This window comes from Rhodococcus sp. Z13 (genome assembly GCF_025837095.1).
In the GTDB taxonomy this organism is placed as follows: Bacteria; Actinomycetota; Actinomycetes; order Mycobacteriales; family Mycobacteriaceae; genus Rhodococcus; species Rhodococcus sacchari.
In genome coordinates, this window is the sequence record NZ_CP107551.1 from 1,434,956 (window position 1) to 1,492,626 (window position 57,671).

The 57,671-nt window shown below is 66.4% G+C and carries 43 protein-coding genes and 6 pseudogenes (2 of these 49 running past the window's edge); 21 read left to right on the plus strand and 28 right to left on the minus strand.

The features are described 5' to 3' along the window. A pseudogene (locus OED52_RS06575) lies at positions 1 to 776 on the minus strand (IS1380 family transposase); it reaches 617 nt to the left of the window's first position. A gap of 169 nt (positions 777 to 945) precedes the next feature. Here OED52_RS06575 and OED52_RS20830 point away from each other — a divergent pair. Then, a pseudogene (locus OED52_RS20830) lies at positions 946 to 1,822 on the plus strand (IS701 family transposase); the annotation flags it as partial. Between the two features lie 93 nt (positions 1,823 to 1,915). Here OED52_RS20830 and OED52_RS06585 read toward each other — a convergent pair. Further along, positions 1,916 to 2,929: pseudogene (locus OED52_RS06585) on the minus strand (IS1634 family transposase); the annotation flags it as partial. Between the two features lie 136 nt (positions 2,930 to 3,065). Here OED52_RS06585 and OED52_RS06590 point away from each other — a divergent pair. The 3 genes from OED52_RS06590 (at position 3,066) to OED52_RS06600 (ending at position 7,085) form a co-directional block, all read left to right on the plus strand. Further along, positions 3,066 to 4,421 (plus strand): Mu transposase domain-containing protein, encoded by a 1,356-nt coding sequence (locus tag OED52_RS06590; RefSeq protein WP_264153863.1) that lies wholly within the window; start codon positions 3,066 to 3,068, stop codon positions 4,419 to 4,421. Beyond that, the gene (istB, locus tag OED52_RS06595) at positions 4,418 to 5,236 is read left to right on the plus strand and encodes an IS21-like element helper ATPase IstB (protein ID WP_264153864.1); all 819 of its coding nucleotides are present in this window, start codon (positions 4,418 to 4,420) and stop codon (positions 5,234 to 5,236) included. The genes OED52_RS06590 and istB overlap by 4 nt, the downstream gene beginning before the upstream one ends. A 220-nt stretch (positions 5,237 to 5,456) precedes the next feature. After that, positions 5,457 to 7,085, plus strand: coding sequence for an IS1634 family transposase (locus OED52_RS06600; protein WP_264153440.1), 1,629 nt, complete (start codon positions 5,457 to 5,459; stop codon positions 7,083 to 7,085). Positions 7,086 to 7,220: 135 nt separating this feature from the next. On the opposite strand, the pseudogene OED52_RS06605 reads toward OED52_RS06600, so the two are convergent. After that, positions 7,221 to 8,590: pseudogene (locus OED52_RS06605) on the minus strand (ISL3 family transposase). Positions 8,591 to 8,650: 60 nt separating this feature from the next. Continuing rightward, positions 8,651 to 9,226, minus strand: a pseudogene (locus OED52_RS06610) (IS1634 family transposase); the annotation flags it as partial. 145 nt (positions 9,227 to 9,371) lie between these two features. Here OED52_RS06610 and OED52_RS06615 point away from each other — a divergent pair. Then, the gene (locus tag OED52_RS06615) at positions 9,372 to 10,373 is read left to right on the plus strand and encodes an IS481 family transposase (protein ID WP_264153865.1); all 1,002 of its coding nucleotides are present in this window, start codon (positions 9,372 to 9,374) and stop codon (positions 10,371 to 10,373) included. Positions 10,374 to 10,769: 396 nt separating this feature from the next. Here OED52_RS06615 and OED52_RS06620 read toward each other — a convergent pair whose 3' ends face one another. The 10 genes from OED52_RS06620 to OED52_RS06665 form a co-directional block, all read right to left on the minus strand. Next, entirely contained in the window at positions 10,770 to 11,237 is a 468-nt protein-coding gene (locus OED52_RS06620) for a DNA phosphorothioation-associated protein 4 (RefSeq protein ID WP_318841916.1), read from the minus strand. Next, a complete protein-coding gene (locus OED52_RS06625; RefSeq protein ID WP_264153866.1) occupies positions 11,234 to 13,291 on the minus strand; it encodes an AAA family ATPase in 2,058 nt (685 codons plus the stop codon). Before OED52_RS06625 ends, OED52_RS06620 begins: the two co-directional genes overlap by 4 nt. Continuing rightward, entirely contained in the window at positions 13,288 to 13,452 is a 165-nt protein-coding gene (locus OED52_RS06630) for a hypothetical protein (RefSeq protein ID WP_264153867.1), read from the minus strand. The genes OED52_RS06625 and OED52_RS06630 overlap by 4 nt, the downstream gene beginning before the upstream one ends. Positions 13,453 to 13,474: 22 nt before the next feature. Beyond that, complete coding sequence (locus OED52_RS06635; RefSeq protein ID WP_264153868.1) at positions 13,475 to 15,523, minus strand: DEAD/DEAH box helicase family protein; 2,049 nt, start codon at positions 15,521 to 15,523, stop codon at positions 13,475 to 13,477. 86 nt (positions 15,524 to 15,609) lie between these two features. Next, positions 15,610 to 17,832 (minus strand): sigma factor-like helix-turn-helix DNA-binding protein, encoded by a 2,223-nt coding sequence (locus OED52_RS06640; protein ID WP_264153869.1) that lies wholly within the window; start codon positions 17,830 to 17,832, stop codon positions 15,610 to 15,612. Positions 17,833 to 18,218: 386 nt separating this feature from the next. Beyond that, complete coding sequence (locus OED52_RS06645; RefSeq protein ID WP_264153870.1) at positions 18,219 to 19,613, minus strand: IS1380 family transposase; 1,395 nt, start codon at positions 19,611 to 19,613, stop codon at positions 18,219 to 18,221. Between the two features lie 640 nt (positions 19,614 to 20,253). Next, positions 20,254 to 20,829, minus strand: coding sequence for an IS630 family transposase (locus OED52_RS06650; protein WP_229567206.1), 576 nt, complete (start codon positions 20,827 to 20,829; stop codon positions 20,254 to 20,256). Next, on the minus strand, positions 20,808 to 21,335 hold the full coding sequence (locus OED52_RS06655; protein WP_228524482.1) for a winged helix-turn-helix domain-containing protein: 528 nt from the start codon (positions 21,333 to 21,335) through the stop codon (positions 20,808 to 20,810). The genes OED52_RS06650 and OED52_RS06655 overlap by 22 nt, the downstream gene beginning before the upstream one ends. Positions 21,336 to 21,400: 65 nt before the next feature. Further along, on the minus strand, positions 21,401 to 23,272 hold the full coding sequence (locus OED52_RS06660; RefSeq protein ID WP_264153871.1) for a DUF2075 domain-containing protein: 1,872 nt from the start codon (positions 23,270 to 23,272) through the stop codon (positions 21,401 to 21,403). Between the two features lie 98 nt (positions 23,273 to 23,370). Further along, positions 23,371 to 23,952: an HNH endonuclease domain-containing protein gene (locus OED52_RS06665; protein WP_264153872.1), complete on the minus strand. Its 582-nt coding sequence runs from the start codon at positions 23,950 to 23,952 to the stop codon at positions 23,371 to 23,373. 156 nt (positions 23,953 to 24,108) lie between these two features. Here OED52_RS06665 and OED52_RS06670 point away from each other — a divergent pair. Next, a pseudogene (locus OED52_RS06670) lies at positions 24,109 to 24,333 on the plus strand (PNPOx family protein); the annotation flags it as partial. Positions 24,334 to 24,413: 80 nt separating this feature from the next. After that, the gene (locus OED52_RS06675) at positions 24,414 to 25,217 is read left to right on the plus strand and encodes an NAD(P)H-binding protein (protein ID WP_264153873.1); all 804 of its coding nucleotides are present in this window, start codon (positions 24,414 to 24,416) and stop codon (positions 25,215 to 25,217) included. A gap of 9 nt (positions 25,218 to 25,226) precedes the next feature. Here the strand turns inward: OED52_RS06675 and OED52_RS06680 are convergent, their stop codons facing one another. Next, a complete protein-coding gene (locus OED52_RS06680; protein WP_413247724.1) occupies positions 25,227 to 25,553 on the minus strand; it encodes a hypothetical protein in 327 nt (108 codons plus the stop codon). 328 nt (positions 25,554 to 25,881) lie between these two features. On the opposite strand from OED52_RS06680, the gene OED52_RS06685 reads away from it, so the two are divergent. After that, positions 25,882 to 27,117, plus strand: coding sequence for a hypothetical protein (locus OED52_RS06685; protein WP_264153874.1), 1,236 nt, complete (start codon positions 25,882 to 25,884; stop codon positions 27,115 to 27,117). A gap of 76 nt (positions 27,118 to 27,193) precedes the next feature. Beyond that, on the plus strand, positions 27,194 to 29,944 hold the full coding sequence (locus tag OED52_RS06690) for an FtsW/RodA/SpoVE family cell cycle protein (protein ID WP_264154608.1): 2,751 nt from the start codon (positions 27,194 to 27,196) through the stop codon (positions 29,942 to 29,944). Positions 29,945 to 29,971: 27 nt separating this feature from the next. On the opposite strand, the gene OED52_RS06695 is transcribed toward OED52_RS06690, so the two are convergent. The 12 genes from OED52_RS06695 to OED52_RS06750 form a co-directional block, all read right to left on the minus strand. Next, a complete protein-coding gene (locus OED52_RS06695) occupies positions 29,972 to 30,964 on the minus strand; it encodes a rod shape-determining protein (RefSeq protein ID WP_264154609.1) in 993 nt (330 codons plus the stop codon). Positions 30,965 to 31,125: 161 nt separating this feature from the next. Next, entirely contained in the window at positions 31,126 to 32,562 is a 1,437-nt protein-coding gene (locus tag OED52_RS06700; RefSeq protein ID WP_264153875.1) for an NAD-dependent succinate-semialdehyde dehydrogenase, read from the minus strand. Further along, entirely contained in the window at positions 32,559 to 33,938 is a 1,380-nt protein-coding gene (gene gabT / locus OED52_RS06705; RefSeq protein ID WP_264153876.1) for a 4-aminobutyrate--2-oxoglutarate transaminase, read from the minus strand. Before gabT ends, OED52_RS06700 begins: the two co-directional genes overlap by 4 nt. A 31-nt stretch (positions 33,939 to 33,969) precedes the next feature. After that, entirely contained in the window at positions 33,970 to 34,911 is a 942-nt protein-coding gene (gene speB / locus OED52_RS06710) for an agmatinase (RefSeq protein WP_264153877.1), read from the minus strand. A gap of 32 nt (positions 34,912 to 34,943) precedes the next feature. Continuing rightward, positions 34,944 to 35,708, minus strand: a complete 765-nt coding sequence (locus OED52_RS06715; protein ID WP_264153878.1) for a class II aldolase/adducin family protein — start codon at positions 35,706 to 35,708, stop codon at positions 34,944 to 34,946. After that, the gene (locus OED52_RS06720; RefSeq protein ID WP_264153879.1) at positions 35,705 to 36,688 is read right to left on the minus strand and encodes a PDR/VanB family oxidoreductase; all 984 of its coding nucleotides are present in this window, start codon (positions 36,686 to 36,688) and stop codon (positions 35,705 to 35,707) included. The genes OED52_RS06715 and OED52_RS06720 overlap by 4 nt, the downstream gene beginning before the upstream one ends. Continuing rightward, the gene (locus OED52_RS06725) at positions 36,688 to 37,890 is read right to left on the minus strand and encodes an aromatic ring-hydroxylating oxygenase subunit alpha (RefSeq protein WP_264153880.1); all 1,203 of its coding nucleotides are present in this window, start codon (positions 37,888 to 37,890) and stop codon (positions 36,688 to 36,690) included. The genes OED52_RS06720 and OED52_RS06725 overlap by 1 nt, the downstream gene beginning before the upstream one ends. After that, positions 37,887 to 38,777: a sugar phosphate isomerase/epimerase family protein gene (locus tag OED52_RS06730; protein ID WP_264153881.1), complete on the minus strand. Its 891-nt coding sequence runs from the start codon at positions 38,775 to 38,777 to the stop codon at positions 37,887 to 37,889. The genes OED52_RS06725 and OED52_RS06730 overlap by 4 nt, the downstream gene beginning before the upstream one ends. Further along, positions 38,774 to 39,739: a C-terminal binding protein gene (locus OED52_RS06735; RefSeq protein ID WP_264153882.1), complete on the minus strand. Its 966-nt coding sequence runs from the start codon at positions 39,737 to 39,739 to the stop codon at positions 38,774 to 38,776. Before OED52_RS06735 ends, OED52_RS06730 begins: the two co-directional genes overlap by 4 nt. Before the next feature lie 22 nt (positions 39,740 to 39,761). Next, complete coding sequence (locus OED52_RS06740) at positions 39,762 to 40,532, minus strand: amino acid ABC transporter ATP-binding protein (RefSeq protein WP_264153883.1); 771 nt, start codon at positions 40,530 to 40,532, stop codon at positions 39,762 to 39,764. Then, on the minus strand, positions 40,529 to 41,260 hold the full coding sequence (locus tag OED52_RS06745; RefSeq protein ID WP_264153884.1) for an amino acid ABC transporter permease: 732 nt from the start codon (positions 41,258 to 41,260) through the stop codon (positions 40,529 to 40,531). Before OED52_RS06745 ends, OED52_RS06740 begins: the two co-directional genes overlap by 4 nt. 4 nt (positions 41,261 to 41,264) lie before the next feature. After that, entirely contained in the window at positions 41,265 to 42,098 is an 834-nt protein-coding gene (locus OED52_RS06750; RefSeq protein WP_264153885.1) for an ABC transporter substrate-binding protein, read from the minus strand. A 248-nt stretch (positions 42,099 to 42,346) separates the two neighbouring features. Between OED52_RS06750 and OED52_RS06755 the strand changes: the two genes are divergently transcribed. The 7 genes from OED52_RS06755 (at position 42,347) to rutA (ending at position 51,610) form a co-directional block, all read left to right on the plus strand. Beyond that, complete coding sequence (locus OED52_RS06755; protein WP_264153886.1) at positions 42,347 to 43,279, plus strand: Lrp/AsnC family transcriptional regulator; 933 nt, start codon at positions 42,347 to 42,349, stop codon at positions 43,277 to 43,279. Further along, entirely contained in the window at positions 43,276 to 43,932 is a 657-nt protein-coding gene (locus tag OED52_RS06760) for a 3-phosphoshikimate 1-carboxyvinyltransferase (protein ID WP_264153887.1), read from the plus strand. The genes OED52_RS06755 and OED52_RS06760 overlap by 4 nt, the downstream gene beginning before the upstream one ends. Positions 43,933 to 44,076: 144 nt before the next feature. Continuing rightward, complete coding sequence (locus OED52_RS06765) at positions 44,077 to 45,441, plus strand: MFS transporter (RefSeq protein WP_264153888.1); 1,365 nt, start codon at positions 44,077 to 44,079, stop codon at positions 45,439 to 45,441. A gap of 102 nt (positions 45,442 to 45,543) precedes the next feature. Continuing rightward, positions 45,544 to 46,422, plus strand: a complete 879-nt coding sequence (locus tag OED52_RS06770) for a sulfurtransferase (RefSeq protein ID WP_264153889.1) — start codon at positions 45,544 to 45,546, stop codon at positions 46,420 to 46,422. Positions 46,423 to 46,731: 309 nt separating this feature from the next. Then, positions 46,732 to 49,230: a phosphoenolpyruvate synthase gene (locus OED52_RS06775; protein ID WP_264153890.1), complete on the plus strand. Its 2,499-nt coding sequence runs from the start codon at positions 46,732 to 46,734 to the stop codon at positions 49,228 to 49,230. A gap of 118 nt (positions 49,231 to 49,348) precedes the next feature. Next, positions 49,349 to 50,398: a LacI family DNA-binding transcriptional regulator gene (locus OED52_RS06780; protein ID WP_264153891.1), complete on the plus strand. Its 1,050-nt coding sequence runs from the start codon at positions 49,349 to 49,351 to the stop codon at positions 50,396 to 50,398. A gap of 129 nt (positions 50,399 to 50,527) precedes the next feature. Then, positions 50,528 to 51,610 (plus strand): pyrimidine utilization protein A, encoded by a 1,083-nt coding sequence (gene rutA / locus OED52_RS06785; RefSeq protein WP_264153892.1) that lies wholly within the window; start codon positions 50,528 to 50,530, stop codon positions 51,608 to 51,610. Positions 51,611 to 51,817: 207 nt separating this feature from the next. Here the strand turns inward: rutA and OED52_RS06790 are convergent, their stop codons facing one another. Beyond that, entirely contained in the window at positions 51,818 to 52,585 is a 768-nt protein-coding gene (locus OED52_RS06790; protein WP_264153893.1) for an SDR family oxidoreductase, read from the minus strand. A gap of 257 nt (positions 52,586 to 52,842) precedes the next feature. Between OED52_RS06790 and OED52_RS06795 the strand changes: the two genes are divergently transcribed. The 5 genes in view from OED52_RS06795 to OED52_RS06815 are tightly spaced (at most 53 nt apart) and all read left to right on the plus strand, a layout consistent with a single transcriptional unit that may run on beyond the window. Further along, positions 52,843 to 53,637, plus strand: a complete 795-nt coding sequence (locus tag OED52_RS06795; protein ID WP_264153894.1) for a cupin domain-containing protein — start codon at positions 52,843 to 52,845, stop codon at positions 53,635 to 53,637. 53 nt (positions 53,638 to 53,690) lie between these two features. Then, on the plus strand, positions 53,691 to 55,268 hold the full coding sequence (locus tag OED52_RS06800; RefSeq protein WP_264153895.1) for an ABC transporter substrate-binding protein: 1,578 nt from the start codon (positions 53,691 to 53,693) through the stop codon (positions 55,266 to 55,268). Between the two features lie 39 nt (positions 55,269 to 55,307). Then, on the plus strand, positions 55,308 to 56,045 hold the full coding sequence (locus OED52_RS06805; RefSeq protein ID WP_264153896.1) for a cupin domain-containing protein: 738 nt from the start codon (positions 55,308 to 55,310) through the stop codon (positions 56,043 to 56,045). After that, the gene (locus OED52_RS06810) at positions 56,038 to 57,069 is read left to right on the plus strand and encodes a zinc-dependent alcohol dehydrogenase (RefSeq protein WP_264153897.1); all 1,032 of its coding nucleotides are present in this window, start codon (positions 56,038 to 56,040) and stop codon (positions 57,067 to 57,069) included. The genes OED52_RS06805 and OED52_RS06810 overlap by 8 nt, the downstream gene beginning before the upstream one ends. Then, positions 57,053 to 57,671, plus strand: the 5' portion of a protein-coding gene (locus tag OED52_RS06815) for an ABC transporter permease (RefSeq protein ID WP_264153898.1). The gene runs 515 nt beyond the window's last position; the window shows 619 of its 1,134 coding nt (coding positions 1-619); it begins with the start codon at positions 57,053 to 57,055; the stop codon falls past the right edge of the window. The genes OED52_RS06810 and OED52_RS06815 overlap by 17 nt, the downstream gene beginning before the upstream one ends.

The window sequence follows — 57,671 nt, forward strand, 5'->3', positions numbered from 1 at the left end:
TCCGATCGAGTACGATAGGCGACGCTTGGTGAGGTACTCGATCAGGTGGTGGGTACCGCCGGCGCCGTCGATACGGACCAGTACCTTCTTCCCGACCCGGTATGCCGGGTCGAGCGGCAACTGTGCGAGTGCGTCCTGCACCACGGTGATGTGATCGGAGGCGGTGTTCGATCCCGAGTTACCCGGCCGCAGCAGCATCGCGACGGGTTCACCGGTACCGCCGGTGCCGTGGTCGACGAACGCGCACAACGGATGGAAACCGAACCCTCGCTTGAACGTCGGGGCGGCCTGTTCCTTCTCGGAATGCGCGGTGACCAGGGTGGCATCGATGTCGAGGACCAGCGGATGCGCTTCGTCGATGGCATGGTCGGGAGCCGATGTGCCGGCAGCGGCCCAGGCGTGGGAGCGGGCGGTGGCGCGGTCCGGTCGATCGCGGCCAGTGCGGTGTCGGTGTCGGCGGCCAACCTGCTGATCAGGCGGGAGACGGTCGGGTCGGAGGCCACCGCACCGAACAGTTCGGGGTGAGCGCGCAGTTGTGCGATGTCGGCGAGGCAGTCCCCACCGAGTGCGAGGGATACCGCGAGGTCGAGGACGATCTTGCCGGGATCGTGTCGGGTCAACGGCTTTCGATACGGTGCGAGTTCGGTCGTCAATGCCGTGGCAAGTCCGGTTTTCTCCGCGGTGCGCAGCAGCAGGACGGCTCCGGCATGCGACACGAGGCCGGTTCCGGTGGCTGATGCGGACAGGTGGGGATAGGGGGACGTAGACTTGCTCACCGGAATGGTGCTCCTCGAACTGGGACTGATTCAACCTTCGCAAGTCGAATTATCCCAGCTCAGAGCATCATTCTTCGTGATTGACACGGGTTTCCGCTCAATCGGCATGAATGCCCGAGGCTAGTAGGACTTTGTAAGGTTCGCTACTTCTCGTTGCGGGACCTCGCGGGTCAGCGTGCACGCCGCCCCCCCCGATTCCGCGTCCGCACCGCTGGATTGGCGGCTGTATCTGCCCGAGAGCTGGGACGATCAGCGTTGCGACGATCCGGAGACGGCCGCGGTGATCACCGCTCGCCGGCGACGCAACGCGACTCCGACCGAGGAGCGGTATCGCTCCAAGGTGGTTATGGCTCTCGAGATGCTCGACGAGCTGATCTCGTGGGCCGGACCCCAGCGGTGATCGTCGCCGACGCCGGTTACAGCGACTCGGCCACCTTCCGCCAAGGTCTGACCGATCGTGACTTGTCCTACGTCGTGGCCGTCAAAGGCGCGACCCTCGCGCATCCGGGTGATGCGGTTCCGGCCACTGCGGAATATTCGGGCCGTGGCCGGCCGCCGACCTGACGCTACCCGGCGGTGCCGACCTGCACAGACCTCGTCCTGGCGGCCGGCGTCGAAGCGCTGTCTGAGGTCACCTGGCGCCACGGCACCAAGACTGGGCTGGCCAATCCGGCCGCGGCGATGCGCTCACACTTCGTGGCGCTGCGGATCCGCCCGGCCAACCGCACGATGCCCCGCGATGAGGACGGTGGTGTCCTGCCGCAGGCGTGGCTGCTCACCGAATGGCTGGTCGGAGCGGCCGCCCCCACCGACTTCTGGCTGTCCACCTGCCCGAGGACACACCCCTGCCGGAGTTGGTACGGCTGGCCAAGATCCGCTGGCGCATCGAGCATGACTACCGGGAACCGAAAACCGGTCTCGAACTCGACCACTTCGAAGGCCGTTCCTGGCTCGGCTGGTACCACCACGTCACCCTCGTCATCGCCGCACACCTGCTCCTGACATCCCTGAGTCTGACCGACCCAAGAGCGATCGGGCAGGATTGACCCTCTATGGCATTGTGCGCGAACTCCAACGCGCACTGGCCTATTGGATCGGTACCTGCCGACCTGCCATCACACCCGAGTTGGCTCATTTCGTTAGTGCGTGATTTCGGTACCTGAAATCCGATCGAGCAGCACCTGCATATCGGCCTCGACCTGCGGCGGGAACGTGTGTCGGGTGCCGTTGATCGCGATGGTCGCCGACCGCAGCGGCCGCAACAGCTTGACGACCTTGCCGATCGCGAGATCGCTGCGTTCCTGCACCACCCGGGAGACCGCCAATGCCGCGAACACCACCGTCAGGTGCGCCTCGATCGCATCGCGGGTGCGGTGGAAGATCGGCCGGGCCCGCAGATCGGTCTTCGACATCCGGAACGACTGCTCGACATGCCACAACTCGTGATATTTACCGATGATTTCGCTCGGATCCATCAGGGAGACAGGAAGGTTGGTGACATAGCCTTTCAGGCCGACGAGCATCCTGGCGCGTTCGAGCGAGGCAGTGTCCAGCCGCCGGCCTTTCGCAGTCGTCTTCACGAATCGCGTCGACTTCGGTGCGGTGTCCCCGTCGACCACGGCCCGGGCGCGGGCTTCTTGTGCGTTGAGTGTTTTCTCGTCCCGGGCGGCGCGGCTGCGGGAGTACTGCCAGATCGCCCGCCACGCATTCGGATGGTCCGTCTCGTTCCAGACGGGCTCGGCTCGTCGCCGGCGGTTGTTGACCACGGAGCGGCCGTGCCGTGGCGTGATCGTGTCGATGATCTGCCCATCGGTGAAAACATTGCCGTTCCAATGAAAGTGGGAGGCGAGATCACCAGGCGCTTTCGTGGCGCGGGAGCCGACGATGAACTTCAGCCCCGCCTCGTCCAGCGCTGCGAGATTGGACGCGGACAGCATTCCGGCGTCCGCGGCGACGACCATCTCGACCCCGTCGAGGTCATGGCGGGCCTGGAACTGCCGCACGATCGGGACGATGGTGCGGGTTTCGGCGGAGTTGCCTTCGTAGCAGCCGATCTCGAGCGGGAAACCGGTGCGGTCCACCAGCAGCCCGACGACGATCTGCGGGTCGACCCGGCGTTCCTTCGAGTACCCGACTTTGCGCAGGTCATCTTGATGGCGCTCATTGATCCTGCTCAGTCCCGCTCACCGAAAGTGCTCACCCGTGTGGCTCCGCCGATGAGGGCGGGTCTCCTTCGATGCTGGTGGTCTCTGACCACGCACCAGCACCCCGAAGGAGACCCGCTTTCTCATGTTGACATGGGAGGAAGACGTGGAGATCCACGCACTGCACAAACGAGGCTGGACGATCTCGGCGATCGCCCGGCACACCGGCCGAAACCGGCGCACGATCCGCAACTATCTGAACGGCACTACCACCCCCGGAGTCCGCAAACCCACTGGTGAAGACCCATTCGAGCCGTTCATCGACTACGTCGCGGCCCGTCTGACCGAGGATCCGCACCTGTGGGCGAGGACCTTGTGCGACGAACTCGAGGACCTCGGCTACACCGCCTCGTATCAGACGCTGACCCGCCAGATCCGGCAACGAAAACTCCGGCCCGTCTGCCAGGCCTGCGCGTGCGCAACCGACCGTCCCAACGCGGTCATCGAACATCCACCCGGTGAGGAAACCCAATGGGACTGGGTCGAACTACCGAACCCACCCGAATCGTGGGGGTGGGGCAAGACCGCCTACCTGCTGGTCGGTTCGCTCGCGCATTCCGGCCGGTGGCGTGGGGTGCTCGCCCCGGCGATGACCCAGCCGCATCTGATCGACGGCCTCGACCGGATCTGCCGCGAACTCGGCGGCCTGACCCGCACCTGGCGGTTCGATCGGATGGCCACGGTCTGTCACCCGGACAGCGGGAAAGTCACCGCCTCCTTCGCCGGTGTCGCCAAGTACTACGGTGTCGTGCCGGCGATCTGCCCACCGCGAGCCGGGAACCGCAAAGGCGTTGTCGAGAAGGCCAATCACACTGCAGCACAGAGATGGTGGCGGTCCGTGGCCGATGAGTTGACCGTCGAGCAGGCGCAGGCGAGCGTGGACAAGTTCTGCACCCTGCGCGCCGATGCCCGGATGCGCGCCACCGCCGACGGCAAGGCTTCGGTGCTGACCGTCGCCGCCCGCGAACCCCTGACGCCGATGCCAGCCGATCCGTATCCGGTGGTCATCAGCGAACCGCGGACCGTCTCCCGGCAAGCATTGGTGGCCTACCGCGGCAACCGCTACTCGGTGCCCCCGGAACTGGCCGCGGCACAGGTGCAGGTCACCCGGCGGCTCGGCGACGAGGTGATCGACATCGTCACCGCCTCGCAGATCACCGTCGCCCGGCACCGGCTCGCTCCGGACGGGGCCGGGGTCATCGTGCGCGATCACGGCCACGTCCACGCCCTCGAGCAGGCCGCGATGGCCGGGGCCGCGGCCGGAGGCCGGCCGCACCGCCGCAAGGAACGCATCCCACCCGGTGCGGACGCACGTGCTGCAGCAGAAGCACTGCGCACCAACACCACGGACCATCACTCACCGTCGACGACACCGCGGTCGACGGTGGTCGACCTGGCCGCCTACGAGCGCGCTGCCCGCGGAAGGAACACCCTCGCATGACCATCACCCCCGACACCACCACCTCGACGAGTCTCTATCAGCGTCTGCGTGGGCACCTGGCCACCCTCAAGTTGCACGACGCCGCCGAAGCGCTGCCGTCGGTGCTCGACCGGGCCCAGAAAGACGGACTGTCGATGACCGCAGCCCTCGAACAGCTACTGTCGATCGAGGTCGACGCCACCGAAGCGCGGAGATTGGCCGGACGGTTGCGGTTCGCGTGCCTGCCCACCCCGGCCTCACTCGACGACTTCGACTACGACGCCGCCCCCGGACTCGATCGGGCACTGATCACCGAACTGGGCACCTGCCGATTCCTCGAAACCGCGACGAACGTCCTGCTCATCGGGCCCCCGGGGGTCGGAAAGACCCACCTGTCGGTGGGTTTGGCGCGGGCGGCCGCGCATGCCGGCTATCGCACCTATTTCACCACCGCCGCCGATCTGGCGGCCCGCTGTCACCGCGCCGCGATCGAAGGCCGATGGGCGACAACGATGCGGTTCTACGCTGGGCCGACGCTGTTGGTGATCGACGAGCTCGGTTATCTTCCGTTACCGGGCGAGGCCGCATCCGCCTTGTTCCAGGTTGTTGCGCAACGCTATCTGAAGACTTCGATCATCATCACCACCAACCGCGGTGTCGGGGAGTGGGGTGAGGTCCTCGGCGATACGACCGTCGCCGCTGCGATGCTCGATCGACTTCTGCACCGATCGGTCGTGCTCAACCTCGACGGTGATTCCTACCGCCTGCGCGATCACCACGCCCGAGCCGAGAAGCTCCGTCGGGCCACCACCGGAACACGGCAACCGCTACAGTGAAACCGCCCGCGAGTGGGCACTTTCGTTGAGCACAAGCGAGCACATTCGCTGAGCCTCATCAATCTTCCTTTTCGGCCTCGAAGTACAAGGTCGTCACGTCGTACAACCCGAGTTGGCTCATGTTTTCGGGATGATCGACAGCTCACGTCTGTGACCTGCTGGTTTTCGTCGGGATCGGCCTGATTTCACGCACTAACGGCGCTGGTTCTAGGCTCGGCAAGTGGTGTTTGTCAGGAAGGTGCGCACCAAGTCCGGGGCCACGGCCGTGCAGATCGCCCGCTATGTGGGCGGTCGGCAGGAGATCGTCAAGCACATCGGTTCCGCGCATACCGACGTCGAACTCGGCATGCTGCTCGAGCGCGCCCGGGCCTGGCTCGAACCCGACCAGCAAGTCCTCGACCTCGGCGTCACCCGGCAGGTCCCGGTCGAAAAGCCCCTGGCCGGCGGGCAGAGCACCCTGTTCGAGCCCACACCCGGACCCGTGCAGGTGGATACGCCGGGACGGACGGAATCGACCGGGTCGGTGCTGCTGCGCCAGGTCTTGGTCGACGTCTACGACCAGCTTGGGTTCGGCATCCTCGGCGACACGGTGTTCCGGGACCTGGTGATCGCCCGGATCGTCGAACCCGGCTCGAAACTCGACGCCGGCCGGGTCCTACAGGACCTCGGGACGGATCCACCGAGCTACGCGACGATCAAACGCCACCTGAAGCAGATCGTCGACCGTGAGTATCGAGGCAAGATCGCCGAGCAATGCTTCGCCCATGCCGCCGAATCCGGCGGTCTGAGCCTGTTGTTGTACGACGTGACGACCTTGTACTTCGAGGCCGAAAAGGAAGATGACCTGCGCAAAGTCGGGTACTCGAAGGAACGCCGGGTCGACCCGCAGATCGTCGTCGGGCTGCTGGTGGACCGCACCGGTTTCCCGCTCGAGATCGGCTGCTACGAAGGCAACTCCGCCGAAACCCGCACCATCGTCCCGATCGTGCGGCAGTTCCAGGCCCGCCATGACCTCGACGGGGTCGAGATGGTCGTCGCCGCGGACGCCGGAATGCTGTCCGCGTCCAATCTCGCAGCGCTGGACGAGGCGGGGCTGAAGTTCATCGTCGGCTCCCGCGCCACGAAAGCGCCTGGTGATCTCGCCTCCCACTTTCATTGGAACGGCAATGTTTTCACCGATGGGCAGATCATCGACACGATCACGCCACGGCACGGCCGCTCCGTGGTCAACAACCGCCGGCGACGAGCCGAGCCCGTCTGGAACGAGACGGACCATCCGAATGCGTGGCGGGCGATCTGGCAGTACTCCCGCAGCCGCGCCGCCCGGGACGAGAAAACACTCAACGCACAAGAAGCCCGCGCCCGGGCCGTGGTCGACGGGGACACCGCACCGAAGTCGACGCGATTCGTGAAGACGACTGCGAAAGGCCGGCGGCTGGACACTGCCTCGCTCGAACGCGCCAGGATGCTCGTCGGCCTGAAAGGCTATGTCACCAACCTTCCTGTCTCCCTGATGGATCCGAGCGAAATCATCGGTAAATATCACGAGTTGTGGCATGTCGAGCAGTCGTTCCGGATGTCGAAGACCGATCTGCGGGCCCGGCCGATCTTCCACCGCACCCGCGATGCGATCGAGGCGCACCTGACGGTGGTGTTCGCGGCATTGGCGGTCTCCCGGGTGGTGCAGGAACGCAGCGATCTCGCGATCGGCAAGGTCGTCAAGCTGTTGCGGCCGCTGCGGTCGGCGACCATCGCGATCAACGGCACCCGACACACGTTCCCGCCGCAGGTCGAGGCCGATATGCAGGTGCTGCTCGATCGGATTTCAGGTACCGAAATCACGCACTAACGAAATGAGCCAACTCGGGAGCACAAGCGAGCACATTCGCTGAGCCTCATCAATCTTCCTTTTCGGCCTCGAAGTACAAGGTCGTCACGTCGTACAACAACAGGCTCAGACCGCCGGATTCGGGGCTCTTCGCAGTTAGCAGTGGTACTGGTGCCGGCTGGGTGCGACCCGACGTGACCGTCGAGTGCAGGCCCAGCGTACCCGGCGGCGTTGGTTCTCCGGGGTACGGAATCCGAACGCGATGCGGCCGACGTGCTTGACGATCCGGTTGTAGCCTTCACTGCGCGCATTCGACAGGCCGGTGGTGATCGCCAGGATCATCGGTTCCTGCCACGCCGAGATGGTCGTCGCCAGCTTGCCGATCTCCGGGACCCGGCATGCCGCGCAGAACGTGTAGAACCGGTACAGTCTGTCCCGGATTTCATGGCGAAGGCCACCACGGTCGGTGCAGCGCAACACATCGCGCAGTAGTTCTTTGACGATCCATGCGGCGGCGATGTCCCCGTGCGGGTCGGCGGAGGTCAGCTTCTCGAACAGGGCCGATCGTTGTTCGTTGGTCAGGCGTTCGGAGGCCCTCAACAACCGTCGTCGATTGATCCATTCGACATCGCTCTTGCGGCCGCGCCGACCCCGCTCGGCCTGGGTGACCCTGCGCCGGACGGTATCGACCATCTCGTTGGCCTTCTTGACCAGGTGGAACCGGTCCACCACCAGTTGTGCGTGCGGCAGTGCCTCGCGCACCGCCTTTGCGTACACCGTCGACATGTCGATCGCGACATGGGTGATCTGTGCCTTCCACGTCTCGTCGCGGGCGTCGAACCAGTCGATCACCACGGCGGAGGTGCGTCCGTTGACCTGCGCCAGCAACCCTTGATCGCCGGTCAGGTCGACCAGTCCGGTGTCCCACCGGTCCACCCATCTCCGTTCCCCGGTCTCGGGGCAAGTTTCCCATTTCGCCTTCCCGCGTCGGGTCTCATCGATCCCGAGGACGACCACCGGTTCGGGTTCGTCGCCAAGGGCGGCGTCGGCGACCACGACGAGGTGGCCGTGGACGGTGTGCCAGGCGCACCCGTAGTCGCCCGCGACCGCGGCGACCGACCGGTCCCCGTCGAGGACCGCCTCGACCAGCAGCGCCTTCGCTCGTGGCGTGACCCGTGCCCGGGACGGCACCCCCGGCGTCGACTCGGTGAACACCTTACGGTCACAGGAGGTATTGGTGCACAACCATTTCCGTTTCCGCCACACCAGCAGTGGACGGTCGGGTCCGACCTGCACGTCCCGCGGTCTGGTGGTGACCCAGCCCTTCGAACGCGTGGACTTCTGCCCGCACTGCGGGCACACCCCGACCCACTGTGGGGCCGTCGCGATCTGCACGATCCGGCTGCCCTCGACCGTGCGCTGCACCGATTCGACGATGACGCCGTCGAGATCGAGCAGCAATGAACTACCGTGGTGCATGCCCGCGTTCCTTGCTGTCCTGGATGCCTGAAGAACACCCAGCTCACAAGGGCGCGGGCCCTTTTTCAATCACCGACACGGCAACGGCGTCGATCGACACCCGCCCCTACCAAGTGCGAAGAGCCGGATTCGGCGGCATGGGCGAAGCATTGCTCGGCGATCTTGCCTCGATACTCACGGTCGACGATCTGCTTCAGGTGGCGTTTGATCGTCGCGTAGCTCGGTGGATCCGTCCCGAGGTCCTGTAGGACCCGGCCGGCGTCGAGTTTCGAGCCGGGTTCGACGATCCGGGCGATCACCAGGTCCCGGAACACCGTGTCGCCGAGGATGCCGAACCCAAGCTGGTCGTAGACGTCGACCAAGACCTGGCGCAGCAGCACCGACCCGGTCGATTCCGTCCGTCCCGGCGTATCCACCTGCACGGGTCCGGGTGTGGGCTCGAACAGGGTGCTCTGCCCGCCGGCCAGGGGCTTTTCGACCGGGACCTGCCGGGTGACGCCGAGGTCGAGGACTTGCTGGTCGGGTTCGAGCCAGGCCCGGGCGCGCTCGAGCAGCATGCCGAGTTCGACGTCGGTATGCGCGGAACCGATGTGCTTGACGATCTCCTGCCGACCGCCCACATAGCGGGCGATCTGCACGGCCGTGGCCCCGGACTTGGTGCGCACCTTCCTGACAAACACCACTTGCCGAGCCTAGAACCAACGCCGTTAGTTGTTGCGGGTCATGACGTTGTAGACACCACCAGGGGCTGACGAAGGCGGACGGGCCTTCCGACGGCAGGATGGGAAGTACCACCAACTCACCCAGCTCAACCGAAAGAACCCGTCCATGCTCCACCGTAACGCCCCGCTGTCCGTCGAAGGTCGCCGCCGTCTCGTGGAGCGGTGCCAGACCCGTCCGCTGTCCCATGTCGCCGCCGAGATGGGGATCTCCCGGTCCTGCGCCAGCAAATGGATGGCCCGCTACCGCGAACACGGCGAACTCGGTCTGCTCGACCGCCCCAGCGTGCCGCACCATCAGCCCACCGTGACCCCGGCTGAGACCGTGGCGCGGATCGAGACCCTGCGGCGGACCCGCAAGTGGTCCGCGGCCCGCATCGCCCACGAACTGGGCGCCGACGGCATCACCATCTCGGTGCGCACCGTCAGCCGACACCTCGTTCACCTCGGCCTGAACCGGCGCAAGTTCCTCGACCCGAACGGCGAGAACAATCGCCAGCCACGCCGGATCATCGCCCGCTGGCCCGGCCATATGGTGCACGTCGACATCAAGAAAGTCGGCCGGATCCCCGACGGCGGTGGCTGGCGTGTCCACGGTCGGGGCAGCGAGCAGGCCAAGAAGGTCGAGCGCGCCAAGGTCGCCGGTGCCCGCGCCGGCTACGTCTACCTGCATTCGGCGGTCGACGGGTTCTCCCGCCTTGCCTATACCGAGGCGCTGTCCGACGAGAAGGCCGCCACGGCAATCGGGTTCATGCACCGCGCACGGGTGTTCTTCGCCGCCCACGGCATCGTGCACATCCACCGCGTGGTCACCGACAACGGGTCCTGCTACCGGGCGAAGGACTTCGCGAAAGTGCTCCACGGTGGCCGGCATCAGCGGATCACCCCGTACACGCCTCGTCACAACGGGAAGGTGGAGCGCTACAACCGGATTCTGGCCGAGGAGTTCCTCTACGCCCGCGTCTGGACCAGTGAACGGCAACGCGCCGAGGCCCTGCAGGTGTGGAATGTGCACTATAACTATCATCGTCCGCATACTGCCGTCGGTAACCGGCCGCCCGCGAGCAAACTCCGGACCGGTGTCACCAACGTCATGACCTCATACAGTTAGTGCGTGAAATCAGGCCGATCCCGACGAAAACCAGCAGGTCACAGACGTGAGCTGTCGATCATCCCGAAAACATGAGCCAACTCGGGTCGTCATCGCCGCACACCTGCTCCTGACATCCCTGAGTCTGACCGACCCAAGAGCGATCGGGCAGGATTGACCCTCTATGGCATTGTGCGCGAACTCCAACGCGCACTGGCCTATTGGATCGGTACCTGCCGACCTGCCATCACACCTTCCCGACCTAAAGCCCTACCAGCCGGCTGCTTCGGTATTCGGTTCATCTACTGGGTGCACATGGCATCGGCTCACCTCTGTTCATCAACAATGATTTCATGGTCAGTTCGGCATGATTTCCGGGGTGTTCAATCTGGGGCGCTGAATGGCAACGGAAACTGTTTACCATGTAACGCCACTAAGGAGATCCTCAACTGCGATCTCGGTGTTTTGGTTCTCGTCGGTCAATGCAGACGTAACGAGGTCGAGCACAACCGTGGCTGTTGGCTGTTTTCTCGTGTTGATGAGCTCCTGAATATACTCAAGCCCACCATTCGCATATTCTTCAAATATCTTGACTCTTTCCTGCAGGCGAGTGTCGTCCATTATTTCGGGGTCATCTCCTGCCTCGTTCGCAGCGATCATACTGACGAGGGTGTCGGCAAAAGCGGGCCCTACGAGTGTGTCGTATCGGATGGGGTCACCCGCAGTGTCATGGAATGGCGCTCGTCGTCCCTGTGCGAAACCGACGGCCGCAGCGAACAGGAGGATGTCGCGAAAAGCGGGGAACTTCGCGTCCTGTTGCAGCTCGAGCATGAGGCGCTCGTGCTGTTGGGGACGGCGGACTCGGACGTCGGCGAACACTGTCACAAGATCACCTTCAACTCGGTGCGGTCGGTCTCGGAAGCACGGATGTATGGGTAGGATCTACCGTTGATTTCAATGTCATCGGCAACGTCTCCTTGAGCCGTCGTATATGTCTCGAGGACCCCCAAGTTGCTGACATAGGGCATCAGTTCGGTGATAACCGTGCCCATGCCCTGGCTCTTGCTCACCAGGACAACGAGCTGGGGTGCCATCTTGGCGAGCGCCCGCGCCACCGCTTCTTGATAGTCCTCGTCAAGGGATCCAAAGGCTGCGTCCATCACGATCGGATAAGTGCCGGCGTCGACGCTCGTCTGCTCTTCAGCGCGACGCTCGGACCGAATCTCTCGGGCGAGTTTCGACACGGCAGCCACAAAGCTGAGGCTGAGAATCTGGTTTTCGCCAGTCGACTTTGGTACGGGAAGTTCGACTCCATTGACCGTCTTGTGAAGAGTTAGCTCAAACTTTTCGGTCAAAGTAGGCACATGACTCTGATGCGTGATACTTGCGAACACTGATTTGAGTTCTGCGTCGAGCCGGTTGCGCATCTCGGTCGCACGAATCTCGAGGATCTCAGTGAGCGCGTTCTTCACTGACTGTACGAGTTCGAGGCGGGCCCGGGCCTTGAGCGCGAGTTCGTCCTTGACTTCGGCCTTCGACCGTTCTCGGGTCTTGGCTTCGATGTCGCTGACCAGCCTCTCGATTTCGCTCTTTGCGGACCCGATCTGCTGTTCCTTCGAGCGGATCATGTCCAGCAGCTCCATGTGCTTGCTCTCGAGGGCTTGTACATCTTCTCGTCTGCTGTCGCGTAGCTTGCCGTCGAGTTCAGACTTTTCGGCAATCAGACGTTCCACACGATCGTTCTCGTCGCCGATGCGTTTTGTAATGCCGGCCAGGTCGCTGCGTAAGGATGCGCGAGTCGCCTCGAGCTCATCAATATTTCCGGAGAGCTTCTGCCACGCGGTTTCGACAGCTTGTAGCCCAGCTTGATGGCGCCAGTTCTGTACGTGGTTCCAAGGATCGGAGCCTTCGATGAGCTCTGCTCCGCAAATGCATACCTTCTTTTCAAGAAGGTTGTCTACGAATTCACGTTTGAGAGGAGCAGGAAGTGCGCCACGGCGATATAGGTCTTCGGCCATCTCTTTGGTTTCCGACGCAAGCGTGTTGGTAAATGCCAGGAATCCGCGAGTGGCGAGAAGGGCAGCGCGTTCGGTTCTTGCCGAGTCGAGCGCGCGTCGGGCTTCGGCAAGTTCTTTCTCTACCTGGTCGCGTCTTTTTTGGATAGGAGCGGCGTCCGCGTTCTCTCGAAGCAGCTCCAGTACACGCTCGCTTTCGCCATTCAGGGAGGCGACTTCGCTTTCAAGGGCAAGCAGTCGATTTCTTGCGTGCTCCTGTTGATCACAGAGCTTATCGATCTCTTCCTGTATCTGACCTGCGCGTTCACCGCCGTTTTTTCGTAGATCGGCTGAAAGCTTTCGGTCTACCTTGGGTAGATGGGAAAGGGCGCGTTCGACTTGTTCTAGGTCAAGAAGGACCTTGATATCTTTCTGCACCTCGGAATATGCATCCTTCTTGACGAGATTCTCGATACGCTCGCCGTTGAAGAAGAAGAATCGGCTGACGCCCCGCGGTAGAATCGTATGGATCATCTCCTGCGGTGCTTTGACTTCCTCGGATGCCCCGTCAGGCGTGGTCACCCAGAGTTGAACAGCAGGAACTACATGTTGCTGGTGGTCGGACTCTTTCCTCAATGTGACTGATCGAAGAAGTCGATAACTTCGATCTTCATGGGAGAACTTGACTTCGACTGACACTGGAACGGACTCGCCGAGGGGTGTCGATCTCCACACCGAGTCGGTTGCGAGGCGGTCCTGCTGCTCCACATCATCTGACAGTCCGCCGTAAAGTGCCCATGTGAAGGCATTCAGAAGGGTTGTCTTGCCGGATCCGTTCGCGCCGAATATCAGGGTCACAGGGCGAGTGTTGTCCGAATTCAAGTTGAGGCTCTGGCGACCTGCGAACTGTCGGAAGTTCTCTAGTGTGATCGACTCGAGCTTCACGGAATGATTCCTTTCACAGCGTCGAGAATGTCCTCGGTTGCGTCGTAGGCGCTGAGATGCAACTTGGACCGCTCAATCTCCAGAACCCGTTTGAGTAGAGCGCGCTCTTCATTCGAGAGGGCACCGATTACATATTTCTCGGTGCGGGTGTCTTCAGTCATGGTCGTTCCTTCCAAGTAGATATTAGAGATCCATCAAATGATACTTGTCGCGGAGTGGGCGCAAAGTATCGAGTGTCTCGCCGTAATTTTCGGACAGCTTGCCGAACTCGTTTGCGCGCTCGATTTCCCGAATAAGGAGAGTGCGCTCCACGTCGAAGTCGATAGGCGCTCCAGACTTGGGAACCGCGAGGTAGTCGAAGATCTCAGCACGATCCTTCCCTTCGGCGCGGCGAAGAAGTCTGCCGCGACGTTGGACGAACTGACGTGGATTACTACTGCTGGCTAGGAGATAACCGATCTGCGCATCCGGAATGTCGACCCCTTCGTCCAGGCAGCGCATTGCTACCAACGCCTGTAGGTCGTTTCCGGAAGCGAAACGCCGTAGTAGTACTTTCCGGTCGGAGCGCGATGTTTGGGAGATGTATTGGTGTGCGGATATTCCGAGCTCTTTTCCCGCCAGTCGCATGACTTCGGCCAATTGGTTCGGTCCGCGTTCTTCGCCTTGCGGGGTGGGGCGGGTGCCCTCGGCGCAGTAGATCAGTTGAAACCAATCGCTGCGGTGAGTTTCAAGGTCAAGTCGTAGAGCCGCAAGCTTGCCGGTGGCGTGACCAGTGACGCCTGCCCGTTCACGGAGGAGGAAGCCTAGCGGTGAGTTCGGGTCTGCGTCGTCAGGACTTTCGCCGGCAGCAATGCATCGTGCGATCTTGGTTGTCAGGTCGGTATACAGCTCAGTTTCTTGGGCGTTGAGTTCAATCAACCGCGGGTGGTAGGTGTACCGGCACAGTGCGCCCATCTCGATGGCTTCACCGAGACCCAACTCGAACACGATGGGTCCGAAGTATTCGAACAGTTCGTGGGTCCCGATTTCGTCGTGCCATCGCTCGGGTGTCGCAGACAGGCCGAGGCGGAAAATAGCGTTTGCGGGAAGTGAGGCACGGTATTGCGGGGAGCCGAGGTTGTGTGCTTCGTCGGCGATCACCATCAATGGAAGGGTTAGCCGGTTAAGAATCTCCTGGAACTTTGATCCCGCGAATGATGCGTTGGTCGCGATGAGCGCAACGATCGGTCGCTGCCCGAGCCGAGCCTGAGCGATCTGATCTTCGACGAGTGGCACCCACCTGGTACTTGATTCATATACAGGGATTGGTGTTACACCGAAAGCTTGGACATCGGCGATCCACTGATCTACGAGATGCTGCAGAGGAGCGAGAATCAACAAGATCAGCGGTTGCTCTCGCTCGCGCAGTACGTTTCCGACAGCAGTCGCAGCGAAGAGTGCAGTTTTTGTCTTTCCAGTGCCTGTCGCCATAGCGAGGAAGCCGCGACCTCGGTTGCGCAACCACTTTTCGACCGCCGATCGTTGGTACTCTCGAGGAGCGAGAGTGGCCGGAGGAGCCAATCGCCTTGGCTCGGTCACTACCGTCGGGCGATGTTCGAGCGCGTCCTCGCGGGCGGTAAGGACCGCGTTCGGGCGTTCACGGCCGATCTCGATTAGGCGCTCCCGAGCAATATCGGGGAATGGTTCGACGCTGAGCATCGGGGTCCGATCAGCCCACAGTTCCTCGAAGTCGGATTCGAGACGGAGGGCGCGAGCTCCATCGCTTTGAGTCCAACCGCGGTACACCTCGACGGACTCGAAGTTTGCTACCAGTCCACCCAAGGTTTCGTTACTGCTGCCGGTGAATGCAACCAGGTCACCATACTCGTCGCGGAACACTCCGATTTTCTCGTGGTAGATACCGATTCGGTTGTCCCGAACGACGAAAGCGAGCTTGATGTCGAGGTGGCCATCGGCTATTAGTCGACCAACTTGCCCCAGGCCATCCAGGACACGGTCGTTCTCGATCCCTTCGAGCTCGCGGATCGTGGCGCGAGCGATTACTTCCCGGACAGAGTAGCCGTGCGAGATGTCTGCGATGTCACCCTCATCGAGATGAGGTGATGCGATCAGACGCATCGACCCGCCACGCGCGACGAACTGCTCGATTCCGCGTGCGTACAAGGCCAGGCTTGTTGATGTGAAGTATCCGACAGCACGACTGTAGGTCGTCGCTGCGCTGAATGCCGGCACGTAAAAACGAGAAACGACGTCCTCGCGGTCACTTCGGTAACGGTCCTCGAGCTTCAGGGATCGAAGACCCCGACCAGTCGGGTTCGTCACAGCAGGTCCAAGATGTCGTCGACGTCGGCGGATTCGACCTCTGGGGCAGACACGGCGGCTTCTGCGGTCTCGAGTGAATCACGCGAAGCGATCAAGAGGTCGGAAATATCGGTGTCACCGCGCTCCCGATAGGCCCCGATGAGTGAGGCGATGCCTGAAGAATCCGGGATGCATATGGCCGCACAGAGTGCTTTATAGTTATCGGAAGGAGTCGGCTGCGGTGCCACGCCGATAAGTGCAAGTGCGTCCGTGAGTGGTTCACCAGTTGGTTCCGATGCTTCCTCGACTGAGAAGGTTTTGTCGTCGTTGATTGTCAGGAAAACCTCGTCTCCGGCGGCTATGTCGCGGTCGACCAAGAAGCGACGAATCGTGCCGAAGTTCGGCTGAATCCCTGTCCAGGCCACCATTTGTGGTCCGAGCGGCGAATCGAGCTGCACGGTCTCTCCCGGTTGCAGGTCCAAGATTCCGGCGACTGCGGTGGGGGCTACCGAGCCACTTCCGCGAAGATGGTCCTTGGTGACTTTCACTCGAATCGACCACCCGTCTGGACGACGGAACATTCGGCGGGTTTGCTGAGGTGTCTTTCGTACCTCTCGAGGACCTGTTGCCAACTGCACCACTCCATCGTTCGTCTCGAATGGTGCGGATGAAGCGTAGGCGGTAACACTGCTGGGAGAAACCGAATACTTACTGGTGATCTTCTCGATCAGGGTGTCCAGACCTATACGGCCGCCGTTGCTGGTCAGCTCCGATCTGATCAGCGAGCGAATGTCGGAGTACGTATCCAGCCCCCATTCGCTGAGGGCCCAGCGATCGCGGTCGACTCGGGTGAATCGGTCGTCCTTCGCCAGCGCATTGCGGAGGGATCGGACGTTACGTTCCACGGCGAATCTAGCGATGATGTCATCTGAGGAGAGAGGCGAGCCGACCACGGACAAGATCGACGCTGCATAGTCCTGTACCGACTGTGTTCGAGTGAGGAGATGGTCACCATCGATCGTGTAGCCGCAGTATTCGAGCCATTCGGCTGTAATAGCACGCTTGCGATCCTCTGGCTCGATGTCGATGAAGTCGAGCGACGCCACAAGGGCCACACCGTAACCGTCAACGAATTCTTCGATCTGTGTAGCAGTTGCGGTTCTGGCAGCCTCGACGGTCGGCGAAGCGCACCAGCCGTCCTCGATCTCATACGAATCATCTAAGCGGTCAAGAACTCGCCAGGCTGGTTGCTGGACGGTGTCGACGGTGTGCTTCAACGAGGGCATCTCCTCGAGAAGTGCCGAAAGAGGTAGAACATCGTGAATCGTGCGTTGAGCAGCCTGGGCCAGTGAGGCAAGCGGACTTCCGCTATCGTCTCCCAGTTCGGATAGGAGCGCGCTGCGGGCTTTGGATTCGATCTGCCGAACTCTCTCGCGAGTCACCCCGAGCTTCGAGCCGATTGCATCCAGAGTGAGAGGGGAGTCGGCGAACATCCGATCTCGAAGAATGCCGATGGCACGGTCATCGAGTTTCCGGATCGACCGGTTGAGGATACTGGCCGCGTCCAGAGCCCTCTCTGCTCCCAGGACAGCCGTACTTGTCAGAACCTCGAGCCGCTTCTTCGCGCGCACTACATCCTGCGGAGTCCCAATTGGAAGTGTTTGCGTAAACAGTGGGCTGTCCGGAAGCCCCACCAAGGCCAGCCACTCTGCGACGACTCGCAGATCGTCGATGGTGGATGCATCAACGCCGGGTTGTACGGGGGTCTGCGCGTCTTTCTCCAATACCGGCGCGCGCAGGACACTTTCATCCGCGCCACCGGGTTCCGGCGTAGCAGCATCCGCAACGGCCTGGTCCGCGAGAATCTCGAGGATTGTGGACACAGAGCCCACACCGAAGTTCTTCCAGTCGAGGATCTCCTCGACGGACAGGCCGGCGATGTCCTCGACCGTTCGATACCCCCGCCGGGTGAACATGTTCAGTCCTCGCGGTGGAAGACCCAAAGCATCCAGGGATAGACCCGTATCGGCGGTGGGAAACAGCTGGGCTATCGTCCAGCGGGAGAGCTGGGACATGGCGATTTCTGCGATCGCCTCCAGATGCCGATGACGCTTGGAGACGTTCGGTCCGGAGGCCGGCTGGTTCCACCATGGCCCTAACGATGTATCAGCTGTTGACTCGAGCCAGGGAAAGACATCCAACCACCGTGCGATATCCGGGCTGTCTTCCGACCCCGACACACTTTTCTCCTCACCCTGGCAACAACTGGTACGTCACCATCGGATCATGACCGCCGTTCCCGGCGAACGGGCGGGGTCGTGAACCTCTGGTCACTAGGCTTATTCCCCGTGGCGTTCGTTTTCGTTACGAACGCTCCGCATATGGTCAAAGGTTAGGTCGAACTGCCTTGGAATAGGGTGACCTGATCCTATGGATGAGCGGCGCATGTCCCTAACCTCAATCTTTCGCGCGGACCGCGTGCCGGCCTGAGCGGTCTCGGATTGGGTGTGGAGACCGTGGATCCGGTGGGTATCCACGGTCGACTGCCCGACACGGTCGGGTGGCGTCGGGGTCCACGGCCCCGGAAATCGTGTCCTTTCGTCTCGATGAAACTGGTACATGCAGGTCACGCAGGCGCAGGTAGCGCTGCGAGCCGGTTCAGGCTGGCCACGAGAAGATCGACATCCGGAGCTGTCGCAGCCAGTCGCAGACGAACACGGCGGGCATGCCGGGCGATCCTCCCCGCGATCGACAGCAACCGCAGCCGCAGCCGTTTCGGCTCCCACCGCCGCGCTGGAACCTCGGTCAAGGCGAGCATCTGCATCCACGCGAGCAGCTCGCATGCCAGTTGCACGAGCGCCAACCAGATGCGGTTCTGGTCGAAACCGTGCAACGGAAGATTCTGCAAGCCGGTGGCTTTCGCCGCCCGGATCCGGTCCTCGCACCGAGCCCGTCGCCGATGCCGCACCTCCAGATCTGGCAGCTGACCGCGGCGGGTGTTCGTCACGAACGCGGTCAGGCGTAGGCCGTCGCGGTCGGTGAACCGCAACTGCGCACCGGGGTGTGGGCGCTCCTTCCGGACGATCACCCGCATGCCTTTCGGCCAGGTGGACAGGTCGAGTAGGTCGGTGATCTCGGTGATCCAGGCACCGTCGCGGACCTGCCCGTCGGCGTCGTAGGCCGGGGTCCATGCCTGTTCCGGAACCAGATCGATCGCGTCGGCGTGGGCGTCGGTCAACCCGAATCCGATCGAGTACGATAGGCGACGCTTGGTGAGGTACTCGATCAGGTGGTGGGTACCGCCGGCGCCGTCGATACGGACCAGTACCTTCTTCCCGACCCGGTATGCCGGGTCGAGCGGCAACTGTGCGAGTGCGTCCTGCACCACGGTGATGTGATCGGAGGCGGTGTTCGATCCCGAGTTACCCGGCCGCAGCAGCATCGCGACGGGTTCACCGGTACCGCCGGTGCCGTGGTCGACGAACGCGCACAACGGATGGAAACCGAACCCTCGCTTGAACGTCGGGGCGGCCTGTTCCTTCTCGGAATGCGCGGTGACCAGGGTGGCATCGATGTCGAGGACCAGCGGATGCGCTTCGTCGATGGCATGGTCGGGAGCCGATGTGCCGGCAGCGGCCCAGGCGTGGGAGCGGGCGGTGGCGCGGGCCCGGTCGATCGCGGCCAGTGCGGTGTCGGTGTCGGCGGCCAACCTGCTGATCAGGCGGGAGACGGTCGGGTCGGAGGCCACCGCACCGAACAGTTCGGGGTGAGCGCGCAGTTGTGCGATGTCGGCGAGGCAGTCCCCACCGAGTGCGAGGGAGACCGCGAGGTCGAGGACGATCTTGCCGGGATCGTGTCGGGTCAACGGCTTTCGATACGGTGCGAGTTCGGTCGTCAATGCCGTGGCAAGTCCGGTTTTCTCCGCGGTGCGCAGCAGCAGGACGGCTCCGGCATGCGACACGAGGCCGGTTCCGGTGGCTGATGCGGACAGGTGGGGATAGGGGGACGTAGACTTGCTCACCGGAATGGTGCTCCTCGAACTGGGACTGATTCAACCTTCGCAAGTCGAATTATCCCAGCTCAGAGCATCATTCTTCGTGATTGACACGGGTTTCCGCTCAATCGGCATGAATGCCCGAGGCTAAGTTTGACCTGTCAACGGCAATCGAAGACTTGAACGGGTGGTACGACGGATATAAGCCTTCGCTTGTGCTGCTCGAGCCGAGCGACGCCCGCACCGTACAGCGCGTCCGTACTCGTCGTCCGGCAGCCAGCCGTACTCATATCGCAACGTCTACACCTCGTCGGAGTAGGTGCAGGCTGGGGTAGCGTCTGTCATAACGGTATCCAAGCATGTGCGAAGCGCGTGGGGTCACCTCCCTTACAGTCGGACATCCGTCCGTCGGGAGTTGCAGCTCCTGGCGGGCCTTCTTCAGTTGTAACGCCACGCGGGTCGGTGACGATCTTGGCATCTTGGCAGCATTCGAATGCATGTGCAATAGTCTTCCGAATGTCGTTCCAAGACAGGAGTGTTCGCTGTACTGAGATGATCGAGCCGACGAGTGTCTGGTCGACGACCTTGGTAGATCTTGTCAAGGTATCTCACCCCAATGGGAGAACACCGTGTCCTACAGATATTTCGGTAATTGAGTGAGTAATGATCACAAGGAGAGCCCGGTGTGGTCGAGGAAGGCGTGGCACAGGTCGTAGCTCGAGCCGATCCGGGTCAGTCCGGCCTCGGTCGCCACACGGACCTCGTCGAGGGTGTCGGGGCACAGATTGGCCAGTTCGGTGGATTTCATGTTGCCCCAGACCTGTTCGATCGGGTTGAGGTCGGGCGCATACGCCGGGAGGCGTTCGACGTGGAGCCAGTGGCGTTGGGTGGCCAGCCACGCGGTCATCGCCTTGGACCGGTGGGCCATGAGCCCGTCCCAGAGCAGGATGATCTTCTCGCCGGCGAAGTGGGTGCGCAGTTCGGTGAGGAACTCGATGAGTTTGTCGGTGTTGTAGGCACCGTCGGTCATGGAGAACACGAACGCGCTGCGGTTGCGGTCGGGGCGATAGGCCAGGACTCCGGCCATGGACATGCGTTTCCAGGAGAATCGGTGATGCAGAACAGGGGTCACGCCTTTCGGCGCCCAGGTCGCGCGGACCACCGGGAGCAGCGACACGCCGCTTTCGTCCTGGAAGCAGATCCACGCACCTCGGCGCCGCGCTATTTTTTTATCCGCGGCCACTCGTTCTCGCGCCAGGCGACGATGGCGTCCTCGTCGCGTTCGACCGCCCGCCGTGCGGGACGTTGCCGGCTCCAGCCGAGCCGGGTCCGCAGGATCGTCCAGGTCTGGGTGGGCCCGTAGGTCACGCCGGTGACCCGCTCGATCACGATCGCGACCCGGCCCAGGGTCCATACCCCGGTGGCGAAGCCGTGCGCTCGAGGTCCTTGGAGTAATTCCTCTCGGATCACCTCGATCTGGGTGTCGTCGAGACGAGGCCGGCGTCCCGCCCGACCTGCACCTTCGAGCGCTTCGCTACCGCCTTCGGTCCACTGCCGATACCAGCGGGAGGCGGTCTGCTGGGAAACCTCCAGCTCGACCGCGACATCGATCTGCCGCCGTCCCGCGGCGAACATCTCCGCCGCCTGCATCCGCCGCTCACGCAACGCGTCGAGATCACGACGAGCGCCGCGTTGCTTGACTTTCCGGGCGTCGGACTCCTCGCCGGAACCGGTCTTCTTCCCTGCCATTCGTCAATGATCAAGCAGCACGGCGCGAATCACGTGCAACGACACGCCCTATTACCGAAAGATCTTTAATCGGAAACCAACGTGCGAAGCGCCTCCCGCGTTTCGGCATCGGTCGAATAGATGACGGTGCCGATCATCCCGCGAGTGAACAGAACCTTGTACACGTTCCGCACCAGCCGGTCGAAACGTGCGTCGGGAATTCTGGTGCGATTTCTGAAATCCGGATCGCGGTTCGCTTCGCGGATGGTGACGAACCGTCCGTTCCGCCAGACCAGGTCGGGGCCGATGATGACTCCGTTCCAGTCGTACTCGAATCCCTGGGCGGTGTAGACGCAGCCGATCTGGCCGAACCCGCCATCCTCGGTCGCCCAAAGAGCAGAGGGAGGTGCGTCGCCGACTCGGCGGTCACTCTTGCTGTTCCACGGGCGTGCCCAATTGCCGATCTGAACATCGGGTACCAGCTGCCCGCTCTTGTCTGCATCGCTCCAGGGCCAGCAGTAACCGGCCGTCATCCGGGCCGAGTAGCCGCGTTCCATCTGCTGCTGGAGAAGGTGCTCCATGTCCTCGGGTGAGTCGGCGACCCGCACGGTGAACTGTGGATCCCCCTTCCACGCGAACGGGCCGCCATCTTCGAGGTCGAGAAGTCGCTTGACCCACAACAGGTACTCCTCGCTACCTCCACACCGGAACTGTTCGCTGAGATGGATGTGATGGGTCTCGAGTCCCAGAGATGCTGCGTAAGACTGAATCTGGGCGAAGGAGCCCATCTCGCCGGGGCGCACCACCTGATGTTCGTCCAGCAGGAACACCGGGACGCGGGCTGCCGCGATGAGTTCGTCGATCTGAGGGCGGCCGGTGCGCAGTTCCGCCCGCGTGTAACGGTCGACCGACGTCTCCCGGATGCGGTGGGCCTCATCGAGGATGAGTACGTCCAGACCGTTGCGTTCGGCGGTCATGAACTGGTTGAAGTACTTGAACATCTTCTGCACACGCGGAGCGCGGTAACCTGCGACCTTCCGCAGTGTCTGGGTGAACGACCGGGATCCCGTCGCATGAAGAACGGTTCGTCCGCGGCGGGCGAGTTCCCCGAGCAGCGACAGTGCAATCACACTCTTGCCGCTGCCCGGCCCACCCGTCACGATGATGACCCGCTTGCGGTCGGCGGCGCGCGACTGCTCCACCTCGTGAAGTACGAGGTCCACCGCGAGCTGCTGGTTGCCCAGGAGATGGAATTGGGGTCGATCCCGAACTTCTGCGGCAGCGACCTTGAGGAGTTGCTGGGACGGTGCGATCGCCGACTTCATCAGCGCATCCCCGGCCGCATACCCGGGGGTGGGCGCGAGACGACTTTGAAGGAACGCGATCATGTCCCCGCGCTCGGCGGCAGTGAACATGCGCCCGGTGATGCCCATCGGGTACGACCGCAGATCGGCGACCGCTCCGGGATCGGTCGCATTGTGCAGATAGGCGATGCCGGCCAGCGCATCAGGCTGGTCCGCGACGGTACGGGCGAAATCGGCGAGGTAATCGCAGTAGCCCTTGACCTGAGCCGCGGGGTGCAGCTTCGGACCGCCCGGCATACCGTCGACCTCGACGAGTTCGGAACTATCTTCGTACCGGTGTGCTGCCGACCACTGCTTCAGCTCCACCACAACGTAGGAGGCTGCACCGGTTCGTGGGTGGACTCCCGCCAGGACGACGTCGGCGCGCTGCGACGTCAGCGGCAGGTGATATTCGACCAGCATCTCGACCTCTTCGAGACCGGCGTCGACGAGATCCTGTGCCAGGACGGGAAGACTTCGCGCCCACGCCCTCTGCTCGGCTTCGCCGGCACGACGTCCTGTGCGGAACAGCATCTGCTCCAGCAACTGCTCCACCAGCGATTCTGGACGATCCAGGTCGGCGATCCGGCGGGCGGTGGTACGAAGAAGCGTCACAGTCAGGTCCCCAAGGCAGCACGAATCCACTCGTGCGGGTGGGGACATGTCCTGGACTGCTCACCGCAGCGGAAGTCCGTCGGGCCGCAGACTCGAGACTATCTCGACGCAATCTGTCGGGCCTCGCTAGGGGAGTGGGCTTGGTAGGTCCCGGCGCTCTTCCACAACATCGAACCGGCCGGCAGTGCCGCATACAGGCCATGCGCAGCCGAGGCGGTCCGCTTGTGCAGGACGGGGATGCGTGTGATGACGGAGACCTCGGACAACGATTCCCGTTCCAGGGCTCGTGTCACGTGTTTGCGCACCGGGATGCTTGCGGACTTGTCGAGGTTGCATCGCGCATCGGTGGCCACCAGGTTGGCGACGCCGTCGATCGGGATCATCGACCACGGCACGACACGGTCGATCTGAATTTCGGAGGACAATCGGCTTCCGCAGTAGAAGCATCGATCGGACTGCAGTTCGCGCAGAGGGTCGACAAGGGCGCGCAGAGTGGTGCGATCGGTGCCGAACAGGAAACCGTCGATGTCCTCCGCATCGAGTTCGGCACGGTTCAGATCGATGACATCGCGCGCCCACAGGGAACGCACGAACGTTCGGAGCAGCGTTGCCGTACGTCGCAGTCCATCAGGTACGCCGGGACGTAACACGATGACACCGATCCGGTCGACGTCGCTCATCGTCATCTTCTTGTGGAAGCCGCACGCATCGAACAGAAACGCGTCTCGGAGACGGCTGTGCGGGATGGTCTGGAGGTGTGTGAGCGGCTGTTGAGCCACGGTCAGGCGTAAAGAGCGAACCAGACGCTGATAGAGCGGGTGGAGGGACTCGCGTGCAACTTCCACGAGGTCCGGATCCGTCCCTGCACGTGGTCGGGGAAGCCGACGGGCGCGCCGGCCCGGGCGACCGCCCGGCTGCTGTCCGGTCAGGAGTCGGCTCACGCCGGGGAGCTGATCGACAAGCGGTTCCCTGTGGTCCAGCACGTCGGGGTGCATCTCGCCCACCGGCTGATGCGGACATCGACCCTGCACTACGAGCTGACCGACGTCACCGACCTGTAGGACGTCGATTCGATCCGGTGTTCTCGACTGCGGTATCCGAAGTCGGGAACACCGAAGTTGCGTCGGCCTACCCTGGGGACGTGACCATCCTGGTGACGGGCGCGACCGGCAACGTCGGCCGGCTCGTGGTGGACGAGCTGCTCCGCGCTGATGTGCCACAGGTCCGTGCCCTGACCGTGAACCCCGCCCGCGCGGCGCTGCCCGACGGGGTGGAGGTCGTCCGGGGATATGTGGGTAAGCCCGAAACCTTGGGTGGGGTGTTCGACGGTGTCGACGTCGTCTACCTCGCTCCCGTCCCCGCGGTGGCCCGCGAGGTTGCGGCGCTGGCCCGGGACGCGGGGGTACGGCGGATCGTCACCCTCACCGGCGGGCCCGGGACGGAGTGGCACGGCATCGAGGGGGACGTCGAGGCGTCGGGGCTGGCCTGCACGCACCTCGAGCCGGGGGAGTTCATGACGAATGCGACCGTATGGTCGGATCAGATCCGGAGGAGCGGCCGGGTCCTCGGTGCGTACCCCACCGCGGCCAACGCCCCGATCGCGCTCGAGGACATCGCCGCGGTGGCCGCCCGGGCACTGCTCGACGAGTCGCATTCCGGACGGACGTACGAGCTCACCGGACCGGAATCGCTGACCCACCCCGACATGGTCCGCGCCCTCGGGCGGGCCTTGGGCCGCGACATCCCGTTCGTCGAGGTGCCGCGCGAGGAGGCCGAGGCGGTGCTCGCCGAGGCGATGGGGGAGTATGCCGGCTGGTACCTGGACGGGCGGGCGAGGCTCGTCGACCACCCGCAGGAGCCCACGACGACGGTGGCCGACGTCCTCGGCCGACCGGCGACGACCTTCGCGCAGTGGGCGGAGGCGAACGCCGACCTGTTCCGCTGACGACCGCGCCTACACGGGATCGAGTTTCAGCACCACCTCGACGCGCCCGCGCGCGTCGCGGGTGGCGACGGCGTGCCCGCTCCGCTCGTGCCCGTCGAGTTCGATGCTCATGGGCGCACCCTCGCCGAGGAAGTTGCGCCACCACGTCTTCTCGTCGGGCATCGCGACGCGGATCGTCACCGTGTCGCCCGAACGCCGGTAACCGACAGGCAGCGTGATGGTTCTGCCGGACTTCCGTCCCGTGTAGGTGATCGGTGCGATGTGGTTGCGGATGCGGTCGCCGATCACCGGGAGCCCGGCGGCCGTCATCACGGCGGAGTTGAAGGGCCCTGCCATGCGGAGAATCGATCTGCCGAGTGTCATGTCAACCTCCCGACGGTCACGGTACGGGAACGGAAAAGATGCCGTCGGGTACGTGCAGAAAACACACGGCTGATGCATAAAGGAATATGTCCGGTTCCGGCCCCGGAAAGCGGGGCCGGAACGACCCGAATCGATACGCGCGGAGGGGTTTCGATGAAACTCGAGGCAACTCGTGGGCAAATGGCACACAATTGATTTCGGAAACGAGTAGGCAGACTGAAAAGGTACGAACTGGTCCATCTCCCGCCCGTTCGGGTCATACCGACGCAGACGGGCGGCCTTGCGTTTTTCGGGGTGCACGATGGTCGAAGCAGTCTTGGGACTCCACGCGAGGAACGACGAACCCGATGCGGCCCGTACCGGACCGATCGCCCGTGTCGAGGACGACTCCGGTGGGGGCGGCCCCGCGCTCGGAAGGCTGCTTGCCGTTGCCACACTGACGCCGGCGCAGGCGGCGCTGCTCGCCACGGACGTCGTCGATCAACTCGAACTGGCCCACAGCCGCGGCATCCATCCGATCCGACTGCGGGGCCACGCCGTCCGGGTGTCCGAGTCCGGGGAACTGTCGATGGAGTGCACCGGGACGGCGGGCTCCTGGGACGAGGTACGCGGCGCAGCGACGGAGCTGCTCCGGCAGATCACCCGGAACTGCCGCAATGCGGACTTCGCGGACAGGGTGGACGAGGCGATTGCCGGATCGTCGGACCTCGTCGGCCTGGCGCGACGGGTACGTCACGCCGCTGCAAAGGAATTCGATCCCGCCCAGGTGGAGCGGAAGCGGCGCCAGATCGCCGCGCTCGTCGCCACAGTGGAGGGCCACGCGCGCCTGGAGGACACCGTGGCGGACCGCACCGACATATCGATCCCGGTGTCTCCGGTCCCTCCCACCGAACGGCACTCGGCTCCGCCCATGGGCAAGACCTGGCACCGGAAACGGAGGCGCCCCTTTCGGCGCCGGGGACTCCTCGCGCTGCTCGCCGCCCTGGTGCTCGTCGGCCTGGGATGGGTGGCGCCCACCGCCTGGGTCGAACTGAAGGAGGGCTGGCAGACCCTGCTCGGTTCGGGTGAACCGGCGATGGACGACCGGATCAGTCCGGTCTCCCTGCCACCCGAGGCACCCCCACCGACCGAGCCGGGTGTCGCGGCGGGTCCCGTCGACATCGCTCTTCCGGGGTCGGCCGGACCGATCAAGGAGGTCACCGCGACCTTCGCGAACGGCGGCTGCGAACCGGGTGGCACGTGTGCCGTGCGCGCCGACGTCGGTCTCGACCCCGCCGCGAACATCGGTGCGGTGACCTGGAATCTGACCGTCTACGACCGGTGCACCGGAGAGACACGGCCGGGCGCCGACATCACCGTGCCGGTGTCGCCGGGCGCACCCGAGGCCTACGGCATCGGGATCGTCGACCTGCCGCCGGGGTCGGCGCTGGCCGTCGCCGCCGTGACCACCGTCCCCGTCGCGGTGGCGTCGCAACCGGTGTACGTGCCTGCCGAGACCGCCACCTGCCCGCCGGGGGGCTCCGGTGCGGGTGGATAAGGACAGGACGCCCACGGACAAGAAACCCTCCGACCCCTGGCTCGTCACCGCGGCGATCGCGCTCGTCGTTCTCGGCATGCTCAACATGGTGTCGACGGGCATGCCGTCGCTGGCCCTGCGCCACGCGCTGCTCGGCGGGGTGGGTCTGGCGGCGATGTGGGCGACCTCGCGGCTGCGGGCCACTTCCCTGACCCGGTTCGGGTGGGGGCTGTACGTCGCCACGGTCGTATTGCTCGTCGCGGTGCCGGTGATCGGGGTCGCGACCAAGGGCGCACAACGCTGGCTGAACCTCGGCCTGTTCACACTGCAACCGTCCGAGATCGCCAAGCTCGCGCTGGTCATGGTGCCCGCGGCGATCCTCGCCGCCGGGTACACGCTGCGCCGGTTCCTGCTGGTCCTGGTGGTCTCGGCGGTGCCGATCGCCCTGGTGGCGCTGCAACCCGACCTGTCGACGGCCGTGGTGCTCGTGGCCACCGTGGTGCTCATGCTGATCCTGGCGAAGGTGCCGATGCGGCTGCTGCTGCCGATCTTCGGGGCCGGTCTCGCGTTCCTGCCGTTGTCGGTGCTGTTCCTGCGCCCCTACCAGCTCGAACGCATCCACGTGTTCCTGTCGGACTCGGCCGACCCGCAGGGCTCGGGCTGGGCGGCCTGGCAGGCCGACATCGCGATCGGCAGCGCCGGATGGTGGGGGCTCGGCCGGGAACCGGACTTCGGGTTGCGCGCCGAGTACCTTCCCGAATCGGAGCACGACCTGGCGTTCGCGAGCCTGGTCTACGGCTGGGGGCTGGCCGCGGGCATCGCCGTCGTGCTGGCCGTCGTGGTGATCGTGTGGCGGTCGGTGCTCGCCTCCCGGGTCGCGCGCACGCGGGAAGCAGCGCTGGTCGCGGCCGGTGTGGGTGGTGTGTTCGGTATCCACACCGCCGTCTCGGTCGCGCAGTCGCTGTCGCTGCTGCCGCACACCGGCATGCCGATCCCCGTCTTCAGCTACGGCGGCACCGCCTCGATCGTCGGGTTCGTGTCGATCGGTCTGGTGCTCGCGGTGCGCCGCGACGGCGTGACGAAGAGACTGTGGATCACCGAACCCCGCAAACGCCGCCTGCCCCGCGGGGTGACGGCGGGCGCGCTGGTGACGACGGCCTCACTCGTCGCGATGTCGGTGTTCGCCTGGCAGCTGCAGACCGATCACGGCCCGGAGCTGCGCGCGACCAGCGACACCCAGATGCTGCGCTGCATCCGCCTGCCCGCCGAGCGCGGCCAGATCCTCGACCGCAACGGCGTCCCGGTGGCGTCGAACGTCGCCGAGTACACCGTCGCGGTGGTCGCCCGCATGTTCGCCGAGAGCAACTCGACGGCGCACGCCGAACTCGCCGCGCTGCTCGGCATGCCGCAGGACAAGCTCGACGAGGAGATCCGCAACGACGGCGGGGAACTGCAGGTCGTGCTCGCCCGGGTCGGCCCGGAGCAGGCCCGCACGATCGTCGACGCCCAGCTGCCCTGGGTGCTCGTCTACCCGACCGGGCGCCGCCAGTACCCGCAGGGCGAGGTGCTCGCGTCGGTGCTCGGCTACGTCGGGATCGCCGACGAGCAGGACATGCAGGTCTGGCCGACCCTCGCGCTCGGCTCGCGGGTGGGCAAGGCCGGCCTCGAGCGGCAGTACGACGCGTTGCTCCGCGGGGTCGACGGCCGCCAGTGCGTCTACGTCGACCCGTCCGGCCGCCCGGTCGGTACGGGGGAGCGGGTCGACCCGATCCGCGGCCACGACCTGCGGTTGCATCTCGACCTCGGGATGCAGCGGGCCGCGACCGACGCCCTCGCCCAGGCCGTGCACTCGAGCGGCGGCGACCTCGGCGCGGCGGTGATGATGGACGCCCGCACCGGCGCGGTGCTGGCGCTGGCCAGCGTGCCCGGTTACGACAACAACGTCTACGGACCCCCGGCCGACCTGGCCGCGATCGAGGCGCAGACCCAGTCGCCGGGACGGATGCTCAACCATGCCGTGCAGACCGCGGTGCCGCCGGGCTCGACGTTCAAGATCGTGACGGCGTCGTCGAACGCGGCGTTCGACGTGCTCTCACCCGACGCGATGCTGGCGGGCGGCGCGGCCTACACCTACGGCGGCCACACCTTCGCCAACTGGCAGCCGATGGGACCGAACGACCTGCTCGGCGCGATCCAGTGGTCCGACAACGTCTACTTCTACCAACTCGCCGATCTCCTCGGCCCCTACCGCATCGCAGAGACGGCCACGGAACTCGGCGTGGGTTCTCCCTCGGGCATCGACCTGCCCGCCGAATCCGCGGGCTTTCTCGGCACCCCGGACAACGTCGAGAGCATCGGCGGCGCCTGGTATCCGGGCTCGACCCTGCTCATGGGCATCGGTCAGGGCACCGTCACCGCCACGCCGGTGCAGGTCGCGCGGTGGACGGCGGGCATCGCGTCGGGGCAGCTCGTGACCCCGCAGCTCGCCGCCGCCTACGGCCCCGGCGACGCGGTCCCGATCCCCACCGAACAACCGCGCCCGCTGTCGTTCGCGGACAAGCTCGAACCGGTGCGCGCGGGCATGCGGGCGTCGGCGTCGGCCGGCACCGCCGGTCAGCTCGCGAGCCTGCCGGTGACGGCCGCCGCCAAGACCGGCACGGCCGAGGATCCGTCGGCACCCGGCAAGGGCCTCAACGCGTGGTTCTCCGCGGTGGTGCCCGCCGAGTCTCCCGAGCTGGTGGTCACGGCCCTGGTACGCGGCGGTGGCTTCGGGTCGGCGACCTCCGGCCCGGTGGTCAAGAGCATCCTCGAGCGTTATCTCGCACAGACCCGGCCGCCGACCCCGTGACGGGGCCGACGGCCGGGGATCGTGTGATCAGGCTGCGGCGTAGGCGGAGACCACCTCGGGGCGGTCCATGCACGCCGTCGCACCCTCGGCGACGCAGGTGAGCGGACGCTCCGCGGTCTTCACCGGCAACCCGAAGGCCTCCTCGAGCAGCTGCGACATGCCGCGCAGCATCGAGCCGCCGCCGATCGCCAGGATGCCCTCGGACATCACGTCGCTGATCGCGCGCGGCGGCAGGTCGTCCAGGCACGTCGACAACGTCTGGACGATGCCGGCCGTGGTGGGCCGCACCGCGTCCATGATCTCCTTGGTTTCGAGGGTCACCAGCCGGGCCCGGCCGGTGGCGGCGTCGCGGCCCTCCACCACGAGCGACTGTTCGTCGGAGGTGGCGGGTGTTCCGACCTTGGCACGTTCGGCGGTGAACTCACCGACGACCACCTGGTGCTCGGACCGCAGGTACGACAGGATCGCCTCGGTCAGGTCGTCGCCCGCGATCCGGGTGCTGCGATGGGCGAGGATGCCGCCGTAACAGAGGGCGGTGACTTCCGAAGTGCCACCGCCGATGTCGACGACGAGATGGGTGCGCGGTTCGAGCGGATCGATCCCGCAGCCGATGGCCCCCGCGACCGGTTCCGGCACCAGGCCGATCTTCCGGAGCCCGGCCTCGTGCCCGACCTCGAGCAACGCGCGTCGCTCCAGCGGGGTGGCGCCGGCGGGCACCGTCAGCACGCCCGTCGGCCGCAGTCCGATGTGCCGGCGTGCACCGATCCGTTCGAGGACCGCGGACAGGTACGTCTTGGCCGTCTCCAGATCGACGATCACCCCGTCGCGGATCGGATGTATCGGGGTGAGTTCGGGTGGGGTACGGTCGACGAGGTCGCTCGCATCGCGGCCGATCGCCAGTGCACGGCGCCGATCCGCCGCCCGCACTATCATCAGTGAGGGTTCGTTGAGGACTATGCCTTCGTCGGGCGCACCGACAACCGTGTTTGCAGTTCCGAGATCGATACCGAATCCACGCACGTCCGCCTCCAGGAGGATTCCACCGAAATGTCCGGTGGTGTACGGCTGCACAGTCGAGAAGTTGCGTGCACCAGGTTACCGCCTGGGAATCCGCACAGAGCGCTTTCGATCGATTGTGTGGCCCCAGCCCCGGCATCCGGGGCCGGAACCACACAAATCGGTTACAGCGCGACGTATTTCGTCTCGAGATACTCCTCGATACCCTCCGCGCCGCCCTCGCGGCCGAAACCCGATTCCTTGACACCGCCGAACGGCGCGGCGACGTCGGAGATGACGCCCCGGTTCACGCCCACCATCCCGGATCTCAGCGCCGATGCCACCCGCATCGTCCGGTCCAGATCACGGGTGTAGAAGTAGGCGGCGAGACCGTAGTCGGTGTCGTTCGCCGCGGCGACGGCCTCGTCCTCGTCGGCGAAGGTCGTGAGGGCGACGACGGGCCCGAAGATCTCCTCCTTCAGCACCCGCGCGTCGGCGGGCACCCGGTCGAGCACGGTGGGCGGGTAGAAGGTGCCCGGCCCGTCGGGGATCTCACCACCGGTGAGCAGGCGCGCGCCGCGCTCGACTGCGTCGAGTACCAGTTCGTGCACCCGGGCCCGCTGCTTCGAGGTGATGAGCGGGCCGAGGTCGGTGCCGTCGTCGAGTCCGTGCCCGACCTTCACGGCCTCCATCCGCACGACCAGCTTCGCGGTGAACTCCTCCGCGACGTCCTCGGCGACGTAGAAGCGGTTCGCCGCGGTGCACGCCTCGCCGCCGTTGCGCATCTTCGCGGCCATCGCCCCGTCGACCGCGGCGTCGAGGTCGGCGTCGGCGAACACCACGAACGGTGCGTTGCCCCCGAGTTCCATGGAGGTGCGCAGCAACCGGTCGGCGGACTGACGGACCAGCAGCTTGCCGACACCGGTGGAGCCGGTGAAGGTGACCTTCCGCAGCCGCGGGTCGGCCAGGATCGGTTCGGTCAGCGCCGCGGCATCGGTGGTCGGCAGGATCGACAGCACCCCGGCCGGCAATCCGGCCTCGGCGAAGACCTGCCCGAGCAGCAGCATCGTCAGCGGTGTCTCGGGAGCGGGCTTGACGATGATCGTGCAGCCCGCCGCCAGCGCCGGGCCGATCTTGCGGGTGGCCATGGCCAGCGGGAAGTTCCACGGCGTCACCGCGAGCACCGGCCCGACCGGCTCCTTGGTGACGAGGATGCGGCCGTTGCCGGCGGGCGAGGTCGCCGTACGCCCACCGATCCGCACCGCCTCCTCGGCGTTCCAGCGTAGGAACTCGGCGCCGTAGTTCACCTCGCCGTGCGCCTCGGCGAGGGTCTTGCCCATCTCCGAGGTGATGGTGCGGGCGAACTCGTCGGCGCGCTCCTTCACCAGATCGAAGGCCCGCCGCAGGATCTCACCGCGTTCCCGCGGCGGGGTCGCGGCCCACGACGCCTGGACCTCGGCGGCCAGGTCGAGGGCGCGCAGCCCGTCGGCGGGGGAAGCGTCGGCGACCTCGGCGAGCAGTTCGCCGGTCGCGGGATCCTCGACGGGGAAGGTCGCGCCGGTGGACGCGTCGGTGAGGGCACCGCCCAGCCACAACTGGGTGATCCACAACGGCGTGCTCACTGCGCCGCTCCCACGAGGACACCGGCGGTGGCGCGCACCGCGTCGGCGAGGACGTCGAGACCGTCGACCAGCAGTTCGTCGGGAATCACCAGCGGCGGCAGCAGCCGGATGACGTTGCCGTAGGTGCCGCAGGTGAGCAGGATGACGCCCTCGGCGAGCGCGCGGGCCGCGATCTCCGCGGCGGCCTGCGGGTTCGGCTCCCGGGAGCCGGGCTGCACGAGCTCGATGGCGAGCATCGCACCGCGACCACGGACCTCACCGATCACGTCGACCTCCTCGGCCAGGGCCTGCAGCCGCGGCACGGCGATCTCCTCGATCCGCCGGGCCCGCCCGCACAGGTCCAGCTCGGCCATCCGGTCCAGCGTCGCCAGCGCCGCGGCACAGGCGACGGGGTTGCCGCCGTAGGTGCCGCCGAGGCCACCGCCGTGGACCGCGTCGATCAGCTCGGCGCGACCGGTCACCGCCGCGAGCGGCATCCCGCCGGCGACACCCTTGGCGATGGTCACCAGGTCGGGGACGATGCCCTCGGCGTCGCTCGCGAACCAGGATCCGGTGCGGGCGATGCCGGTCTGCACCTCGTCGGCGACGAAGACGATGCCGTTCGACTTCGCCCAGTCCACCAAGGTGGGGAGGAAGCCCTCGGCCGGGACGATGAACCCGCCCTCGCCCTGGATCGGCTCGATCACGATTGCCGCGACGTTGTGCGCGCCGACCTGCTTGTCGATCTGCTCGATCGCCCGCTGCGCGGCCTGCACCCCGGTGATCTCGGTGCCGTCGTGGTTGAGGCCCTCACGGAAGGGATACGACGCCGGGACGCGGTGCACGTCGGCGGCGAACGGACCGAAGCCCTCCTTGTACGGCTTGTTCTTCGCCGTCATCGCCATCGTGAGGTTGGTGCGGCCGTGATAGGCGTGATCGAAGACGACCACCGTGCGGCGGCCCGTCGCGACCCGCGCGATCTTCACGGCGTTCTCCACGGCCTCGGCACCGCTGTTGAACAGCACCGTGCGCTTGGCGTGATCGCCCGGGGTGAGCTCGGCGAGTTTCTCCGCGACCGCCACGTAGCCCTCGTAGGGGGTGACCATGAAGCAGGTGTGCGTGAAGTGCGCGGCCTGCTCCTGGATCGCCTTCACCACCGCCGCATCGGAGCCACCCACACTGGTGACGGCGATACCCGAGCCGAGGTCGATGAGGGAGTTGCCGTCGACGTCGAGGACGATGCCGCCGTCGACGTCGGCCGCGTAGACGGGCACGGACGACGCGACACCCGCGCCGACGGCATTGCGGCGACGCTCGGTGAGCGCGGCCGAGCGCGGGCCGGGCAGCTCGGTGACGAGCCGGCGTTGCTGGGGGATGCGGTATTCGATCTCGGGCATCGACGGGCCTTTCGGTACAGCAGGAGAGGGATCAGGCCTTCGGCAGGGCCATGGCGGACAGCAGTTCGTAGCCGACGTGCGCGGCCGCGATGCCGGTGATCTCGGCGTGGTCGTAGGAGGGGGAGACCTCGACGATGTCGGCGCCGACGAGGTTGGTGCCCGCGAAGGCGCGGAGCATGCGCAGCAGCTCGCGGCTCGTCAGACCACCGGCCTCGGGGGTGCCGGTGCCCGGGGCGTGGGCGGGGTCGAGGACGTCGATGTCGACGGAGACGTAGACGGGCCGGTCTCCGATGCGGGCGAGCATCCGCTCGATGGCCGCGGCGACACCGTCGATCTCGATCTCCGGGGAGGTGACGGCCGAGAAGCCGAGCATCCTGTCGTCGGACAGGTCCTGGTCGCTGTAGAGGGGGCCGCGGGTGCCGATGTGCATGCTGGCCTCCTTGTCGATCAGGCCTTCCTCGGAGGCCCGGCGGAAGGGGGTGCCGTGGGTGATCGACGCACCGAAGTAGGTGTCCCAGGTGTCGAGGTGCGCGTCGAAGTGCACGACCGCGACGGGACCGTGGCGCCGCGCGACCGAGCGCAGCAGCGGCAGGGCGATGGTGTGGTCGCCGCCGATGGTGAGCAGGCGCGTGCCGTCACCGGTGAGGGCGTCGGCGCCGCGCTCGATGTCGGCCACGGCCTCGTCGATGTCGAACGGATTGCAGGCGATGTCGCCGGCGTCGGAGACCTGCATCTCCTTGAACGGCGAGACGTCCAGGGCCGGGTTGTAGGGGCGCAGCAGCTTCGACGAGGCGCGCACGTGCGCCGGGCCGAGGCGGGCACCGGGCCGGTAGCTCACGCCGGTGTCGAAGGGGACACCGACGATGGCGACGTCGGTGCTGGTGACCTCGTCGAGGCGGGGCAGGCGCGCGAAGGTGCCGGGCCCGCTGTAACGGGGGATCTGCGAGGCGTCGACGGGTCCGATGGGAGTCATGGGAAGCAGTCCTTACATCTATGGGGGAGAGGTCAGTCGGCGTAGTCGGGGGCGATGCGGTCGAGCAGGCGCAGCAGCGCGGCCCACGCCAGGTCGGCGCCCGGGTCGGCGAAGTCGTCGCCGGTCTCGGTGCCGGTGAGCTGGCGGGCGCTGCGCTCGCACACCTCCGGCGGAGGCAGCACGAGCGGGCCGGTCGCGGCGGCGGTCACCTGGATCTCGCACGCCCGGTTCAGATAGAACATGCGCAGGAACGCCTCGGCCGGGGTGCTGCCGACGGTGAGCAGACCGTGGTTGCGGAGGATCATCACCGGCCTGTCGCCGAGATCGGCCACGAGCCGGGCCTGCTCGTCGAGGCTCAGCGCGACACCTTCGTAGTCGTGGTAGGCGACGCGGTTGTAGAACTCCATCGACATCTGGTTGACGGGCAGCAGCCCGTCGGTGGTCGCCGCGACCGCGCAGCCCGCCCTCGTGTGGGTGTGCAGGACGCAGTGCGCATCCTCGCGGGCCGCGTGGATCGCGCCGTGGATGACGAACCCGGCCGGGTTGACCAGCGCGCCGGTGTCGCCGACGGGCATGCCGCGCGGGTCGACCACCACGAGGTTCGACGCGGTGATCTCCTCGAACAACAGCCCGTAGGGGTTGATGAGGAACCGCGGTTCCGGTCCCGGCAGCCGCAGCGAGATGTGCGTGAAGATCAGGTCGGTCATCCCGAAGTGCGCGACCAGCCGGTACACCGCCGCCAGCTCACGGCGCAGCCGCAGTTCCTCGTCGGTGATGGTGGGGACGGTGCCGGTCACAGGTCCAGCACCGCCTTCGACAGCGGGCGGGACACGCACGGGAAGAAGGTCTTTCCTTCCTCGCGCTCCTCGTCGAGGAGGATGTTGTCGCGGTGGTCGATGGTCCCGGACAGCACGCCGACCTCGCAGCTGCCGCAGGTGCCTTCGCGGCACGACCACATCACGTCCGCGCCGGCGCGTTCGAGGGCGTCGAGGACGGATTCGTCCTCCGCGACCTCGACGATCGGGCCGTCGACACCGAGCTGCACCGAGCAGCACGACGAGTCGGCGGGCACCTCGGGAGCCGCGGTGGGTGCGGCCGGGGCGGGGGAGAACGACTCGATGCGCAGCGCCTCGGCAGGCACCAGCTCGGTCAGTTCGGTGAGCATGCGTTCCGGGCCGCACGAGTACAGCAGCGTCCCCGCCCCGAGCCCGGCGCACAGCGCCGTCAGGTCGAGCCGCGTGCCCTCGGCGGAGGGATACAGGTGCACGGGCACACCGGTCGCGGCGAGGCGGTCGACGAACCGTGCCGGGGCGTCACCGGAGTAGGCGTAGTGCACCGTCGCGCTCACACCGCGCGCGGCGACGGCCTCGATCATCGGCAGCAGCGGGGTGATGCCGATGCCGCCGGCGACGAAGACGTAGGCGGGGGCGTCCTCGAGCGGGAAATGCTGGCGCGGTCCCTGCACGCGCAGGACGTCGCCGGGGCGCAGCGTGGTGTGTACGTGCGCCGAACCGCCGCGGGAGTCGGCGGCCAGCCGCACCGCGACCGTCCAGTTGCGCAGGTCGTCGGGGTCGCCGCACAGCGAGTACTGGCGAGTGAGGCCGGGTGCGAGTTCCATGTCGATGTGGGCGCCGGGCTCCCAGGCGGGCAGCGGCTCGCCGGTCGGGTCGGCGAGGGTGACCGACAGGATCCCGTCGGCCTCCCAGGCGAGCCCGGTGACGCGGACCGTGCGGGTGCGCTGCGGGCGTTCGGTGGTGTTCTCGAGCAGTGCGGTCATCAGTAACCTGCCTTCTCGGCGACCCGCTTCTGGAACAGTGCGGTGATCTGATCCCAGTGCGAGACGAGGTTGGTCGAGTCGGAGCCGGGGGAGTTCCGGCCGATCTGCAGGTGGTGCAGCATCGGCATGTCCTGTTCGTTGACGTGCCACAACACCTCGCACAGCTGATCCCGCGTCTCGGCGAAATCGTCCCCGGCAGCGGAGGAGTCGACGAAGATCGCCATGTGCTCGACGGTGCGGTCGGGGGCCTCGGGGTGGTAACCGATGACCTGGAACCAGTCGGCCTCGAGGAACACCAGGGCGTTGGGGAAAAGGCAGAAGATGTCCTGCCGCTCGAGACGATCCTCGGGGACGTCGCCGAGCCAGGGCAGCGACTTGGCGGTCTTTTCGGCCTTGCCCGCGGCGCCGCGCGGGTAACTGCCGCCGATGACGTCCGGCTGCAGCGCCACGTCGTCGACGTCGAGGGAGGCGGTGACCGGTCCGACCTGTGGGTGCACGAACGGCAGGTGGTAGAAGTCGAGGAAGTTCTCCACCACCAGCTTCCAGTTGGCGTCGACCTCGAACGTGCGCTCACCGGCCAGGTGCAGGCGGGAGAAGTCGATGTGCGACCAGCGCTCGAGCAGCGGGGACAGGTGTGCGGTGAAGCTGTCGGCGCTGGCCTGCGGGTCGGTCTCGGTGGCGGACAGGTCGACGAAGATCATGCCGGCCCAGGTGTGGCTGGCGACCAGCAACAGGCTCAGCCGCTTCGCGACCTCGGGATCGAGCTTCGAGCGACGCTCCCGGGTGTAATACGGTGCGGCGGCGAGGGTTCCGTCGAGCTTGAACGACCAGCAGTGGTAGGCGCACTGGATGCGGCCCTGCACGACGAGCGGCTTCTCGGTCAGCGCCATGCCGCGGTGCCGGCACGAGTTGTGGAAGACGCGGATCTGCCCGTCCTCCCCGTGCACGAGCAGCAGCGGCTTGCCGCCGATGGTGACGGGGTGCACCGCACCCGGCTCGGCCACCCAGTGCGCGTATCCGGCCCACACCCAGCCCGACGAGAAGATGCGTTCCTGTTCGAGGGCGAACTCGTCGGTGCCGGTGTAGGCGCGGGCGGGGACTAGGGCGCGGCCGGCGGGCAGGTCGGCCAGCGGGCCGTCGACCACGACGTTGCCGGTCGAGGTGGTGGTCCGTTCCGGCAGGGGGAACTGCAGGGTGCTCATCGGGACGCTCCTGTGGTCGTGAGGGTGGAGATGCGGGTGGCGGCGTCGGTGAAACAGGCGAGAGCCCGGTCTCGGAGGGTGAGGGCGTCGGTCCAGCGGTCGGACAGTTCGACGCCGTCGCGGTCGGTGATGGCGTAGGGGGTGGTGCCGAGTTCGGTGCAGAACATCACCGGGGTGTCGCTGCCCTCGCGGGCGCGGCGCTCGAGGATCGCGGTGAACGCGCGGGTCCACCAGCCGGTGAACAGGTCCTCCCACTCGCGGTGCTGCGGGAAACCGAGGGGGATCTGTACCTGGCAGCGGGTCGCGACGCGGCCCTGGACGGATTCGGCGCGGGCGAACAGGGCCTCGATGTGCCCGTCGATCTCGGGGGTGGGGGTCACCGGGATCTCGCTGCCGGCGACGTAGTGCGACAGGTCGATCGCCAGGTTCACGGCGGGGTCGAGGTCCCTCAGCAGCCGGGTGGTGCGGCGCATGTCGTCGGTGAGGGTGTTGCGGTGCGTCTCGAGCTGCATCGCGACGCCCGCGGCCTCGGCGGTGCGGTACCAGCGGTGCACGGTGTCGATCACGACGGCGTCGTCGGGGTCGAAGACACAGCCGCACACGACCATCCGGTCGGCGCCGATGGTGTCGGCGTAACGCAGGGCCGCGTCGAGGTCGGTGTCGTCGCGGAGGAAGGCGAAGACCGCCGACTGCAGGCCGCGTTCGCGGAGCAGGGGTGTGAGGACGTCGGCCTCGGGCTTGCCGCGGGCGCCGAGATCGACGGCGACACCGTCGAAGTCCGCCTCGACGAGCCGGTCGAGCTGCTCGGGCAGGGTCCACGGGGTACCGCGCCAGGGCAGATCCTCCATGGCCCACAGGGACTGGAACATCTCGAGCCGGATGCTCATGCGATCACCTCGTGGGGATTCGTGACGGGATGGGACGGGGCGCCGGTGCGGTACCACTCGACGACGTTGAGCGCCTGCATCCGGACGTACTCGCGGGCGGTGCGGTCGGACAGGTACGCCACGTGCGGGGTCAGCAGGACGTTGGGGTGCTCGGCGAGCCGGTCGCCCGGGGCGGGCGGTTCGACCTCGAGTACGTCGAGGGCGGCGCCGGCCAGGTGCCCGGAGTCGAGGGCGTCGGCGAGGGCTTCGGAGTCGACGATGGCGCCGCGGGAGACGTTGATCAGCCAGGAGCCGGGCTTCATCGTGGCGAGCAGCGCGGCGTCGAACAGCTTCTCGGTGGAATCGTCGAGGGGCAGGTGGATCGACACCACGTCGGACCGGGAGACGACCTCGGCGAGCGAGGCGGCGGTGACGCCCTCCGGCACGTCGCGTCCGCGGCGGTCGAAGCCGAGGACCGTGCCGACCGATCCCGCGGCGAGCGCGGCGACCTCGGAGCCGATCCGGCCGAGGCCGACGAGCCCGAGGGTGGTGTCGGCGAGACGGCGGGGTGCGTGGGTGGGGCGGTCGAGCCAGCCGCGCCGCCCCGACAGGGCGAAGAAGTCGAGCCGGCGGACAGCGGCGAGGGTCAGGGCCCAGGTGTGGGTGGCGACCTCGGTGGAGGCGACATCCCCGACCGTGGCCACCCAGACGTCGCGGACGGTGGCCGCGTCGATGTCGACGGAGTCGTAGCCGCGCGAGAGCATCGAGACGATGCCCAGCCGGGGGAGGCGGTCGAGGAGCTCGGCGTCGACGGGTGCGTAGCCGACGAGTAGCGCGGACGCGTCCGCCGCGGCGGCGGCGATCGTGTCGGGGTCGCGGGTCTCGAGTACACGGACCTCGAAGCCTGCGTCCTCCAGCAGGGCGATGCCCTCGCCGGGGTCGAGGTCGTCGAGATCGGTGTAGACCGCGATCGGGGATGCCATGAGGTGCTCCGTTCGGGTCGGGTCAGTGGATGTGGGACAGGAACTCGCGGGTGCGTTCGTGCTGCGGCGCGGTGAAGAACTGCTCCGGCGGGGCCTGCTCGACGATCACCCCGTTGGAGAACAGGGCGACCTCGTCGGCGACGCGTCGCGCGAACCGGGTCTCGTGGGTGACCACGATCATCGTCATGCCCTGCTGGGCAAGGTCTTCCATGACGTAGAGGACCTCGTTGACGAGTTCCGGGTCGAGGGCGGAGGTGGGTTCGTCGAACAGCATCACCGCCGGGTCGAGGACCAGGGCCCGGGCGATCGCGACGCGCTGCTGCTGGCCGCCGGACAGCTCCGACGGGTAGTGCCGCATGCGCTCGGACATGCCGACCCGTTCGAGCATCTGCTCGGCGCGGTGCACGGCCTCGTCCTTCGGGACCCCGTGCACCTCGGTGAGACCGAGGGTGACGTTGTGGAGGACGTCGAGGTGCGCGAACAGGTTGAACTTCTGGAAGACCATGCCGATGTTCGTGCGTTCGCGGGCGAGCTTGCGCTCGGGCAGTGGCACGGACCGTCCGTCGCGTCCGGTCTCGACTCCGATCTCCTTGCCGCGGAGCAGGATGGACCCGGAGTCAGCGGGTTCGAGCAGTGACATCAGGCGCAGGATGGTGGACTTGCCGGACCCCGAGGGGCCGAGCACGGCCTTGACCTGACCCTGGTCGATCGAGAAGTCGACGCCCTTGAGGATCTCGTTGCGGCCGTATGTCTTCCGCAGTCCGATCGTCTCGAGCAGTGCGGTGCCGGTCATGCTGTCACCGTCTCCTTGGTCGTGCCGGCCGTCGGGGCGGTGGTCACCCCGGACGAGACCCAGCGGTAGCGGCGCTCCACCAGTGTCTGCACACCCATCAGCGCGGTGACGATGACGAGGTAGTAGACGAGGGCGGCGCTGTAGTACTCCGCGTAGCGGAAGGTGTTGGACACCCCGACCTGCGCCGTGGTGAGCAGCTCACGCAGGGAGATGACCGAGGCGAGCGAGGTGTACTTGAGCATCGCGATGAACTCGTTGCCCGTGGGCGGCAGCGCGACCTTGACGGCCTGCGGCAGCACCACTTTCAGCATCACCTTGTGCGGCGGCAGGCCGATGGCGCGGGCTGCGAGGCGCTGGCCGTCGTCGACGCTGAGCAGCGCCGAGCGCAGGATCTCCGCCATGTAGGCGGCCTCGACCACCGCGAACCCGATGAAGGCCGCGAGGAAGGGGCTGAACCAGTCCTCCCGCAGGCCGGGGAACAGCTGCGGGCCGGCGTTCCAGATGATCAGCAGCACCAGCAGGGTCGGGATGGCGCGGAAGAACCACACGTAGGCACCGCCGACGGCGCGGGCGAAACGGTTGTCGCTGATGCGCAGCAGCGCAGCGCCGAAGCCGATCAGGGTGGCGAAGATCATCGACGTCACCGCGAGGGCGATCGAGAGCCAGGCGCCCTTGAAGAACGCCGAGGACGTCAGCGCGGAGAGGAAGATGTCGAAGTCGAAGGTCATGGCGTCAACCCGTCACGACGCGCGAGGGATCGAGGCCGTACTCGACGGCGATCTCCTGCAGGGTTCCGTTCTCGACGAGGGTCCTGATCCCGTCGGCGACAGCCGGGCTCAGCGGCGAATCCTTCTTGGTGAACACACCGAACTTCGTGTCGGCGGGGAAGATGTCCGGCACCGCTTCGAGGGCGCCACCGGACTTGTTCACCATCTCGACGACGGCGACGTCGGTCTCGATCAGGGCGTCGGCCTTGCCGTTGGTGACGGCGGCGACGGTCTCGGCGGTCTTGGGGTAGGCCTGGACGGTGATGCCCGGCAGACCCTGGGCCTCGAGTTCGTCGGACAGGGCCTTGATGGTCAGTTCGTTGCTGCCGCCGCCCTGCACGGCGACGGTCTTGCCGGCGAGGTCCTCGGAGCTGGTGATCGAGGTGTCGCCGGAGCGGACGATCAGGCCGGGGCCGGTCTCGAGGAAGGCGGTGGCGTCGGCGACCTCGAGGCGTTCGGGGCTCATGTACAGCGCGGTCCACAGGATGTCGCAGCGGCCGGCCTGCAGGCCCGGCATGAGGCCGTCGAAGGCCGTGATCTGCCATTTCGCCTCCACGCCCCACAGTTCGGCGAGGGCCTTGGCGCCGTCGGAGTCGAATCCGATGGGGGTGCCGGTGTCGCCCTCGGCGTAGTACTCCATCGGGGGGTACTCGGGGTCGGTGCAGAAGGTGACCTCGCCGGCACGAGCCAATCCGGCGGGCGCGTTGCCGTCGGCTTCGGTGCCTTCGGATCCGCTTCCGCACGCACTGACCAGCAGGGCGAGGCCGGAGGCGGCTGCGAGCAGTCCTACTTTTCTCATCGATCAATCTCCTGTCGAGGCGGGGGATGTCGAGCAACGAGATCGGCGCTGGTCTGTGCTCGTTCGGGTGGTTCGAAACATATGGAGTGGGATATGTTCTGTCCAAGTCCGATTCGGAGCAGTGCACGTCACTCTTTGATTTTCGGGAAACATTTTCTGCCCGGTCGGTTGCCGGATGGTTCATCGAAGAGGAGGTTGCTGATGATAAGTAAAGTCAGGCTGGACCGGATTTCGTTTGTAAACATCACATGACCACGTCCGTAACATTTGCGACATCCGACCTCGATGTCCGAATCGTCGAGGAACTGCGGATCGACGGACGGATCGGACGCAACGAACTCGCCGCCAAGCTCGGGGTCTCCAGACCCACCATCTCCAAGCGCCTGAACGCGCTGATCGAGAGCGGTCGCGTGCACGTCGTCGGCATCGTGCACCCCTCCACCATCGGCCTCGACGCGCTCGCCCACGTCGCCATCGCGGTGGACAAACCGGTGCGGCAGGTGGCGGCGCGGATCGCCGAACTGCACGACGTGCCCTACGTCTCGCTCACCAGCGGCCGCTACCCGCTCATCGCGGAGATCCGCACCGCCGGGGCCGCACGCCTGGCAGCCTCCCTCGAACGCATCCGCAGCATCGACGGGGTCCGGGAGACGAACACCCTCGTCTACACCGACCTCATCGTCGACATCGGCCGGCCCGACAAGGTGCCCGTCACCCACCTCGACCCGCTCGACGTCCGCCTGCTCGGGGTCCTGCAGGACGACGGGCGCGCCTCCTACACGGAACTGGCCGAGGCCGCCGGCACCTCGCCGGGCACCGCCCGCATCCGCGTCAAGCGCCTGATCGACGACGGGGTGCTGCGCATCGGTGCCCTCACCGGCGGCCAGCACGAGACCGAGGTCGCGGTGGGATTCGGCATCCGTGCAAGTGGTTCAGCGTCGGATCTGGCGGAGGTGATCAAGGACCTGCCGGGTGTGAACTTCCTCGCCAGCACCATCGGACGGTTCGACCTGTTGGGTACCGTTCATGCCACGCGCCTCGAGGACGTCGTCTCGTCGCTCGACACCGTCCGCGCGCTCCGTTCCGTGCTCGACCTCGAGAGCTGGGTCCACTTCCGCACCGTCAAGGAGCGGTACAACAACGTCCCCGTGCTCTCGACCATCCAGGAGGAGAACCCGTGACCATCGAACTTCCCTGCGCCGCAATCCCGGTGCGTGGCCGTGTGGACCCCGAGGCGTCGGAGGTCGCGGTGACCGCCCTGCTCCTCGCCGGTGTCGTGACCGGCGGCACCGTGCTGGTGCGCGACCCGCTGCCCCTCGACGCCGGCGCCGTGCGCCGGATCCGCGCGGACCTCGCGCGCACCTGGGCCTACGTCGTCGCCTCCGCCGACGGGTTGACCGCCACCACCCGCTCCACCGCCGGGGAACTGCAGCCCTTCGACGCGACCCTGTCGGCGGACGTGCTGCCGCTCTACGCCGTCGCCGCCACCCGGGCGACCGACGAGTGCGTGCTGACGGGCTCCGACGGGTCGGCGGCGCAGTGGGCTCCGCTGCTCTCGCAACTGGGGGTGGACGTGCGGGTCGCGGGGGAGAACCTCGTCGTCACCCCCGGACTCGGTCCGGTCTCCGGGGTGGTCGACCACCACGGAGACGTGCGGGTCGTGCTGGCGGCCCTGCTGGTCGCGCTGCTGCAGCCGGGGGTGCGGATCGTCGACACCACCCCGCTCGATGTCTTCCCGGGTTTCCTCGACCGGTGGGCCGCGCTGCTCGGGGCCGACGAGTACCTGCTGCCCGGCAGCGCACTGTTGCCGTCGGACTACGTCGTTCGGTCCTGAGCCCCTGGCCCTGAGCCCTACGAAAATCTCCCATTGAGCGGGCGCGTCCATAGCTCGTCTCGCGGTGGATTGACACAGTCGCGGGGATGGGCGTCACAGAACGGTGTGACGCCGACCCTGTCCCTGCGATCCCAGGAGTGCTGAATGGAGCAGCCTGCGTCGGCCCCGACCGAGGCAACGAACACGACACGCGCCGTTCAGAGCCCGCCCACCGGTGACCTCGCGCAACTGCGGAAGGTCACCCTGTCGAGCCTGCTCGGCACCACCATCGAGTACTACGACTTCCTGCTCTACAGCACAATGGCCGCCCTCGTCTTCGGCGACCTGTTCTTCCCGTCGTCGAACTCGGCGGTCTCGACGATCGCAGCCTTCGGCACCCTCGCCGCCGGATACGTCGCGCGGCCACTCGGCGGCCTGGTGTTCGGGCACTTCGGTGATCGGCTCGGACGCAAGTCGATGCTCGTCATCACGATGGTGATGATGGGTATCGCCAGCTTCGCGATCGGCATCCTGCCCACCTACGACCAGATCGGCGTGCTGGCGCCCGTCCTGCTCGTGACGCTGCGTGTCGTGCAGGGTGTCGCCGTCGGTGGCGAATGGGGTGGCGCGGCACTGATGGTCGCCGAGCACTCCGACGACCGTCGTCGCGGACTGTGGACCGGACTCATGCAGCTCGGTTCGCCGATCGGATTCCTGCTGTCGACGTCGGCCGTGATGCTCGCGACCCTGCTGCCGGACGCGTCGTTCGAGTCGTGGGGATGGCGGCTCCCGTTCATCGCCAGCGCCGTGCTCCTGGTGATCGGTCTCTACGTGCGCATGAGCGTCGTCGAAAGTCCCGTCTTCGAGCAGGCCGCGGCGAAAGCGGAGGCCGCCGCAGAGGCGAAACCGCCGGTGCTGCAACTGCTCCGGCGCCCGCGCCCGCTCATCCTCGCGTGTGCCGTGGGTATCGGCCCGTTCGCGATGACGGCCCTGATCACGTCGCACATCATCGCCTACACGACATCGGTGGGATACAGCTCGTCGACCGTCATGCGGGTTCTGGTGCTGATGTCGGTCGTTTCGATCGTCACCATCCCCGGTTTCTCGGCGCTGTCCGACCGCGTGGGACGCCGCGCCGTGAGCCTCACGGGCGCGGCGGTCGCGGTGCTGTACGCCTTCCCGCTGTACATGATGATCAACACCGGTTCGATCGCGCTGCTCACGGTGGCGTTGCTGTTCGGGCAGGTCGTGCAGTCGGCGATGTATGCGCCGCTCGCACCGATGCTGTCGGAGATGTTCGGCACCGACGTGCGGTACACCGGGGTGTCCTTCGGCTACCAGTTCGCCAGCCTGATCGGCGCCGGCTTCACGCCGATGATCGCTGCGAGCCTGCTGGTCGCGTCGGACGGGTCGAGCCTGCCGTTGAGCCTCATCCTCGTCGGTACCGCGTGTGTGACGATTCTCGCCGCCTGGATCGCGTCGGAGACCCGGGGCAAGAACCTCGCTGCTACCCGGACCGAAGGGAACTGACGTCGATTCCGGGTGGGTTCGGCCCCGATGAGCGGGCCGAACCCACCCGGTCCTGTGACTGCTCTACTGGAGTGGAGACGCCGAGAGCAGAGGAGGACCTCGATGAGCGACACGAAGCCGAACACCGTCTCCGCGGAGTGGCTGTACGAGCAACTGGGGGACGAGGACCTCGTCATCGTCGACGCCACCGTGCACCTGAGCATGCCGCCGGACGGGTCCGTGCACATCGAGCCCGGGTTGGCGACCTACCTGGAGGAGCACATTCCCGGCGCGGTCTACGCCGACCTGTTCACGGATTTCTCCGATCACGAAGCGCAGCAACCGTTCACCGCCGCGCCTCCGGCCCGGTTCGCCGCGGCGGCCGGTGCGATCGGGATCGGCCCCGGACGCCGGGTGGTGGTCTACGACCAGAAGAACGGCATCTGGGCCGCGCGACTGTGGTGGCAGCTGCGGCTCGACGGATTCGACGACGTCGCGGTGCTCGACGGCGGGTTGCCGGCCTGGAAGGCGGGAGGATTCCCCGTTTCGGACGAACAGGTCATACCGCACGGAGCGACCTTCCGTCCGCGTCGCCGCCCGGAACTGCTGAGGTCGACGCAGGAGATGCTGGCCGCACTCGACGACCCGCAGACGCTCATCATCAACGCCCTCGATCCGGCCACCTACCGCGGGGAGAGCCCGTCCTATCCGCGCCGCGGTCACATCCCCGGCAGCATCAACATCCCCTTCGCGGACCTCGTCGATCCGACGACCGGGCAGCTGAAGCCGGTCGCGGAGTTGCGGGCGGTGTTCGAGGAGGCCGGTGCGCTCGACCCGCACGTGAAGCCGGTGACCTACTGCGGTGGCGGGATCGCGGCGTCCGGTCTCGCCCACGCCCTCGCGGCGGTGGGCCGGTCGGACGTGGCCGTGTACGACGGGTCGCTCAACGCGTGGACGGCCGACGAGTCGCTTCCGCTGGTGGAGGGCCCGGACCCGCGCTGAACCGCCGATCCGGTGTTCCCGACTGCGTCACGGGAAGTCGGGAACACCAATCCGCCGCTTGCACAGTTGGAGCAGTATCCGCGACCGGCCGCTCCTGGGTGCTGCTCACCGGAACCCTCGAGGAACGGGTGGAGCTGGCGGAACGGGTGACGGACCAGGCGCTGCGGCTGGGCTCGCAGTTCGGCGCACCGCTGTAACTCCGATTTCCGTCCCCCTTTCAGGTTATACACGATCCGCGGAGCTCATGAGGATCGCGAATTCGGTCCATACTCGCCTGCACAGCATCGAATCCGCAGGTGGGGAGCCGCAATGGCCTACGTGGTGAATATCGACGATCTCGACCGCACCGCAGTGCCGGTCGCGGGTGGGAAGGGGGCGAATCTCGGGGAACTGCGACGCATCGCCGATGCCCACGTCCCCGACGGGTTCTGCGTGACGACCGACGCCTACAGGGAGGTTCTCGCGGCGGCGTCCGTCGACGACCTGCTCGACTCCGGCGACCTCACGGTGGCGAGTGCACGGATCCGGCAGGCGATCGAGGACCGTCCCGTCCCGGACGTGATCGCCGAGGAGATCACCGCGCGGATCCGGGAGCTCGGCGAGGACGTTCCCGTCGCCGTGCGGTCCAGCGCGACCGCAGAGGACCTGCCCACCGCATCCTTCGCCGGCCAGCAGGACAGCTACCTGGACATCCGGGGAACCGCGGGGATCCTCCGGCACATCCGCCGCTGCTGGGCGTCGCTGTTCACCGAACGCGCCGTCGCCTACCGGCAGCGCAACGGCTTCGACCACAGCCGGGTGCACATGGCCGTCGTCGTGCAGCGGATGGTGGTCCCGCAGGCCTCCGGCGTGCTGTTCACCGCCGACCCCGTCACCTCCGACCGCACCGTCGCCCGCGTGGACGCCGTGCCCGGGCCGGGGGAGGGTCTCGTCGCCGGACAGGTGAACGCCGACGCGTATGCGGTACGCGACGGCGAAATCGTCGAGCACACCCTGCAACGGGACACTCCGGTCCTGGCCGACGGGCAGGTGAAGGACCTGGTGGCACTGGGACGTCGGATCGAAGCGCACTTCGGCTCTCCCCAGGACATCGAATGGTGTTTCGCCGACGGCGCTTTCCGGATCGTGCAGAGCCGGCCGATCACCACACTGTTCCCGATCCCGGAGGCCGGCGACGACGGGCCACACGTCTACGTGTCCGTCGGTCACCAGCAGATGATGACCGATCCCATCACACCACTGGGGATCTCGGTGTGGCAGCTGACCAGCCGGGCACCCATGCGGCACGCGGGTGGACGACTCTTCGTCGACGTCACCGGCATGCTCGCCTCACCCGCGCGGGGGCCGGACCTCGTGGCGGCGATCGGGAGGTCCGACCCCCTCATCGGCGACGCCCTGCAGACCGTCCTCGAGCGGGGATTCGTGCCCGTCCGGCCCGACGACCCCGCCGCTCCACGCGTCGGTCTGCCGCCCGCACCCGACGACATCGATCCGGGCATCGTCCCCGAACTCGTGGACCGGCACGAGGAGTCGATCGCGGAGTCCGCTCGCCGCATCGAGAACCTCACCGGCGCGGAGGTGTTCGAGTTCATCCGTGCCGACATCGCGGAGCTGCAGCGCGTGCTGTTCGACCCGGAGAGCGGCAAGGTGATCGCGGCGGGGATGGAGGCCGCGGAACAGCTGAACGAGCGGATCCGGGATTGGCTGGGGGAACGGAACGTCGCCGACCTCGTCTCGCAGTCGGTGCCCTACAACGTCACCTCCGAGATGGGCCTGGCATTGCTGGACGTCGCCGACGCCGTCCGCCCACATCCGGACGTCGTCGCCTTCCTGAAACAGGTCGACGAGCGCGGCTTCGACGATGCGCGGTTCCTCGACGCACTCGGCCGACTCGAAGGCGGCCCGCAGGTGCGGCAAGTGTTCGAGGGCTTCCTCGCCCGGTACGGCCGGCGCTGCGTCGGCGAGATCGACCTCACCCGTCCCCGCTGGGTCGAACGCCCCACCATGCTGGTGCCGATGATCGCGAGCAACCTCGCCAACTTCGAACCGGGCGCCGCACAACGACTTTTCGACGACGGACGCCGCCGCGCGGAGGAGAAGAGGCGCGAACTCCTCGACCGCGTGCGCGACCTACCCGACGGGGAGAACAAGGCGCGGGAGGTCGAGCGGCTGATCGACCGGATCCGGGCGTTCGCCGGCTACCGGGAGTACCCGAAGTACGCCATGGTCGGCCGCTACCTCGTGTACAAGCAGGTGCTGCTGCGCGAGGCCGAGCGGCTCGTCCACGCCGGGATGGTCGACACGCCCGACGACGTCTTCTTCCTGCGCTTCGACGAGTTCGAGGAGGTGGTCCGCACCCGGCGTCCCTGCCGCGATCTCGTCGCCGAGCGGAGACGGGAGTTCGCCGGCCACGCCACGCTCACCCCGCCGCGGGTGCTGCTGTCGACCGGGGAAACCCTCGTCGGTGCGTACAACCGCGACGGGCTCCCCGACGGAGCCCTGCCCGGCATCGCGGTGTCCACCGGTGTCGTCGAAGGGCGGGCCCGCGTCGTCGCCGACACGGACGGGGCGGATCTCGAACCCGGCGACATCCTGGTCACCGCCTTCACCGACCCGAGCTGGACCCCGGCGTTCGTGACGGTGCGCGGTCTGGTCACCGAGGTGGGCGGGCTGATGACCCACGGCGCGGTCATCGCCCGCGAATACGGACTGCCGGCCGTCGTGGGGGTGGAGGGCGCCACCCGCCTCATCCGCGACGGGCAACGCATCCGCGTGAACGGTACCGAGGGATACGTCGAGGTCCTGTGATCGTCCATCCGCTACGAGGTCGGCTGTCCGCTCCGGCGAGTGCTGCAGCGGATCGCGGCTCGCCATGTGAACTGTGGCACGACTCCTCCGTCCGCCGTCGCGTCCCTACAATCCGGGAATGGGCAACAAGTCGGTCACCAGTTACGACGTCGCTCGTCGCGCGGGGGTCTCGCAGTCGACGGTGTCCCGCGCCCTGCGCGACGACCCGCGGGTCGTCGAGGGCACACGCCTGCGGATCCAGGCGTTGGCGAAGGAGATGGGATACGTCCCGCACGTCACCGCGCGGAGCCTGATCACCCGGAAGTCGTCGACCATCGGTGTCGTCAGCGGCGACCTGCACAACCCCTCCTACCCGACCCTGGTGAACACCCTGCAGGACTGCTTCGCCCGCAACGACTACCGGGTGCTGCTCCTGAGCGACCGCACGGAGGGTTCGCTGGAGAAGGACATTCTCGCGCTGCGCGGAGGGCTGGTCGACGGCGTCGTGTTCATCTCCTCTCGACTCGACTCGCCGATCGTCTCGGAGATGATCGACTGGAAGATCCCGCTGGTCATCCTCAACCGCGACGTCGACGACCGGCTCGTGGGACGGGTGGACCGGGTGACCTCCGACAACATCGGCGGCGGCCGGCTCGTCGCCGAGAATCTGGTCGCCATGGGGCACACCCGTATCGGCTTGATCTCCGGCCCGCTGGAGAACCCCAGCATCCGATTGCGGGAGAAGGGCTTCCGTGACGGTCTCGATGCGCTCGGGGTACCGATCGACGAGAGGTACATCCATCGCGGCGCGGTGGACGCGGCCACCGGTCTCGCGGGTGGGTTGGCGCTGCTGGGCGGGAAGGAGCGGCCCACCGCAGTGTTCTGCGCGACCGACTACATCGCCTACGGCACGCTCGATGCCGCCAAGCGGCTCGACCTCGAGGTGCCGGGGGAGGTCTCGGTGGTGGGATACAACGACCTGCAGCAGTCGAGCTGGGCGATCTTCGACCTGACGACCGTGCGGCAGCCGCTCGAGGACATGGCGGCTGCCGCGGCGGATCTGCTGCTGGCGCGCATCTACGGGGACGAGAGCGAGGCGGTGCACCGCAACTTCGACGTCGCCTGGGTGGAACGGGGGAGCGCGGCGCCATGTGCGATGCCGTTCACAGGCGCTGTCGACGATCGTTAACGCGAGCAACAAGCCCGTTACCGGACGGCACACAGACGGCAATAACACCTGAATACATTCGAAGTCACAGCGTGTCGGGCAGTGTGGCCGGAGCGCTTTCCCGTCTCCCCGTCCTCAGGAGTGAGTGTCATGGAAATCGGCGTCTTCATCCCCATCGGCAACAACGGCTGGCTCATCTCCAAGAGCGCCCCGCAGTACATGCCCTCGTTCGAATTGAACAAGACGATCGTGCAGAAGGCCGAGTCGTACGGACTCGACTTCGCTCTGTCGATGATCAAGCTGAAGGGGTTCGGGGGTGAGACCGAGTTCTGGGATCACAATCTCGAATCGTTCACGTTGATGGCGGGTCTGGCCGCGGCGACGGAGAAGATCAAGTTGTTCGCCTCGACGGCGATCCTGACGTTGCCGCCGGCGATCGTGGCGCGGATGGCGTCGACGATCGATTCGATCGCGCCGGGCCGGTTCGGGGTCAACATCGTGACCGGGTGGGCGCCGAACGAGTACACGCAGATGGGGTTGTGGCCGGGGGAGGAGTACTTCGGGTACCGCTATGCGCAGGCCACCGAGTACGTGACGGTGATGAAGCAGTTGTGGGCCGATGGGGTCAGCAATTTCAAGGGTGAGCACTACACGATGGACGAGTGTGTGCTCTCGCCGCGTCCGACCGGTGGTGGTGTGCCGATCGTGGCGGCGGGTCAGTCGAAGGCGGGGATGAAGTTCGCGTCGGAGATGGCCGATTTCAATTTCATCATGGGGTCGGGGATCAATACGCCGACGGCGATCTCGGAGTCGGTGGCGAGCCTGGTGTCCGCGGCCGAGGAGACGGGCCGGGATGTGGGTGCTCTGACGTTGTTCATGATCATCGCGGAGGAGACCGACGAGGCGGCGCAGGCGAAGTGGCAGGACTACCACGACAATGCCGATCTGGCGGCGCTGGGGTACATGGCGGATCAGTCGTCGGCGGATGCGACGGCCGATGAGTCGTCGACGGCGAAGACGATCTCGTTGCCCGAGGGTGCGGTGAACTTCAACATGGGTACGTTGGTGGGTTCGTACGAGTCGGTGGCGAGGATGCTCGACGAGGTCGCGGGGATCGACGGGATCAAGGGGATCATGTTGACCTTCGACGATTTCGTGGAGGGTATCGAGAAGTTCGGTACGCGGATCCAGCCGTTGATGAAGAGCCGTACCACGATTCAGGCCGCAGCCTGACATTCGAGTAGACCGACACGACCGCCGTCACCCGACGGACGGAACATCGACCAGGCCCCCGGCCGGATCGAACCACGACGGGATTCGACCCTCTCGACGTGATTCACCGCCGGGGGTCCGCTCTGCGCTGCACACCGTGCCGCGAGCGGGGTACCCGTATCCTCCCGCCCCGGCGGTCACTGCCCGGGCGGGAGGAGCGAAAGGCGTTCAGACGCCGGAGGTGTCCATCCCGGCCACCGTACGGTAGAGGCCGGCCGAGACGTGGAGCAGCTGCCCCGTGATGTATCGGGCCTCCTCCGAAGCGAGGAACCGCACGGCGTTCGCGACATCGATCGACTCGACGGCCTGTCCCATCGGTGACGGCGACACCAGGCGTGAGAGGGTCGTCGGTTCGAGCGCCTTCAGCTTCTCGTTCGCGATGAGTCCCGGCACCACCGAATTGACGGTGATGCCGTGACGGCCGAATTCGAGAGCCAGGGTACGTGTGAGGCCGTCGGCAGCCGCCTTGGAGACGGCATAGTTCGCGTTCTGCGCGCTGCCGGTCGCACCGATGGAGGTGACGTTCACGATCCGGCCGAATCCGCGCTCCACCATGGACGGAACGACGGCCTGTGCACACCACCAGGCCGTCCGTAGATTGGCATCGAGCGTGAACTCGAGATCATCGGGCTGCAACGTCGCGAAAGCGCCCGTGCGCATGCCGCCGGCGTTGTTCACGAGGATCTCCACCGGACCGAGTCCCTCCGTGGCCGTCCGGACCACCTCGGCGGCGCCCGCTCGGTCGTCGATGGTGCCCTCGATCACGCGCACCTCGGTCAGGGTCTCGAGTTCGCTCGCGAGCCGGGTGATCGACGGATTCGATTTCCGGACCTGGAGGGCGACCCGCGCGCCACCCTCCGCCATCACACGTGCGATCACCGATCCGGTGTGACCTCCGGCGGCCGTCACCAGAGCGACACGTCCCTTCACCCGCATTTGTTGTATTCCCTTCTACAGCAAGAATTTAGAAGTACAGATGTATCGAAGCACGCATCCGTCCCCGCGTCGAACCGGTTCTCGGGCGATGAGACGGTACTCCTCACATATCGAGGGGTGTTATCAACATGCGATGCGAGATCGTCCCGGTTTATTAACTCCCAGGAAATCGATTCCCGGAAAACGGGGTGCAGAATCATGTTCATGCGAATCCCCATGCAAGCGAATGCTGTCCGCATGTCCTCTCCTTCCGCCCGATGAAACCTCACGTCCAGTACCGGCACCTGACCGAGTCGGCCTGGATCGATCTCGGCGCGGGTGTCAGATGCCGCGAACTCAACCGTGACGAGGACGAGGGCACGACGATCTCACTGTTCGAGATTCCCGCAGGGTGGTCCTCCGACGAAACCGGTTCGGGACAAGGTGATCTCGAGGTCTTCGTCCTCTCCGGCGAGCTCGTCTTCGGGGACGGCACAGTGGGAGCGGCAGGGAGCTACCACTGCTGGTTCTCCGGATCGGGTTCCACCGTCACCGTACGATCGGCGGGCCCGGTCACTGCGCTCGTCCAGCGGATTCCGGTCACCTCGCCGGTCCGGTCCGGCGAGGACGGTGTGCTCCATACGGATCCGGAGGAATTTCCGTGGCGGGGCCACGGGCAGGGCTGGAACCGATCCGAGATGGCCGTGCTCCGTGAGGATCCGGACACGGGAGCCCAGACGTACGCGCTCAGGCTCCCTCCCGGATGGGTGGGACGCGCGGGACAGCACTTCCACACCGTGTCGGAGGAGGCGTTCATCGTCGCCGGCGACGTAGCACTCGAGGACGAACCCGTGTACACCGCGGGCAGCTATCTCTTCCGTCCGCCCCATGTGGTGCACGGCGCTCGCGAACGCAGTGAGACCGGATGCTTCGCACTCACCTGGACAAGTGGGCCAATAGATTTCAACTACGTGACCGTCGAGGGCCCGATGCCCGTCCCCAGCGGAATCCCGCGCTCGGGCGGATGTTTCGGAATCCACTCGCACCAAATCGATTCGGAGAACCACACGTGATCGTTTCAAAACTCGGACCGGCCACGCGCCGGCGTGTGCTCAACTGGACGGCCGTGGCCACGACCCTCACCTTCGCGGTGAGCGGTTGTGCGGGTGCCGGTGGGGCGACCACCGCGAGCGGAGCGTCGAGCGACAACCAGCTCACCATGTCGGTGCCGGCCGTACCCAACACCCTGTACCCCCTGATGGAGCCGGTTGCGGCCCAGTTCGCCCATCTTCCGATGCTCAGCAGCCTGCTGCAGTACGAACCCCAGGAACGCGGCGAGACGGTGCTCCCGGGGGTGGACCAGGTCGTCGCCGGGCTTGCGGAATCCTACGAACTCGTACCCGAGGGCCTGGTCCTGAAACTGCGGGACGCCACCTCGGCTGCCGGGAACCCTCTCACCGCCGAGGACGTCGCCTACACCTTCGAACGGGCCGTGGCCGTGGAGGACTCCATCGGGAAGTTCCTCATGACCACCGGTGGCATCGATCCCGCCGAGCCCGTCACGATCCTCGACGAGGACACCGTCCGCCTGAACGGGGCGGTCACGCCTCTGGTCCTGTTCGCCATCACCTACTACTATCCGGGCATCCTCGACAGCACCGTCGTGAAGGAACATGCCACGGCCGACGATCCGTGGGCGACGGAGTGGCTGCGCACCAACAGCGCCAACTTCGGCCCGTACACGGTGGAGTCGTTCCAGCCCGGTGAGCGGATCGTCTACACCGCCAACGAGAACTACTGGGAGGGCGAGCCCCCCTACGACAGCGTCGTGGTGCTGAGTGCCGGTGCCCAGTCGCCGGTCCAGCTGCTCAAGTCGGGGTCCGCCGACTTCGCGGCCCGTGTGCCGGGCAACGTCTACGAGGAGATGAAGGGCGTCGCCGGCTTCGACACCTACGTCTCCCCCTCGTTGAGCCAGCAGGTCGTCGTGCTCAACAAGAAGGCCACTCCGGCACTCGCGAACCCGGACGTGCGACGGGCACTGTCCATGGCGGTCGACCGGCAGCTCCTCGCCGACACCGTCTACAGCGGAACGGCCGAGCCCGCCGAATCGGTACTGTCGTCCAGCGTCCCGGGCGTGGACGGTGCCACCGGCAAGTACTTCTCGTACGACCTGGACGAGGCCAAGCGACTCATGGCGTCGACACCCTATGCCGACGGGTTCGAACTGACCCTCACCGTCAGCGCCGGGTCCGCCCCGGGTGTCGACGCGAACAGTGTCGCCATCGCCCTGCAGTCCGCCTGGAAGGAACTCGGGGTGGCGGTGCAGATCGAGAACATCGGAAGTGCGTCGCGCTTCTCCGAGGTGCAGACGTCGTCCTCGTTCGAGGCACTGCTCACCAGTGAGGCGCCGGCCGCCGCCGACATCGCCTACGCCATGAGCCTGCTGCACACCGCGGGCGGGCCCTTCAACTACGGATTCGACGACGAGCCCGCCGTCAACGACCTCGTGGCACAGGCGGTCGCCCAGCCCCTCGGCGCGGAACGCACCCGGCTCGGTGCCGAGGCGGTCGCAGCGTGGAACGAGACGATGGGGTCCATCCCGCTGGTCGACACCGGCATCGCGTACGTCGCCGCCGACGGCACCTGCGGACTCGCCACGTACCCCTACCTTGCCCCGCTCGCCTACCACCTGTCGCCCTGCTGAGCACAGAACCGGCACCAACGCGACGAAAGGGTAACGACAGTGACTGATCGGACCGTCATCGTGCGGACCGCCGACATGGAGTGGACGCCGGTGCCCAACGCCCCCGGCCTGTTCACCAAGCTGCTCCGGACACGTTCGGGCGGCGGGCGTACCGCGCTCCAGAGGATCGACACGAACGAGGGCTACACACCTCCGACCCGCGCCCACTTCCACAATGTCTACGAAGAGATCATGTGCGTGAAGGGCGCCATGAGTTTCGACTCGGTGATGTGGCTCGAACCGGTCGACTACGTCTACCACCCGCCGCGCACCGTCCACGGGTTCATGAGTGCGCTGAAGGGGGAAGCCTGGTTCCTCTCCCGGGTGGGCGGCACCCTCGACTTCAACTACATCGACGAACCCCTGGTCCGTGAGGCGTACGCGGTCGGCCGGTACCCGGAGACCAGACCGCTCGTGTACGCACCCCAGCCGCTCGGCGGCGAGCAGGGTGAGGAAGGGCCCAGGACGGTTCCCCTCAGCGTCGACACGGACAGCGGCGCGGGGAGCTGGGTGGTGGAACTCCCCGCCGGGACGAGCTACACCCCCGGGGGCCACGAGTCGGTGGACGTCGAGTTCTTCGTGGTGACCGGATCCGTGACCTACGCGGGAACCGTCCTGGAGGAAGGAACCTTCGTGTTCTCTCCCGGGCGATCCTCGGGCACCGAACCGCTCGTCGCCGCCGACGGAGCCGCGGTGGTGTACATGACGCTCCTGCCGAAGGAAGGCGACGATGCGTAGAGCAGTGATCGCCCGGCCCGGTGTCGTCGACGTCGTGGACGCGCCCGTTCCGTCCATCACCGACAGTCAGGTGCTCGTCCGCATCGTCCGGTTCTCGCCCTACGGCACCGACATCGAGATCGCCGCGGCCCGCGAACCGCGTTATCTGCGCAGCTCCTATCCCATCGGTTTCGGGGTGGACTTCGCGGGTGTCGTGGAACGGGTGGGTGCCGCCGTGGAGAACTGGACGGTCGGCGACCGCGTCACCGCAACGGGCCTGCCCACCTGCGGGAAGTGCCGGATGTGCCTGGCCGGACGGACGAACCTGTGCCGCGGCTTCATCGCCGGAGAGTTCCCCCGCCAGGAGGTCGCACAGGAGTACATCGCCGTGGAGGCGGCACACCTCACCCGCATTCCCGACGGTGTGGATCTCGACGACGCGGCGATGCTGTCCGGGGTCATGACCGCGGTCAACGGATTCGATCTCGTCCGCACCGAGAAGGACGAGGACTGCGTCGTGATCGGCCTGGGCGCCATGGGGCTGGCCGCCGTGGCGGTCGCGGTGGCGCTCGGATGCCGTGTCGTCGGAGTCGGCGTGGGGGAGGAGAACCGTCGGATGGCACGCGAACTCGGCTGCCACGAGATCGTCGACGTCCCCGAGCGCAACTTCCCGATCCGCGACGCGGTACACGAGTTGCTGCCGGACGGGCCGTCCGTGGTCTACGAATCCACCTGCAGCGACTGGGGGATCGCCCAGTCCTTCGCGGTGTGCGGCTACGGCGGCCGGGTCGCCCTCCTCGGAGGAGGAGAGGTGCCCGTCGACGGGTGGGCGCTGATCGAGCGGGAACTGACCGTCGTCGGCGTCCGCGCGGCACCGAACAAGGACAAGTCGCTGCAACTGCTGGCGCAGGGTTCCGTCGACCTGAAACCGACCATCGCGCGGCGGATCACGCTCGAAGAGCTCCCCGAGGTCTTCGACGGATGGATCAATCGGACCCCGGATCGGGTGAGAGGGAGGGTGATGGTGGATGTCGCAAACGGTTGATCGCACCGCCCTACCGGCGTCGCCGGCGCAGGACGTCCCGGACCCGGCCCCGGAGACCCCCGCCCGCAGCTCCGGTGTGCTGCGGATGTGGCAGCGCCTGCCCTGGGGTATGCGCTATTTCCTCGGACGTCTCGCCCTCGTCCCGGTGACCCTGTTCGCGCTGTGCACCCTGGCATTCGGGCTGGTCAATCTGATCCCGAGCAATCCCGCCGGTGTCCTCCTCGGCGACTTCGCCACGCCCGAGGAGATCGCCCGCGTCAACGCCGAACTCGGTCTCGACCAGAGCCTCTGGACCCGCTACGTGGAGTTCCTGAAGGCACTGGCCGGGGGCTCCCTCGGGGAGTCCTACTTCACCGGCGAGTCGGTCACGGTCGCACTCGGTGCCCGCGTGGCCTCGACACTCGAACTCGTCGTCGGCGCCTGGATCGTCGCCCTCGTACTCGGTACCACCCTCGGTGTGGCCATGGCGTACTGGAAGTCGCCGGTCGCCCGCTCGTCGATCAGCACGGGTGTCGCGCTGATCCAGGCGATTCCGGACTTCGTCCTGGGAATCCTGGGCAGCCTGGTCTTCTTCTACTTCCTCGGCGTGCTGCCGCTCCCCC

Coding starts and splice junctions, on each gene's coding strand:
- OED52_RS06765 (WP_264153888.1), top strand. CDS start 44,077: ATGGAGCAGCCTGCGTCGGCCCCGACCGAGGCAACGAACACGACACGC.
- speB (WP_264153877.1), bottom strand. CDS start 34,911: ATGACTCCCATCGGACCCGTCGACGCCTCGCAGATCCCCCGTTACAGC.
- OED52_RS06725 (WP_264153880.1), bottom strand. CDS start 37,890: ATGAGCACCCTGCAGTTCCCCCTGCCGGAACGGACCACCACCTCGACC.
- OED52_RS06630 (WP_264153867.1), bottom strand. CDS start 13,452: ATGACTGAAGACACCCGCACCGAGAAATATGTAATCGGTGCCCTCTCG.
- OED52_RS06735 (WP_264153882.1), bottom strand. CDS start 39,739: ATGGCATCCCCGATCGCGGTCTACACCGATCTCGACGACCTCGACCCC.
- OED52_RS06680 (WP_413247724.1), bottom strand. CDS start 25,553: ATGGCAGGGCCCTTCAACTCCGCCGTGATGACGGCCGCCGGGCTCCCG.
- rutA (WP_264153892.1), top strand. CDS start 50,528: ATGGAAATCGGCGTCTTCATCCCCATCGGCAACAACGGCTGGCTCATC.
- OED52_RS06740 (WP_264153883.1), bottom strand. CDS start 40,532: ATGACCGGCACCGCACTGCTCGAGACGATCGGACTGCGGAAGACATAC.
- OED52_RS06790 (WP_264153893.1), bottom strand. CDS start 52,585: ATGCGGGTGAAGGGACGTGTCGCTCTGGTGACGGCCGCCGGAGGTCAC.
- OED52_RS06750 (WP_264153885.1), bottom strand. CDS start 42,098: ATGAGAAAAGTAGGACTGCTCGCAGCCGCCTCCGGCCTCGCCCTGCTG.
- OED52_RS06755 (WP_264153886.1), top strand. CDS start 42,347: ATGACCACGTCCGTAACATTTGCGACATCCGACCTCGATGTCCGAATC.
- OED52_RS06590 (WP_264153863.1), top strand. CDS start 3,066: ATGTTGACATGGGAGGAAGACGTGGAGATCCACGCACTGCACAAACGA.
- OED52_RS06690 (WP_264154608.1), top strand. CDS start 27,194: ATGCTCAACATGGTGTCGACGGGCATGCCGTCGCTGGCCCTGCGCCAC.
- OED52_RS06795 (WP_264153894.1), top strand. CDS start 52,843: ATGAAACCTCACGTCCAGTACCGGCACCTGACCGAGTCGGCCTGGATC.
- OED52_RS06775 (WP_264153890.1), top strand. CDS start 46,732: ATGGCCTACGTGGTGAATATCGACGATCTCGACCGCACCGCAGTGCCG.
- OED52_RS06730 (WP_264153881.1), bottom strand. CDS start 38,777: ATGAGCATCCGGCTCGAGATGTTCCAGTCCCTGTGGGCCATGGAGGAT.
- OED52_RS06685 (WP_264153874.1), top strand. CDS start 25,882: ATGGTCGAAGCAGTCTTGGGACTCCACGCGAGGAACGACGAACCCGAT.
- OED52_RS06810 (WP_264153897.1), top strand. CDS start 56,038: ATGCGTAGAGCAGTGATCGCCCGGCCCGGTGTCGTCGACGTCGTGGAC.
- OED52_RS06745 (WP_264153884.1), bottom strand. CDS start 41,260: ATGACCTTCGACTTCGACATCTTCCTCTCCGCGCTGACGTCCTCGGCG.
- OED52_RS06655 (WP_228524482.1), bottom strand. CDS start 21,335: ATGGCAGGGAAGAAGACCGGTTCCGGCGAGGAGTCCGACGCCCGGAAA.
- OED52_RS06770 (WP_264153889.1), top strand. CDS start 45,544: ATGAGCGACACGAAGCCGAACACCGTCTCCGCGGAGTGGCTGTACGAG.
- istB (WP_264153864.1), top strand. CDS start 4,418: ATGACCATCACCCCCGACACCACCACCTCGACGAGTCTCTATCAGCGT.
- OED52_RS06665 (WP_264153872.1), bottom strand. CDS start 23,952: ATGAGCGACGTCGACCGGATCGGTGTCATCGTGTTACGTCCCGGCGTA.
- gabT (WP_264153876.1), bottom strand. CDS start 33,938: ATGCCCGAGATCGAATACCGCATCCCCCAGCAACGCCGGCTCGTCACC.
- OED52_RS06615 (WP_264153865.1), top strand. CDS start 9,372: ATGCTCCACCGTAACGCCCCGCTGTCCGTCGAAGGTCGCCGCCGTCTC.
- OED52_RS06720 (WP_264153879.1), bottom strand. CDS start 36,688: ATGACCGCACTGCTCGAGAACACCACCGAACGCCCGCAGCGCACCCGC.
- OED52_RS06780 (WP_264153891.1), top strand. CDS start 49,349: ATGGGCAACAAGTCGGTCACCAGTTACGACGTCGCTCGTCGCGCGGGG.